Origin of the sequence: Acinetobacter bereziniae LMG 1003 = CIP 70.12 (assembly GCF_000368925.1) — a bacterium.
Lineage (GTDB): Bacteria > Pseudomonadota > Gammaproteobacteria > Pseudomonadales > Moraxellaceae > Acinetobacter > Acinetobacter bereziniae.
On the sequence record NZ_KB849756.1, the window covers coordinates 511,508 to 569,178 of the forward strand.

At 37.6% G+C, this 57,671-nt stretch carries 50 protein-coding genes, 3 tRNA genes and 1 pseudogene (2 of these 54 running past the window's edge); 32 read left to right on the plus strand and 22 right to left on the minus strand.

Going from position 1 to position 57,671, the window contains the following annotated elements:
• Positions 1 to 903: the 3' portion of an alanine racemase gene (gene alr, locus F938_RS12530; protein ID WP_004824433.1), read on the plus strand. The gene continues 171 nt to the left of window position 1, outside the view; the window shows 903 of its 1,074 coding nt (coding positions 172-1,074); its start codon lies off the left edge, out of view; it ends in the stop codon at positions 901 to 903.
• Between the two features lie 266 nt (positions 904 to 1,169).
• On the opposite strand, the gene F938_RS12535 is transcribed toward alr, so the two are convergent.
• From F938_RS12535 to F938_RS12560, 6 genes are all read right to left on the minus strand, one after another.
• Entirely contained in the window at positions 1,170 to 1,610 is a 441-nt protein-coding gene (locus tag F938_RS12535; RefSeq protein WP_004824435.1) for a BLUF domain-containing protein, read from the minus strand.
• An 89-nt stretch (positions 1,611 to 1,699) separates the two neighbouring features.
• Complete coding sequence (locus F938_RS12540; RefSeq protein ID WP_005032204.1) at positions 1,700 to 2,119, minus strand: BLUF domain-containing protein; 420 nt, start codon at positions 2,117 to 2,119, stop codon at positions 1,700 to 1,702.
• Positions 2,120 to 2,209: 90 nt separating this feature from the next.
• Positions 2,210 to 2,944: a proteasome-type protease gene (locus tag F938_RS12545; protein WP_004824440.1), complete on the minus strand. Its 735-nt coding sequence runs from the start codon at positions 2,942 to 2,944 to the stop codon at positions 2,210 to 2,212.
• Positions 2,945 to 3,014: 70 nt separating this feature from the next.
• Complete coding sequence (locus tag F938_RS12550; RefSeq protein ID WP_005032206.1) at positions 3,015 to 3,794, minus strand: transglutaminase family protein; 780 nt, start codon at positions 3,792 to 3,794, stop codon at positions 3,015 to 3,017.
• Entirely contained in the window at positions 3,791 to 4,399 is a 609-nt protein-coding gene (locus F938_RS12555) for an alpha-E domain-containing protein (RefSeq protein ID WP_005032208.1), read from the minus strand. The genes F938_RS12550 and F938_RS12555 overlap by 4 nt, the downstream gene beginning before the upstream one ends.
• 36 nt (positions 4,400 to 4,435) lie before the next feature.
• Positions 4,436 to 6,037, minus strand: coding sequence for a circularly permuted type 2 ATP-grasp protein (locus F938_RS12560; protein WP_005032210.1), 1,602 nt, complete (start codon positions 6,035 to 6,037; stop codon positions 4,436 to 4,438).
• A gap of 302 nt (positions 6,038 to 6,339) precedes the next feature.
• On the opposite strand from F938_RS12560, the gene F938_RS12565 reads away from it, so the two are divergent.
• Positions 6,340 to 7,335: a helix-turn-helix transcriptional regulator gene (locus tag F938_RS12565; protein WP_004824446.1), complete on the plus strand. Its 996-nt coding sequence runs from the start codon at positions 6,340 to 6,342 to the stop codon at positions 7,333 to 7,335.
• Positions 7,336 to 7,838: 503 nt separating this feature from the next.
• Here F938_RS12565 and F938_RS12570 read toward each other — a convergent pair.
• Both F938_RS12570 and mnmG read right to left on the minus strand, forming a co-directional pair.
• A complete protein-coding gene (locus F938_RS12570) occupies positions 7,839 to 8,783 on the minus strand; it encodes an ADP-ribosylglycohydrolase family protein (RefSeq protein ID WP_005032212.1) in 945 nt (314 codons plus the stop codon).
• 125 nt (positions 8,784 to 8,908) lie between these two features.
• Positions 8,909 to 10,789, minus strand: a complete 1,881-nt coding sequence (gene mnmG / locus F938_RS12575; RefSeq protein WP_004824451.1) for a tRNA uridine-5-carboxymethylaminomethyl(34) synthesis enzyme MnmG — start codon at positions 10,787 to 10,789, stop codon at positions 8,909 to 8,911.
• 255 nt (positions 10,790 to 11,044) lie between these two features.
• Between mnmG and F938_RS12580 the strand changes: the two genes are divergently transcribed.
• The 7 genes from F938_RS12580 (at position 11,045) to purD (ending at position 18,482) form a co-directional block, all read left to right on the plus strand.
• Complete coding sequence (locus F938_RS12580; protein WP_005032215.1) at positions 11,045 to 11,470, plus strand: hypothetical protein; 426 nt, start codon at positions 11,045 to 11,047, stop codon at positions 11,468 to 11,470.
• A gap of 493 nt (positions 11,471 to 11,963) precedes the next feature.
• Positions 11,964 to 12,842 (plus strand): bile acid:sodium symporter family protein, encoded by an 879-nt coding sequence (locus tag F938_RS12585; RefSeq protein WP_005032216.1) that lies wholly within the window; start codon positions 11,964 to 11,966, stop codon positions 12,840 to 12,842.
• 126 nt (positions 12,843 to 12,968) lie between these two features.
• On the plus strand, positions 12,969 to 13,871 hold the full coding sequence (gene prmA, locus F938_RS12590) for a 50S ribosomal protein L11 methyltransferase (protein ID WP_004824454.1): 903 nt from the start codon (positions 12,969 to 12,971) through the stop codon (positions 13,869 to 13,871).
• A gap of 21 nt (positions 13,872 to 13,892) precedes the next feature.
• On the plus strand, positions 13,893 to 14,750 hold the full coding sequence (locus F938_RS12595) for a zinc-ribbon and DUF3426 domain-containing protein (protein ID WP_005032217.1): 858 nt from the start codon (positions 13,893 to 13,895) through the stop codon (positions 14,748 to 14,750).
• Between the two features lie 374 nt (positions 14,751 to 15,124).
• Positions 15,125 to 15,394, plus strand: a complete 270-nt coding sequence (gene fis / locus F938_RS12600) for a DNA-binding transcriptional regulator Fis (RefSeq protein WP_001086304.1) — start codon at positions 15,125 to 15,127, stop codon at positions 15,392 to 15,394.
• Positions 15,395 to 15,488: 94 nt separating this feature from the next.
• The gene (gene purH, locus F938_RS12605; RefSeq protein WP_004824458.1) at positions 15,489 to 17,063 is read left to right on the plus strand and encodes a bifunctional phosphoribosylaminoimidazolecarboxamide formyltransferase/IMP cyclohydrolase; all 1,575 of its coding nucleotides are present in this window, start codon (positions 15,489 to 15,491) and stop codon (positions 17,061 to 17,063) included.
• Between the two features lie 135 nt (positions 17,064 to 17,198).
• The gene (gene purD / locus F938_RS12610; protein WP_005032218.1) at positions 17,199 to 18,482 is read left to right on the plus strand and encodes a phosphoribosylamine--glycine ligase; all 1,284 of its coding nucleotides are present in this window, start codon (positions 17,199 to 17,201) and stop codon (positions 18,480 to 18,482) included.
• Between the two features lie 157 nt (positions 18,483 to 18,639).
• Here the strand turns inward: purD and F938_RS12615 are convergent, their stop codons facing one another.
• The gene (locus F938_RS12615; protein WP_005032219.1) at positions 18,640 to 19,260 is read right to left on the minus strand and encodes an RBBP9/YdeN family alpha/beta hydrolase; all 621 of its coding nucleotides are present in this window, start codon (positions 19,258 to 19,260) and stop codon (positions 18,640 to 18,642) included.
• Between the two features lie 712 nt (positions 19,261 to 19,972).
• On the opposite strand from F938_RS12615, the gene F938_RS12620 reads away from it, so the two are divergent.
• From F938_RS12620 to F938_RS12645, 6 genes and pseudogenes are all read left to right on the plus strand, one after another.
• Entirely contained in the window at positions 19,973 to 20,845 is an 873-nt protein-coding gene (locus F938_RS12620; RefSeq protein WP_005032220.1) for a MetQ/NlpA family ABC transporter substrate-binding protein, read from the plus strand.
• Between the two features lie 75 nt (positions 20,846 to 20,920).
• Positions 20,921 to 21,946 (plus strand): annotated as a pseudogene (locus tag F938_RS12625) (methionine ABC transporter ATP-binding protein).
• Positions 21,943 to 22,638, plus strand: a complete 696-nt coding sequence (locus F938_RS12630; RefSeq protein ID WP_004824474.1) for a methionine ABC transporter permease — start codon at positions 21,943 to 21,945, stop codon at positions 22,636 to 22,638. The pseudogene F938_RS12625 and the gene F938_RS12630 overlap by 4 nt, the downstream one beginning before the upstream one ends.
• Positions 22,639 to 22,797: 159 nt before the next feature.
• Positions 22,798 to 23,430, plus strand: coding sequence for a hypothetical protein (locus F938_RS12635; protein WP_005032228.1), 633 nt, complete (start codon positions 22,798 to 22,800; stop codon positions 23,428 to 23,430).
• A gap of 191 nt (positions 23,431 to 23,621) precedes the next feature.
• Positions 23,622 to 24,356: a hydroxyacylglutathione hydrolase gene (gene gloB / locus F938_RS12640; RefSeq protein ID WP_005032230.1), complete on the plus strand. Its 735-nt coding sequence runs from the start codon at positions 23,622 to 23,624 to the stop codon at positions 24,354 to 24,356.
• Between the two features lie 1,086 nt (positions 24,357 to 25,442).
• Positions 25,443 to 25,646, plus strand: a complete 204-nt coding sequence (locus tag F938_RS12645) for a hypothetical protein (RefSeq protein ID WP_004719296.1) — start codon at positions 25,443 to 25,445, stop codon at positions 25,644 to 25,646.
• 142 nt (positions 25,647 to 25,788) lie between these two features.
• On the opposite strand, the gene F938_RS12650 is transcribed toward F938_RS12645, so the two are convergent.
• The 5 genes from F938_RS12650 to F938_RS12670 form a co-directional block, all read right to left on the minus strand.
• Positions 25,789 to 25,873 (minus strand) — tRNA-Leu (locus F938_RS12650).
• Positions 25,874 to 25,910: 37 nt separating this feature from the next.
• Positions 25,911 to 25,984: transfer RNA gene (locus F938_RS12655), tRNA-Trp, on the minus strand.
• 36 nt (positions 25,985 to 26,020) lie between these two features.
• A tRNA-Leu gene (locus tag F938_RS12660) sits at positions 26,021 to 26,105 on the minus strand.
• 108 nt (positions 26,106 to 26,213) lie between these two features.
• Entirely contained in the window at positions 26,214 to 27,026 is an 813-nt protein-coding gene (locus F938_RS12665; RefSeq protein WP_005032240.1) for a protein kinase domain-containing protein, read from the minus strand.
• On the minus strand, positions 27,023 to 28,534 hold the full coding sequence (locus F938_RS12670; protein ID WP_005032241.1) for a DUF3336 domain-containing protein: 1,512 nt from the start codon (positions 28,532 to 28,534) through the stop codon (positions 27,023 to 27,025). Before F938_RS12670 ends, F938_RS12665 begins: the two co-directional genes overlap by 4 nt.
• Positions 28,535 to 28,733: 199 nt before the next feature.
• Here F938_RS12670 and F938_RS12675 point away from each other — a divergent pair, with 199 nt between their 5' ends.
• The 6 genes from F938_RS12675 (at position 28,734) to F938_RS12700 (ending at position 38,798) form a co-directional block, all read left to right on the plus strand.
• Positions 28,734 to 29,606: an ATP-binding protein gene (locus F938_RS12675; protein WP_004824480.1), complete on the plus strand. Its 873-nt coding sequence runs from the start codon at positions 28,734 to 28,736 to the stop codon at positions 29,604 to 29,606.
• 644 nt (positions 29,607 to 30,250) lie between these two features.
• A complete protein-coding gene (gene dnaE, locus F938_RS12680) occupies positions 30,251 to 33,823 on the plus strand; it encodes a DNA polymerase III subunit alpha (RefSeq protein WP_005032242.1) in 3,573 nt (1,190 codons plus the stop codon).
• Positions 33,824 to 33,862: 39 nt separating this feature from the next.
• Positions 33,863 to 34,696 (plus strand): RNA methyltransferase, encoded by an 834-nt coding sequence (locus F938_RS12685; protein WP_005032245.1) that lies wholly within the window; start codon positions 33,863 to 33,865, stop codon positions 34,694 to 34,696.
• The gene (gene cysE / locus F938_RS12690; protein ID WP_005032247.1) at positions 34,696 to 35,520 is read left to right on the plus strand and encodes a serine O-acetyltransferase; all 825 of its coding nucleotides are present in this window, start codon (positions 34,696 to 34,698) and stop codon (positions 35,518 to 35,520) included. Before F938_RS12685 ends, cysE begins: the two co-directional genes overlap by 1 nt.
• 235 nt (positions 35,521 to 35,755) lie before the next feature.
• Positions 35,756 to 36,682 (plus strand): ABUW_2363 family tetratricopeptide repeat lipoprotein, encoded by a 927-nt coding sequence (locus F938_RS12695; protein WP_005032249.1) that lies wholly within the window; start codon positions 35,756 to 35,758, stop codon positions 36,680 to 36,682.
• 103 nt (positions 36,683 to 36,785) lie between these two features.
• A complete protein-coding gene (locus F938_RS12700; RefSeq protein ID WP_005032251.1) occupies positions 36,786 to 38,798 on the plus strand; it encodes a lipase family alpha/beta hydrolase in 2,013 nt (670 codons plus the stop codon).
• Positions 38,799 to 38,888: 90 nt separating this feature from the next.
• On the opposite strand, the gene F938_RS12705 is transcribed toward F938_RS12700, so the two are convergent.
• Positions 38,889 to 39,305, minus strand: coding sequence for a GFA family protein (locus tag F938_RS12705; protein ID WP_004824489.1), 417 nt, complete (start codon positions 39,303 to 39,305; stop codon positions 38,889 to 38,891).
• A 179-nt stretch (positions 39,306 to 39,484) separates the two neighbouring features.
• Here F938_RS12705 and F938_RS12710 point away from each other — a divergent pair, with 179 nt between their 5' ends.
• Both F938_RS12710 and F938_RS12715 read left to right on the plus strand, forming a co-directional pair.
• Entirely contained in the window at positions 39,485 to 39,730 is a 246-nt protein-coding gene (locus F938_RS12710) for a hypothetical protein (protein ID WP_005032253.1), read from the plus strand.
• Positions 39,731 to 39,829: 99 nt separating this feature from the next.
• The gene (locus F938_RS12715) at positions 39,830 to 40,267 is read left to right on the plus strand and encodes a PaaI family thioesterase (protein WP_005032254.1); all 438 of its coding nucleotides are present in this window, start codon (positions 39,830 to 39,832) and stop codon (positions 40,265 to 40,267) included.
• Positions 40,268 to 40,301: 34 nt separating this feature from the next.
• Here the strand turns inward: F938_RS12715 and F938_RS12720 are convergent, their stop codons facing one another.
• The gene (locus tag F938_RS12720; RefSeq protein WP_005032256.1) at positions 40,302 to 40,958 is read right to left on the minus strand and encodes a hypothetical protein; all 657 of its coding nucleotides are present in this window, start codon (positions 40,956 to 40,958) and stop codon (positions 40,302 to 40,304) included.
• A 136-nt stretch (positions 40,959 to 41,094) separates the two neighbouring features.
• Positions 41,095 to 41,739 carry an HD domain-containing protein gene (locus F938_RS12725; RefSeq protein ID WP_004824493.1) on the minus strand — a complete coding sequence of 215 codons (645 nt, stop codon included), beginning with the start codon at positions 41,737 to 41,739 and terminating at the stop codon, positions 41,095 to 41,097.
• A gap of 57 nt (positions 41,740 to 41,796) precedes the next feature.
• On the opposite strand from F938_RS12725, the gene F938_RS12730 reads away from it, so the two are divergent.
• Positions 41,797 to 42,375, plus strand: a complete 579-nt coding sequence (locus F938_RS12730; protein ID WP_004824494.1) for a hypothetical protein — start codon at positions 41,797 to 41,799, stop codon at positions 42,373 to 42,375.
• 31 nt (positions 42,376 to 42,406) lie between these two features.
• On the opposite strand, the gene yaaA is transcribed toward F938_RS12730, so the two are convergent.
• Positions 42,407 to 43,186, minus strand: a complete 780-nt coding sequence (gene yaaA, locus F938_RS12735; protein WP_004824497.1) for a peroxide stress protein YaaA — start codon at positions 43,184 to 43,186, stop codon at positions 42,407 to 42,409.
• Between the two features lie 125 nt (positions 43,187 to 43,311).
• Here yaaA and F938_RS12740 point away from each other — a divergent pair, with 125 nt between their 5' ends.
• Positions 43,312 to 43,944 (plus strand): alpha/beta hydrolase, encoded by a 633-nt coding sequence (locus F938_RS12740; RefSeq protein WP_004824499.1) that lies wholly within the window; start codon positions 43,312 to 43,314, stop codon positions 43,942 to 43,944.
• Positions 43,945 to 43,985: 41 nt separating this feature from the next.
• On the opposite strand, the gene rtcR is transcribed toward F938_RS12740, so the two are convergent.
• Positions 43,986 to 45,596: an RNA repair transcriptional activator RtcR gene (rtcR, locus tag F938_RS12745; protein ID WP_005032259.1), complete on the minus strand. Its 1,611-nt coding sequence runs from the start codon at positions 45,594 to 45,596 to the stop codon at positions 43,986 to 43,988.
• A gap of 270 nt (positions 45,597 to 45,866) precedes the next feature.
• Here rtcR and F938_RS12750 point away from each other — a divergent pair, with 270 nt between their 5' ends.
• The 7 genes from F938_RS12750 (at position 45,867) to F938_RS12775 (ending at position 55,671) form a co-directional block, all read left to right on the plus strand.
• Positions 45,867 to 46,823, plus strand: coding sequence for a ribonuclease Z (locus F938_RS12750; RefSeq protein WP_004824502.1), 957 nt, complete (start codon positions 45,867 to 45,869; stop codon positions 46,821 to 46,823).
• 991 nt (positions 46,824 to 47,814) lie between these two features.
• Positions 47,815 to 49,446 carry a TROVE domain-containing protein gene (locus F938_RS12755; protein ID WP_005032262.1) on the plus strand — a complete coding sequence of 544 codons (1,632 nt, stop codon included), beginning with the start codon at positions 47,815 to 47,817 and terminating at the stop codon, positions 49,444 to 49,446.
• A gap of 1,948 nt (positions 49,447 to 51,394) precedes the next feature.
• A complete protein-coding gene (locus tag F938_RS12760; RefSeq protein WP_010591562.1) occupies positions 51,395 to 52,654 on the plus strand; it encodes an RtcB family protein in 1,260 nt (419 codons plus the stop codon).
• A gap of 4 nt (positions 52,655 to 52,658) precedes the next feature.
• Positions 52,659 to 52,781 carry a hypothetical protein gene (locus F938_RS24875; protein ID WP_005032269.1) on the plus strand — a complete coding sequence of 41 codons (123 nt, stop codon included), beginning with the start codon at positions 52,659 to 52,661 and terminating at the stop codon, positions 52,779 to 52,781.
• An 18-nt stretch (positions 52,782 to 52,799) separates the two neighbouring features.
• Positions 52,800 to 53,261, plus strand: a complete 462-nt coding sequence (locus tag F938_RS12765; protein ID WP_005032272.1) for a DIP1984 family protein — start codon at positions 52,800 to 52,802, stop codon at positions 53,259 to 53,261.
• A 738-nt stretch (positions 53,262 to 53,999) separates the two neighbouring features.
• Positions 54,000 to 55,031, plus strand: a complete 1,032-nt coding sequence (rtcA, locus tag F938_RS12770) for an RNA 3'-terminal phosphate cyclase (protein ID WP_005032275.1) — start codon at positions 54,000 to 54,002, stop codon at positions 55,029 to 55,031.
• Positions 55,032 to 55,227: 196 nt separating this feature from the next.
• On the plus strand, positions 55,228 to 55,671 hold the full coding sequence (locus tag F938_RS12775; RefSeq protein ID WP_005032276.1) for a DUF2147 domain-containing protein: 444 nt from the start codon (positions 55,228 to 55,230) through the stop codon (positions 55,669 to 55,671).
• A 77-nt stretch (positions 55,672 to 55,748) separates the two neighbouring features.
• Here the strand turns inward: F938_RS12775 and F938_RS12780 are convergent, their stop codons facing one another.
• The 3 genes from F938_RS12780 to F938_RS12790 all read right to left on the minus strand — a co-directional run.
• The gene (locus F938_RS12780; RefSeq protein WP_005032279.1) at positions 55,749 to 56,333 is read right to left on the minus strand and encodes a GAD-like domain-containing protein; all 585 of its coding nucleotides are present in this window, start codon (positions 56,331 to 56,333) and stop codon (positions 55,749 to 55,751) included.
• Between the two features lie 40 nt (positions 56,334 to 56,373).
• A complete protein-coding gene (locus F938_RS12785; RefSeq protein ID WP_005032280.1) occupies positions 56,374 to 56,754 on the minus strand; it encodes a hypothetical protein in 381 nt (126 codons plus the stop codon).
• 134 nt (positions 56,755 to 56,888) lie between these two features.
• A protein-coding gene (locus F938_RS12790) for a bifunctional prephenate dehydrogenase/3-phosphoshikimate 1-carboxyvinyltransferase (protein ID WP_005032283.1) crosses the window boundary here: on the minus strand, positions 56,889 to 57,671 show its 3' end. The gene runs 1,464 nt beyond the window's last position; only the last 783 of its 2,247 coding nucleotides appear in the window; the start codon falls outside the window, past its right edge; the stop codon is at positions 56,889 to 56,891.

A 57,671-nucleotide genomic window follows, 5' to 3' on the forward strand; every position in this document is an offset into this window, starting at 1 on the left:
GCCTGCCTTGAAGAAGCTTTGGAAATTCGTGAATTAGGTTATCAACAACCGATTACCCTGATTGAAGGTATTTTCAATGCAGATGAAATGCCAATTGTTCTAGACAGTAACTTTGAGCTAATGATTCACCATCAACAGCAGCTTGATTGGTTAAGCGCCTACAAAGACCAATATATCCAAAAAGGACTGAAAGTTTGGGTCAAACTCAACAGTGGCATGAATCGCTTAGGCTTTAAAGTAGCTGAAATTATTGAAGTGATCCATTCATTACAAGCTGAAGGTTTTACTTGTGTACTTGCTATGCACTTCGCAAACGCTGATGTCGATCATCACCCCTTAAATGAATTGCAAAAGCAACAATTTTTGCAAGTTAAAGAAGCATGTTCACCTATTTTGGCGTCGTGCTGTAACTCAGCCGCTATTTTTAAATGGCCTGAACTAAATTTTGATTTTGTGCGACCAGGAATCATGCTCTATGGTGCTTCACCATTTGCAGACCAATCTGCACATGATCTCGATATTCGTCCTGTAATGACATTTACCGCTGAAATTATTGCTTTAAATCATATTCAAGCAGGTGAATCTGTCGGTTACGGTTCAACTTTCGTTTCAGAGCAAGAGATGGATATCGCAATCGTTTCTATTGGTTATGGAGATGGTTATCCTCGTGCATACCTCACGCAGAATTATGTTTCTATTCACGGGCAAGCAACCCGTGTTATTGGTCGTGTTGCAATGGATATGATTGCCATTGATGTCACTGGATTGAATGCACCAATCGGGACATTCGTAGAACTCTGGGGTAAAAACCGTTTAGTTGATGAAGTTGCGACAGCAAATGGTACGATTGGCTATGAATTATTATGTCGTATGACAGGTCGTCCAAAACGTAAAAAGATTTAAATCTTTTTATGCCAAATTGTACCCATCGTTCAGAATAAAAGCCATGTATATGATAGAGATACACTTAATATCTCTATCATTTTTAGAAAAAATACTCTCGGAAGTATAGGCAAAAAAGTCAGATAAGATTCACTCGATATCGGCGATTGTCTGTTTAACTGTTAAAACAACAGCCAGGATTGAATGTTTAATTTTATCATCTTAAAAAACTCATACTCAAAGCACAGCCCACAAAAGTACTTTTTAAATAGCATTAAAAAATGGCTTTAAACAAAATCATCCACAATATCTTCAAATTGTTCGATCTCATAAAGTAATTTGAGTAAATTAGGTATATCTTGCTTATCTAAATTTAATGGCTGAAAACGCAGAAAACCTTTGTGCTCAAAAAACTGCTGAATTTTACTGTTTCGCCTGACATACTTCATCGACCACTGAGAAAAATGCCCTCTTTCTACCTGTAAAGCTCTAAATAGCTTTATCTGATGATGTCTAGGATCTTTATATAATTTCTCCAACAGACGTAAAATTACCGACTGTTCGCCTTCAAGGCATTGAAAAAAATGCTCATCGGCAAAATAAAGTACGCCTCGAACTTGATGCAGTACATTAAAGTCTCTCGCTTCACCAAGAATTTCTCTTAGATCATTCAGTAATTGATGATGAGGTGATGTTGTTTTACTTGCACAGCATAATTGAAAAGTCATGTAATTCTTCTATTTTTATCTTTATATTGTTATAAACAATTATCATTTAATGTACAAGCCTTAACTTTTTATTATTTAGATATTTAATTCTATTTTGATACTGTTCTAACAGACACTATTTGCATAAGTTCGTCGATTTGTTGATCAGTTAAACTCATGGGTTTAAAATGATTTAAGCCACATTTTTTACAGAAGATGCTGACCACTCCATTACGATCGACATACTTCATTTGCCAAGCTTCAAAGTGAAACTCTTCAATATTGTTAAGGAAACAAAAACGATAATTCTGATCTTGATGATTTAAAATATGTTGATAAATTAAATCTATTGATTCCGCTTCACCCTCAAAACAATGTAAGAAGTGTTCATTTGCATAAAATGAAACACCATGTATATGCTGTTCAATAAAAAAAGTGGCTGCACGATGCATCGCATTCCTAAATTCAGCCATTAAACGCAAATCTTTTAAATTTATGCTTGATACATAACAAAGTTGAACTAATTCCATGTTCTTTACATTTAAAAAATTAGAGTACTTATTAAAATAATGGATGGAGATTAAATTTTAATTAATGCACGTTCCCATCTATTGAGAAGTTTACTCAAAATAGTCCACAGTAGGTTTTGGCAAATCCTGTAATCCTTTTTTTAAGGTTTCCGACCATTGCTTACTGATATGCTGAAAATATGGATCATCTTCAACAATACGCTTCCCTTTAGGAATTTTTAAGCTGTCTTTATCATAGATCATGGCATCTAATGGCATACCGACTGAAACATTCGAACGTAGTGTGGAGTCAAATGAAATCAAACTACAGCGTAAAGCTTCATCCAAAGGCATATCATAACTCAATGCCCGATCTAAAATCGGCTTACCATACTTACTTTCTCCAATCTGGAAATACGGCGTATCACTGGTCGCAGAAATAAAGTTCCCTTGTGGATAGATATTATAAAGCTGCATTTCTTCACCGCTGATTTGTCCACCCACCAACAAACTACAGTAATAATTACTTTGCTCTTGAGTATCTTCAGTCACATCAGCAATCACTTTTCGTAAAGTCTGACCAATTAAGCCAGCAACTTCAAACATGGTGTTGACGCTATATAGATTGGGTTCTTGTTTTAGAGCTAAATGATTTTCCAAATGCCCAATCACTGCTTGAGTCGTCGCCAGATTACCCGAAGTTTGTATACAGATAAAACGTTCGCCTTCGATCCCGAAAGTATAGAGCTTTCGATATACCGAAATGTGATCGACTCCAGCGTTGGTTCGAGTATCACTAATAAATACTAAACCTTGTTTGAGTCTTAAAGCACAGCAATACGTCATGGAGCTACCTATACAACTAAAATTAGAAATTAATCATTTTGCAATACAAGACACTATTGATCATTCTGCATCAGCATGCAAGTACCTGAACGATAGAATACATTGATTCTGCACCCCCTTTTTCACGTATACCTCGAACTGGAGCAACATCCCAATAATCTCGACCAACAGCGACATAGACATGTGATTGTGGGCTAAAAAGCTGATTGCTGACATCAATCATATGCCATTGCCCTTCCAAGTAGACTTCTGTCCAAGCATGGCTTGCCAAATGTGACTGATTATTAACATACAAATACCCTGAGACATAGCGTGCAGGAATACCCAAAGCTTTTGCCATTGCAATCAATACATGACTATGGTCCTGACAAACCCCTTGTTGTGCAGAAAAGGATGCTATAGCCGTATGCGTAACCGTTGTGCTTGCGGTGATATATGGCATGTACTGTAGCAATGCTTCGGCTAATTTTTGAAAATTAGCCCAGCTTTTTTGCGGTAAATAGTATTCTGCAAATGCAATCATTTCATCATTACACAGCGTTGCAGTTGTAGGTTGTAAAAATACGGCGGGAGCAAGTGTATCCTGTAAACCAAGTTGATTGTCTGTATTAATTTCAACAATCCCTTGCGCCATAATCAACATTTGTTGATAAGGTTCTGTTTGCGAGCTGGTCAACCAAATATTATTGAAAGCATCTTTTTTATATTGTTTTTCTCCAGGAATACTAATTTGCCACCCCGTCACTTGTTGATGTAAATTCGATTGCGGGGTCATTTTTATATATTGAATGCTGTTTTTTGCCCAGTCAGAATATTGATAATGGGTTTGATGATTAATCATGAGTTTCATAAGCGATCCAATTCAAATAAAGAATCAATATGATCACTAAAATGATAATAATTCATTCTATTAGGCTGTTTTTTTAGCTCCTCCCACACTTCTGGCAAGCTACACATCCCATGCTGATTCAAACTACTAATCACCGCATTTAATTGCGTCAATGTTAGCGATTTATCTTGGCTTAGCCGTAACTGACGGTCGAACTGTTCCATTTTTTGCCCAAGACTAAAGAATAAGAACAATAACTCATCATCTTCTGCTTCAAGAACATCATTACACTCCTCACAGACATCACAGATAAAACTGGCATTTTCTTCGGCTTGGTGTAAAAGCTGATTCAACTCAGCAAATGATTTCGCAGAAATAACCCCACGCAAGTCATGAATATTATTTTTGGCACATAAAAACTGTTGGTGAAATGATGCAGGCTGCTCAGTGTCCAAAATGAGTTCATTCAAGGAGCTGGCATCGAATGCCGGTAAACAAAATGCATTTGCATAATCTAATGCCAATTCATTGGTTTTAAAAGGGAACTGGCTACATAAATATTGTATGCGAGTCAAATAACGCCCTAACCAAAATATATTTTGTGCATTTGTACTGAGTAAAATCATCTTTTCTCTCCTTTGGTTGGGATTGCTAAGGACTGATTAAATTGAATATTCATCAATCACCCATGTATCCTTAATTCCACCACCTTGTGATGAGTTAACCACCAATGAACCTTGTTGCATTGCAACTCGGGTCAAACCACCAGGAACGATTTCTATACGTTCAGGTGAGGTTAAAATGAATGGTCGTAAATCAATATGACGTTCAGCAATTCCTTGTGAGGTTAAAGTTGGCGCTACTGATAAATCTAATGTCGGTTGCGCAATATATGCTGAAGGTGAAGCCATTAATTTAATTCTAAATAAATCAATTTCTTGTTCAGTTGCTTTAGGACCTATCAGCATCCCATAACCACCAGAACCTTGAGCTTCTTTTACGACCAATTGATCGAGATTTGCCAACACATAATCCAATGCATCAGCGTCACGACATTGATAAGTGGGTACATTTGATAAAATTGGCTTTTCATTCAGATAATAAGCAATCATTTGATCCACATAAGGATAAATTGACTTATCATCAGCAACCCCTGTACCTGGTGCATTTGCAATGACCACATTTCCACTCAAATAAGCTGACATCAGCCCTGCAACACCTAAAGTACTGTCAGGTCTAAAACATAAAGGGTCTAAAAAACCATCATCTAAACGTCTATAAATTACATCAACCTGTTGACGTCCTCGGATGGTTTTCACATAAACCTTGTCGTTTTCAACAAAAAGGTCACGAGATGTCACCAAGGGTACACCCATCTCTCTTGCTAAAAATGAATGCTCATAATATGCACTATTGTAACGACCCGGCGTCAGCACCACGATTGTGGGTGTAGTGACTCTTGAATTTTCAACGAGAATTTCACGCAAAAGCTGTGGATATTGCTCGATACTTGCAACTTGCTGATTGCATAATTCAGGCATCAATTTTTGACTCATCTTACGGCTTTCAATCATGTAAGACACACCAGAAGGAGTACGTAAGTTATCTTCTAAGACAAAGAACTCCCCGTGTCGATCACGGACAATGTCGATACCACTGATTTGACTATAAATATTTCCATTTAAACTGTGATTCATCATGATCGGTTGATACGCTTCATGTGAAAGCACTGGTAATTCAGGAATAAAACCTTCTCTTAAAATATTTTGCTCATGATAAATATCAGCAAGAAATAGATTTAAAGCTTTGATACGTTGTGTACATCCTGCCTCGATTTTGTTCCATTGTTGTTTGGCAATCACTCGGGGAATCAAATCAAAAGGAATGGTGCGATCAATCCCAGATTTTTCTCCATATACAGCAAAGGTAATTCCTTGATATAAAAAATGCGCTTTAGCTGTTTCATTTAGTTTTTCAAGCTCATAAATACTATGTTGAGATAACCAATGCTCAACTTTTTCCGCAGTTTCAGGTGAAAGAACATGATCATCAGTCATTTCATTAAAGAAAATAGAATCGAGTTGTTTAAGTAAATGCACTGCTGGTTGCTGCATCTCAATATTTAAATGAACAGCTACCTGAATATTTTTTATCTCTTTTAATTCACCTGTATTCGACTGAGTCTGCTCTTCAATCATTGACACAGCAAAACGTTCTGCATAATTTTCATTACTTGAATTTGTATCCATCGTTTCTTTTAGCATACAAACCTCTTCTTATGTTCTCTGGTGGCAGGATGAATCAAGCAATATCAATGCCAACAATCATTGAGTCTTAAAATGTTTTCAGCATCAGGTTTGAAATCTTTTAACCAGCTTTTATTAATTCATTGTTTATTGTTTAGCTCAATGTGAGTTTTGATCGAACTTGTTTCAAAATTTTTTAGTGTGTGTTTTCAAGGTCTAACAAACTAATTTAAGGATAGAACTTGCAGAAAGTTTTTTATTTTTCTATTGTGTAGCAGATTTATTTCCCTTAAACCTTCACGATTTCAACGATATTTGACATGTCTGCACAAGAAAAAGAAACCTCCAACAGCCTCTATCGCCAATGGCAAATTTTGTCCCGACTTTCTACGGGTAAATGGATGGGCACACGTGAGTTACAAGAAGTCTTAGAACGTGAAGGAATTGAGATCAGTTTGCGTACTATTCAACGTGATCTCAATCAAATTGCGCAACGCTTTCCCATCGAAAGCAATAAGACTGTGCCTCAAGGTTGGCGTTGGCGCTCAGATGCACCAATTCAAAGCTTGCCTCATATGACCAGCTCTCAGGCAGTCACATTTATGATGGTTGAGGAACATTTAAAGCACCTGTTACCACCAAGTTTGATTGATGAAATGAATCCTTGGTTTGATCTAGCTCGTCGCAGTTTGTCAACTCAAAATAATGTTCGACAATGGATTAATCGAGTTCGTATTGTTCCTGCTAGTCAGCCTGTAATCCCTCCTTTGGTTGAGAGACAGGCGCAACAGGCAATCTATGAAGGATTACTCCAAGACAAGCAAATTGAATGTATTTACCGTTCACGTGGTCATCAAGGTGAGGAAAAAACTTATATTCTCAATCCTTTAGGCTTGGTACAAAAAGGTGCGATCATTTATTTGATTTGTACCAGACATGATAAAACCGAAGTCCAAACTTTTGCTTTACATCGTTTTAAATCAGCAACAGTCTTAGACTTGCGAGCATTACATCCTGTTAAATTTGATATTGATGAGTATATTGATTCAGGTGCACTTGGTTTTAGAGTTGATTTTTCTCAACCGACCAAGAATGTTGAATTAAAACTGGTGATGCACGAAGATGATGCGCAGTACTTTACAGAAAGTCAGCTTAGCAAAGAGCAAAAAGTTGAACAATTAAATGAACAACTGTATCAAGTGAGTGCAGTAGTTCCCTTTACCTCACAATTGGTATGGTGGCTGAGAAGCTTCGGTAAAAAGATTGTTCGAATCGAACCTGTAGAAGTTTTTAATGCAGTTCATGAAATTGAATAATCAATATTAACTAGCATAGATACAAGTTCTACATACAAGCCCCAATAAAAAAGAGCCTCTCGGCTCTGATATCTTATTGTTTTTGTTTTTTTTAAATTTTATTATTTTTGCGCTGATTAAAACTCATGTCACATTTTTACATGTCCACAAGACATGAGTTTTCATTGGAGTAAGTTGAACATCACATCAGACAGCACGCAAGTTCAGCATTGTTGTAACGGATTGATTTCATCGTCATAGTAACCACCTCTCGTTTGAATGTAGATTGACTATAACCACGATTTTTCAAACTGAAAAATAATTAAAACTGCTTTGTTTTTCACCAATTCTGTTTAAGCGTTATTTGTATAACCTTAGATTCAATCTAATTATTTAGAATTTATCGCAAACAAAAACCAATAAGATGCGCAATTAAAATCTTTATCAAGATATGCTTACTTGATGAATCTACTGATAAAATCAAAGCTTCATCATTCAAATGACTTTTCAATTGATATAAATATTCATTTTGAAGATGCGATGTAAATACTGAGTTTTTCCAATAAAGGTTCCACCAACGCTTTGCCTCTTAATTGATCCAACCATAGCTGAGGAATGGCATGATAACCAAAATACAGTCCAGCTATACCACCAGCCACACATGCAGTTGTATCGGTGTCTCTGCCTAATGCAATCGAGCTTTTAATCACATCTTGATATGACTTTTTTTGGAGGGCATATCTTGCTGAATTTAAACAATCAACCACATAACCACTCCCCGTCCCCTGAACGAATTCATCAGGACGAATATATAACTCAAGCTGTTGCAAATCTTCTGGTCGATCTTGTAAACATTGGCGTAGTCTTGCAACTGCATCCGACCACGCAGGCTCAATATCCAATCCGTTCAGAATTGATCTAGCCCATAAGCAATACAAAGCACAACATACCTTTGACCTTAGATGTGCATGGGTAATATGAGACTGAGTATACGCATCCTCAATCAACTGTTGATCTGAACCTTGATGCCACAACGCTAAAGGCAATACACGCATAAGTGAACCATTACCATTGGCATGTTCATCATTTTTAGCAACCTGAGATAGAGGGACACCCATTAAATACTTTCTTATCGATTCAGCAGTTTGCACACCGACATCGAAAACTTGATAGTCAACTGCCATATATCCATACTGATACCAATTACACAACCGCTTCATGAGATCTTCTGCATCCATTTTATGCTTATACAGGAGTGAATCGAGCAAACTTAGCGCTTGTGCACCATCGTCCGACCATGTCCCTAGTGGAATTTCTGGATAAGTCTTAGAAAAATAAGCAGGTGGAAGCATATCAATTTGATTATATTCAGGTAACTGTTCAGGCAGATTAAACTCATAAGGCACACCGACTGCATCTCCAATCAATAGCCCATAAATTGCACCTTTAATTCGATCTTGCTTGTTCATGTTATTCTCAGAACTACTCATTTATTTTATATTGTCATAAAGACCATATATTTTCAACAAGCAACTATACATTCTTTGGGTTATAAAAAAGCCCGCAATAAGCGGGCTTTTTTAAGGATTCAAACTTAGGCAGATTTTTTCATTTGGTTATGTTTACGAATCGTAATCATCACCAATTGAACAGCCGCAGGTGTTACCCCTGGAATACGACTCGCTTGTGCAAGCGTTTCTGGCAATACATTTTTAAGTTTCATGGTAATTTCACGAGAAAGACCTGAAACAGCATCATAGTCAAAATCAGCAGGAATTTTGGTATCCTCCAAACGCTTCATTTGAGCAACATCTTCTTGCTGACGGTTGATATAGCCTGCATATTTCACCGCAATTTCAATTTGCTCACCCACAAATGCAGATACTTCAGAGCCTGTCAATTCCGCAATTTGAGAGAAATTGATATTTGGACGTTTAAGCAAATCAATCGCAGAACACTCTTTGGAAAGATCTGCACCAGTCATTTCAACGAATTTTTTACCCATCGGGTTATTTGGTGCCGCCCATAGATGTTGCAAACGACCTGTTTCTTTTTCAACTGCTTCCATTTTTTCACAATATGCAGCCCAACGCTCATCGTCAACCAAGCCCATTTCACGACCAATCGCTGTTAAACGCTGATCTGCATTGTCTTCTCGAAGCATCAAACGGTATTCTGCGCGCGAAGTAAACATACGGTACGGTTCTTTAGTCCCTAAAGTAATCAAGTCATCAACCAAAACACCCATATATGCTTCATCACGCTTAGGTGTCCATTGCTCTTGATCCCAAGCACGACGAGCAGCATTTAAACCTGCCAATAAACCTTGCGCACCGGCTTCTTCATAGCCTGTCGTACCATTGATCTGACCAGCAAAATACAAGTTATTGATGGATTTTGTTTCTAACGAGAATTTCAACGATTGCGGATTGAAATAATCATATTCAATTGCATAGCCTGGACGAAGGATATGTGCATTTTCCATACCGCGAATTGAACGTACCAACTCAAACTGAACATCAAATGGCAATGATGTTGAAATACCATTTGGATAAAGCTCATGGGTGTCCAAGCCTTCAGGCTCTAAGAAAACCTGATGCGAGTCTTTATCAGCAAATTTATGAATTTTGTCTTCAATAGATGGACAATAACGTGGACCAACCCCTTCAATCACACCTGTATACATCGGTGAGCGATCCAAACCACCACGAATGATTTCATGGGTACGTTCGTTGGTATGCGTAATATAGCAATTCACCTGTTCTGGATGCATAGACACATCTCCCATGAATGACATGGTTGGAGATGGAAAATCACCCGGTTGTGGGATCATCACAGAAAAGTCAACTGAACGAGCATCAATACGTGGTGGCGTACCTGTTTTTAAACGCCCCACTGGTAAGTTTAATTCACGTAAACGCGCAGCTAAAGAAATAGAAGGAGGATCACCTGCACGACCGCCCGACGAATTATTCAATCCAACGTGAATAACCCCGCCCAAGAATGTACCTGTTGTCAACACAACTGTTTTCGCATCGAAGCGAATACCCATTTGAGTGACGACACCCTTCACCGTATCGCCTTCAACGATAAGATCATCAGCGGCTTGTTGAAAAATGTCTAAGTTGGCTTGATTTTCCAAAGTATGACGAATTGCAGCTTTATAACGAATACGGTCGGCTTGAGCACGTGTTGCACGGACAGCAGCGCCTTTACGCGAATTCAGGATACGGAATTGGATACCACCTTTATCAGCAGCGAGAGCCATTGCTCCACCCAACGCATCGATTTCGCGAACCAGATGAGATTTACCAATCCCGCCAATAGCAGGGTTACAGCTCATCTGCCCTAAAGTCTCAATGTTATGAGTCAAAAGCAGAGTCTGTCGACCCATACGCGCCGCAGCAAGTGCTGCTTCCGTACCTGCGTGACCGCCACCGATAACAATGACATCGTAAACTTTAGGATAATGCATAGTGATAAATGAGAGATAAAAAGAATGACAGGAAATTATAGCAAAAATTTACGCTCAGTTTTAGGCGGTTTTACAAAAATTTATCTCACAAATCACACTTATTTCCAATTAAACATTTAGATACATAGGCAACATAAATTGACACTTCGTTTCAGTAAGTCCCTACAAATCAAATTTAACTTAGCAAAAAACCGCTATACCATGAGAATCACTCAGATAATTAAATTTTCCATCATGAATACAAGGAATACGATTATGAAAAATACATTGTCTAAGATGATGACGGCTTCATTGTTGAGTTGTATGGCAATTGGTTTTGCTCATGCTGCTGAGGAAAACACCAGTAAAGCTGAAGTGAAAAAGCAAATTCAGGTGTGTGCTAAGAAAAAGCAAGGTGATTGGGTCACTTATGCCAATAAAGGTGTAACTTTTAATGGTACGTGTGAACCCAATGAAAATGGTAAGCTTCAATTTAGCTTCCCTGCACCACCAGCAGGCAGTAACACAACAGGTGCTGCTGCAGCGCCAGAACCTGCGATGGAAAATCGTCCTGCTGTAGAACAAGCTGCTCCTGCAAGTGCTGATGCACCTGCAACCAATGACGCTTCTCAAGCGGAACAGCCAGCGGTTGAACAACCTAGCCAAGCTGCACCAAGCGAAGACCCAATTCAAGCTCAATAATTTCCTCTAATTCAACACTTCTTCTTATCTTGATGGAGTGAGTGATAATTTCATTCATCTATGTTGAAAAATGGATAAATGTTGAGATTAAAAGAGATTCCGTTTAACGGGATCTCTTTTTTATATTCAGGGATCCTATAGTTAAACCACCTGATTATTCATACAAGTGATTTAATTTCAATCATGTATATCCAATGAACTTTATGCTTTATACAAATTGTTAGGAGTTTTGGTGATTCATTTATTTTTTGGGATTTAAAATTAGGGATAGTCTTTGAATGACCACTTGAATCCACTCCACTTATTCTAAATATAAAATATTGTATTTATTAATTTTTTAATAAAATTTATTATTCTCCAAAAGAGTATTTTTTTTAATTATTCATCAGTCATGTTTTTTATTTTTATATTTTGATTGTTTCGATTACACTCAATTTTGAGTAAGGAATATTCACCTGTTTAAATGATTTAAAACAACAAAAAGGATGAAACTATGGATTCAGGAATAATCACCATCATGCTTCCACTCGCCCTCGCCATCATTATGATTGGTTTGGGCTTAGAGCTCACTCCGAAAGATTTCGCTCGGGTATCAAAACATCCCAAAGCGGTTTTGATTGCATTATTTTGTCAATTGGTACTTTTGGTCGGTATCGCCTTTGTCATCTGTAAAGTACTCGCCCTACCACCTTTACTCGCAGTTGGATTAATGTTACTCGCTGCATCACCAGGTGGAAGTACCGCAAATTTATTTAGCTATTTATTTAAAGGTGACATTGCACTGAATATTACCTTGACTGCAATTAATTCTGTGATCGCAGCTTTTACCCTCCCTCTGATTGTTAACTTCTCCATTCAATACTTTATGAATGATGGACAGCAAATCAGTATGCAGTTCAGCAAAATTCTTCAGGTTTTTGCAATTATTTTAGTTCCTGTCTGTATCGGTATGCTGATTCGACATTATGCACCTCATTTTACGGAAAAATTAAATAAACCATTGCGCATTTTCTCAGTGGTCTTCTTGATACTCATCATTATCGGAGCAATTGCTAAAGAGCGCGCACATATTCTGGAATATCTCACTCAAGTCGGTTTAGCTACAGTAATTTTCTGTATTTGTAGTTTGCTCATCGGTTATTTTGTCCCAAGATTATTAGGTATCAATAGTGCGCAAGCACGTGCTTGCGCTTTTGAAATAGGTATTCATAACAGTACCTTGGCAATGACCATCGCATTGACGGTCATGGCAAATTCAACAGTGGCAATGCCTGCTGCAGTTTATTCGATATTTATGTATATTTTTGCAGCGATATTTGGTGCATTGATTTCAAGACATGCCACGCAAGAATCTGTAATTGAACGTGCATGAAAAATGATCCTATAAAACCGAAGTGGATGTTGATACATCCACTTTTTTTATTTTGGCTGAAGCTAGGCGCACCTTGACAGTTTCCGTTACAATATTGGCTTTAAGAAAACGATTTAGGTCTTTCCCGTGAAGTGGTTACAAATTCATATTACAGTTGAACAAGCTCAAGTTGATTTTACTGAAACTTTATTAAGTTCTTTAGGTGCAGTAAGTGTGACGCTCGATGATGCTGAAAATCAAGACTTGCTTGAGCCTCTTCCAGGTGAAACACCTTTATGGAATAAAGTCATTGTTACAGGCATTTACGCTCAAGAAGACCATGAAGAAATCGATGTAGCGGCTTTAGAGACATTTATTCGCACTCAACTCCCGACTGCCCCAATGAAAAGTGAGTTCCTCGAAGACCAAGTTTGGGAACGCTCTTGGATGGACTACTATGAACCTATTCAAATTGGTGAAAAATACTGGATCGTACCTGAGTGGTTAGAGCCTCCTGAAGCTGATGCTGTCAATATCAAACTTGATCCGGGCTTAGCCTTTGGTACAGGCAACCATGCATCCACCTTCCTTTGCTTGCAATGGCTGGGTAAAACTGATGTTAAAGACAAAATTGTGATTGATTATGGTTGTGGCTCAGGCATTTTGGGTGTTGCAGCATTGTTATTAGGCGCAAAAAAAGTCTATGCAACTGATATTGACCCACAAGCAGTCTTAGCGACAAAACAAAATGCTGAGTTGAATGGTGTACTTGAAAATCTTTATGTCGGGCTTCCAGAAGAATTTAACGAAACGTTTAAGGCTCAACAAGCAGATGTACTGGTTGCAAATATTCTTGCTGGTCCATTGATGTCCCTTGCCGAAGAATTCTCAACTTTAATTAAATCTGAGGGCGAGTTCGCACTTGCAGGTGTAATTGAAGAGCAAGTTGCTGATGTTTCTAGTGTTTATTCTGAATTTTTTGATATAGTAGAGGTAGAGAAACGCGAAGAAAACTGGTGCAGAATTTCTGGTTCGCGTAAGAAATTTTAATCGATGAATATTTAACTATCTATGGCTGAAAAACAAACCCGCTGCCCTAATTGTGCTTCAATTTATAAAGTGTCAGTTACACAGCTTACTGTTGCGCAAGGTATGGTTTGTTGTCCAAAATGTGGCGATAACTTTAATGCACTGGTTCATCTTCAGCCCTCTCCTTCTGATCAGCAAGCGATAAATACCCCTGAAACAGCACACAAATCGAATCAGGAGTCTTTTGATAATCGTCGGAATGAAACCAGCGTGCTGGATATATTCAATCGTAAAGTTGAACATTCCAATATAGATCTGAGAACCTACTTAAATAATTTGAACTACTTTAATAATGAACCTGTTCATAATATTCCCAGTTTAAATCTATCGAAGGGACTCAATCACAAAGGCGATGATCTGCTCAAACCGAAAAGTACTTTGTATTATCTGGCTTGGAGTTTCATTAATCTTTCATTGCTTAGCATTTTAATGTTCCAAATTGTTTGGTTTAACCCAAACTTGACTGACCGCTATCCTGCAATCAATACTGTTTTCACCAAAGCATGTTCAGTTTTTCATTGTGATACTGTTGATCAACGTTACAAACATATCGTGATTAGTAATCTCAGAGTAAAGGCAATTGATTCACAACAAACTCAATTTTCAGGTCAAATCAATAATCAGTACTCTAAAAGTTTAGAGCTCCCGATAATAAAGGTCACACTCAAAGCAAATGATAAAATAGTCAAAACTTATTCAATCCCAGCTGAAGACTATCTCATCAAGAGTTTGATAGGAATTAAACGAATTCCACAAAATAGCCCATATCCTTTTAAATTTGTCATTACAGAGCCTAGAAAAAGTTTTGATGACTATCAATTAGACGTCATTCATCCATAAAATTAAAAAAAACTACAAAAAAATGAAAAAAAATGTAGTTTTCTTGCTCATTTTTTCTGAGACAATGCTATCATACGCGCCACGAAAGCTTTGTCCTGCAAACTCCTCGCAATTTTTCACAAAAACTACTGTTTTGTTATGTGCTTTATATCCAATATCGCGCAAGTAGAACATTTTTTTGTTTAAAAGAGTGTAGTAACAAATATTAATCTATTGTTACGCTTATTTTTCACTCAACTCGACGATTTGTGGCAAGCTAATTGTTCTTGTTTTAGAGCCAACCGTTTTAGGATCTAAAACGGGGCTCAGATTTTTTTAGACCACATTTATATTGCTTTACCCAAGCAATATTTTGATTTTTCGGATTAACTCGCATGAATAGCAAATCTCCTATTTTTACTGCACAATCTGATGTCGCTCTTCGTATTCACGTAGATCGCGCAGTTCGTCACTATTTTGCACAATTGCAAGGTGAGCAACCATCTCAAGTGTACGATATGGTGCTAGCAGAAATGGAGAAACCTCTTTTATCTGTCGTTCTAGAATATACGCGCGGGAATCAGACACGCGCTGCTGAAATTCTCGGACTAAACCGCGGAACTTTACGCAAAAAGTTAAAAGCTCACGGTTTAATGAGTGAATAAATGATAAAATGCTCACGGCTTGCGTGGGCATTTTTTTTACCTACGTTTTGCCTACCTGTTCAATCTCTAGACTTAAAAACTGTTGACGAAGATCATGACTATTAAACGCGCTTTAATCTCTGTTTCTGATAAAACCGGGATCGTTGAATTTGCCCAGAACCTTGTTGCTCTTGGGGTAGAAATTTTATCTACTGGTGGTACATATAAGTTGCTTAAAGACAACAATGTCGCTGTAGTTGAAGTTTCAGAGCACACTGGCTTCCCTGAAATGATGGATGGTCGCGTAAAAACATTACATCCTAAAATTCATGGTGGCATCTTGGCTCGTCGTGGACTAGACGAAGCTGTCATGGCTGAACACAATATTGATGCGATTGATCTTGTTGTTGTAAACCTTTATCCATTTGCCGCAACTGTTGCTAAACCAAATTGTTCTCTTGCTGATGCAATTGAAAATATTGATATTGGTGGTCCAACAATGGTTCGTGCTGCTGCAAAAAATCATGCATCTGTGGGCATTGTGGTAAACGCAGCCGATTATGCAACGGTGATCAATGAACTCAAGACTGAGGGTGCACTATCTTATGCAACTCGTTTTGATTTGGCAGTAAAAGCTTTTGAACATACTGCACAATATGATGGCATGATTGCATCTTACTTAGGCGCTCGAGTAGGTAAAGAAGAAGGTCAAGCAGATAAATTTGCACGTACTTTCAATACACAATTAAATAAAGTACAAGACCTGCGTTATGGTGAAAATCCTCACCAGTCTGCTGCTTTCTATGTTGAAGCAACTGCAACTGAAGCATCAGTTTCTACTGCAAAACAGTTACAGGGTAAAGAACTCTCTTATAACAATATCGCTGATACAGATGCAGCTTTAGAATGTGTGAAATCATTTGCTAAACCAGCTTGCGTGATCGTAAAACATGCCAACCCTTGTGGTGTTGCTGTATCACTTGATGGGATTCAAACAGCTTATGATCTTGCTTATGCAACAGATCCAGAATCAGCTTTTGGCGGCATCATTGCATTTAACCGCGAACTTGATGTAGCAACTGCTCAAGCGATTGTCGATCGTCAGTTCGTTGAAGTGATCATTGCACCTAGCATTGCAGATGGCGTTCTTGAAGTGACTGGTGCCAAGAAAAACGTTCGTGTCTTAGTTTGTGGCGAATTGCCAAAAATTGATGAACGTGCTGCACAATATGACTATAAACGTGTTAATGGCGGTTTACTTGTTCAAGACCAAGATCTTGGCATGATCACCAAGGATGATCTTAAAGTCGTAACAAAACGTGCTCCTACTGAAGCTGAAATTGATGATTTGATCTTCGCATGGAAAGTTGCGAAATATGTTAAATCAAATGCAATTGTCTATGCTAAAGGTCGTCAAACTATCGGTGTAGGTGCAGGTCAAATGAGCCGTGTCAACTCAGCACGTATTGCGGCTATTAAAGCTGAGCATGCTGGCTTAGTGGTTGAAGGTGCGGTAATGGCATCTGATGCATTCTTCCCATTCCGTGATGGTATTGATAATGCTGCAAAAGCAGGTATTAAATGTATTATTCAACCAGGCGGTTCTATGCGTGATGAAGAAACCATTGCAGCAGCTGATGAAGCTGGAATCGCTATGGTCTTTACAGGTATGCGTCATTTCCGTCATTAATTTACGATAAATCAAATTAGAAAATTCACCCAAATCCTCCTTTATAAAAAGGGGGATTTGTTACGAAATATAGGACGCTTTAAATTCCCGCCTCACCAATAAATGAGAGGAAAGAATTTAAAAAGGATACATTCAATGAACATTTTAGTTTTGGGTAATGGCGGTCGTGAACATGCACTTGCATGGAAAATCGCTCAAGATGAAAAAGTCACAAAAGTGTTTGTTGCACCTGGCAATGCAGGTACAGCTACAGAGCATAAATGTGAAAATGTTGCGCTCGACATCCTCGACAACCCTGCAATTATTCACTTTGCTAAGAATAATGCAGTCGATTTAATTGTTGTTGGTCCAGAAGCACCACTTGTAAATGGTGTTGTAGATGCAGGTCGAGCTGCTGGACTTAAAATTTGGGGACCTACTCAATTCGCTGCTCAGCTTGAGGGTTCAAAAGCTTTTGCTAAGCATTTCTTAAAACGCCACAATATTCCAACCGCCTTCTATGATGTGTTCACAGAAGTAGATGCGGCGAAAGCATTCGTAGAAAAAAATGGCGCGCCGATAGTGATTAAAGCTGACGGTCTTGCTGCAGGTAAAGGCGTTATTGTTGCAATGACCAATCAAGAAGCATTTGATGCGATTGATGACATGCTTGCAGGCAATAAGTTCGGCGATGCTGGTTCTCGTGTTGTGATTGAACAATTCCTTGCAGGTGAAGAAGCGTCTTTCATCTGTATGATTGATGGTGAAAACATTCTTCCAATGGCAACATCACAAGACCATAAGCGTATTTTTGAAGGCGATCAAGGACCAAATACTGGTGGTATGGGGGCGTACTCTCCTGCCCCTGTGGTCACAGCTGAAGTCTTTGATAAAGTGATGAAAGAAGTGATGCGTCCAACTGTAGATGGCATGAAAGCAGATGGTCATGTTTATACAGGTTTCCTCTATGCAGGTTTAATGATTGATGATGAAGGTCAACCACGTGTGATTGAATTCAACTGTCGTTTTGGTGATCCTGAAACACAACCGATCATGATGCGTTTAAAATCATCTTTGGTTGATTTGGTTGAAGCGGGTATCGACGGTCAACTTCCGGCAGAAGCTGAATGGGATGAGCGTAAAACTGTAGGGATCGTTCTCGCATCGAAAGGTTATCCTGAAACTTCGAGCAAAGATGATGTCATTTCTGGTTTAGATACAGAAATGGCTGATGCAAAAGTATTCCATGCAGGCACGGCTAAAAATGCCAATGGTGAGATTGTCACTGCGGGTGGTCGAGTACTTTGCGTGACTGCTTTAGGTAACACAATTGGTGAAGCACAGGCGAAAGCTTTAGAACTTTGCCAAAAAGTAACTTTTGATGGTGTTCAATATCGTAAAGATATCGGTTACCGCGCAATTGCACGTGAAAATGCCTAAAGTCTTTTGATACTTCACAAATGCCTGCGACAGCAGACAGTTTTAAGTGTCATCGCTTTTAATCTCAAAGAAGCTTAAAACCCGCTTCAATGCGGGTTTTTTTATTGCTCACTCAAGTACAAATTTTAATTTCGTTTATTAAATTAGCCCCCTCAAATTAATCATGAGCTTCAGTTGCATTTCTTAACCAATCTAGCAATTGTGGAAATTCAATATAACCATCACTGGCAAGGAAGTGTCCAGCATTGGGAATCACTGTATAAGCAAAGTTAAGTTCTTGAGCCAACGCTAGACTTAATTCTTTTGGGACATATTGATCATGATCAGAAATAAACATCTGTCCATGCAGAATTTTATTTTTAAAAGAAAAGTCTTTTTTCGTAGCAAGAATATATCCATCCAACTGAGGTAAGGCTTTCAATCGTTCAGAAAATCCTGACACACAAACCACCCCACCAATCTGTTGAAATTTCGATTGCGCAAGAAAATCAAGTAAGGTGATACAGCCCAAACTATGCGCAACGAAAAATGTATGTTTATCAATTCGAGGAATATTGTCTTTTAACGTTTTATTCCACGCTAAAAGATGAGGATGACTTGAATCAGGTAAAGCAATTTTTATAACACGGTTATTTTGATCGCTTATGTTACGCTCAAGATAACCAAACCAATGATCATTCACATTTGCACCGTAGCCATGAATAATATAAATATTATTTTGCGCAAATGCTGCATTGATCAATAGAAAAAAACTGAATACAACAATGATAAATCTCATAAGTTTAGCACTCTGTTGACAGGACATTCATCATGCTAAAGTATGGCAGTAGTGTGAGTGTCAAGTGAATTCATACCGCATTGAGAACATCACACTAACAAATTAATTCACATCAGAAATAAACTCATTCCGAGCCAGCGAAAAAGCTAAATCATGAAATATATACCCAACTGACGTTATGATCTAAAACATTCAATGAGACAAGCCAGTCAATATATTCAAACTGATATTTTTATGAGACTAACTAAGCACGAGATATAAAAATATTTTAAATACTCCCTTTGTTTTGGCCATCCCTATCAAATTCCTATATCTAAAATTGAGATAAAAAATCCTAAAAAATTTATATATAATGAATAAGCATAAAATTTAAACAACGTTATCAAAAAATTCAACAAAAGCGATTGTTTTACCTCATAAATTAATAAAAACATTGATATTCAATCTGATGCAGCATGATACATTGTTAAAAAACAACCACTATGTATAACATTGATTTATTGATATGATAAACAAATCTTTAGGGGCGGTTTTAAACAATTAAAATTCCTTTAAAACTTCACTCTAATTCCCAAATGTAAAGATCATAGATAGCGCAATACGACATGTACGTCAACGCATTATTTATTTTCAAAGATGTTAAAAATTCGATTTAAACCATCGAGAATGCAAGGGACTCTATTCGATTGCATTTCCTACTTAGGACTGATTCATGAAAAAGCTGTTTGGCGTTTTACTCAGCGCATCTGTGCTTACCCTTTCTGCTTGTGGAAAACAAGAAGCTCCAAAAAATGACACTGCTCAAGCAGATGCAGGAAAAGAACAAGTCGTAACTATGGCTTCAACGGGTTCGGATGCAGATATTTGGCGTTATATCGCAACACTCCCTGAAACCAAACAAGCAGGAATTAAGCTTGAAGTTAAAAATTTCACTGACTATGTTGCAATGAACACTGCTGTTGCCAACAAAGAAGTCGATATTAATGCTTTCCAATCGTACGCTTACCTTGTGGCTTTCAATGATTCTAACAAAGAAAAAATTGCACCGATCTCTACAACATATTTAGAGCCTATGGGTATCTACTCTAACAAAGTTAAAAAAGTTGAAGCGTTCGCAAATGGTGCAACGATTGCGATTCCTAACGATGGTGCAAACGAATCACGTGCTTTATTGTTGCTTCAATCTGCTGGGTTAATCAAATTAAAAGATGGCTTTGATCTTGTTAAAGGTACACCTGCTGACATCACAGAAAATACTAAAAAGATCGTGATCAAACCAATTCAAATGGCAACTGCGGTTCGTGCTAAAGATGAAGTTGATGCGATTGTTTTAGGCAACACGCTCGCAATGGAAGGTGGTTTAAATGTACTTAAAGATTCAATTTACTATGAACCAGTAGACCAAACCACCAAAATGAATGTCAATGTATTAGCGGTAGCTGATGCGCGTAAAGACGATCCTATCTTGAAAAAAGTGGGTGAGTTATATCATGTTGCAGCTGTTGGTAAATATGTTCAAGAACACTTTGGTGGTACTAAAGTGGATGTGAATAAACCAGTAAGCTACCTCACAGAAGCAAAATAGTCTTATAATGGCTTATAAACAAAACAGGCAAAGCGACTTTGCCTGTTTTTTCTTTTTAGTATAGTTTTTGACGATATGATTGAATTTAAAAACATTTCAAAACACTATGAGTTAAAAGGTCAAACCATACGTGCGTTGGATCAGATTAATCTGGAAATTCCTGCGGGCAGTATTTTTGGCATTATTGGCTATAGTGGCGCTGGTAAAAGTACCTTAATCCGCTTGATTAACCTGCTTGAGCGCCCCAATGAAGGTCAGGTCATTATCAATCAAAAAGACTTTACGGCACTTGATGCACGTACATTACGTCAAGAACGTGCAAACATCGGGATGATCTTTCAGCATTTTAATTTACTACAAACCAAAACAGTGGCAGACAACATTGAAATGCCTCTGAAATTATTGGGCGTAAACAAGTCTGAACGTGAAAAACGCCTAAATGAGTTGCTTGAGTTTATTGACTTAAAGCATAAAAAAGATGCGTATCCCGATGAGCTTTCAGGTGGTCAAAAACAACGTGTCGGTATTGCCCGTGCCTTGGCAAATCATCCAAAAATTTTGCTTTGTGATGAGGCAACTTCTGCACTCGACCCACAAACCACAAAATCTGTGCTTGCTTTGCTTAAAAAAATTAATTAGGAACAAGGAATTACTGTGGTGATGGTTACCCACGAAATGGATGTCATCGAATCTGTTTGTGACTATGTGGCTGTCATGGAACAAGGGAAAGTCATCGAAACGGGTTCAACTCTTGAAATCTTTAGCCAACCACAACACCCTACGACAAAAAACTTCATACAGACTGTTTTACAGCAACAATTGCCTGTAAATATTTTAAATAATTTAGAAAATCAAAATCATAAAAGTATTTACAGCCTATAATTCCTTGGCACATCTGCTCAAGAAACTGTCGTTCAAGCTGCAATTAAACAATTTGATGTCAGTTTGAATATATTGTTTGCCAATATGACTGAAATTAATGGTTCAGTGATCGGTCAAATGTTTATCCAGCTTCTCGGTGATGCAGATAATATTCGTCAGACGATTGAATTTTTTGAAAGAAATGGTGTAAAAGTTGAACAGTCAGGAGTGAGAGTATGAGAGAGCTCATTGTACAGTGGCTAACAACATTGACCGCTCCCTTTTGGAAAAGCTCACTCAGCATTGACCAATTTGTTACAGCAATGCAAGAAACCTTACAAATGGTTTTCTTTGCGATGTTGTTCGGTACAATCTGGGGCTTTATTCAAGCCATTATCTTATTGGTCACTCGCCCGAATGGTATTCTGCCGAATCGTGCCGTTTATCAAATTCTGAACCCGATTGTAAATGCTTTACGCTCACTCCCCTTCATTATCCTGCTTATTGCTGTATTCCCACTGACAAAAGCACTGGTGGGTACTACCATCGGAACATGGGCAGCAATCGTTCCGTTAACGATTTATGTTGGTCCATATATTGGACGCTTAGTGGAAACGTCGCTACTCGAAGTGAATGAAGGAATTATTGAATCAGCTCAAGCAATGGGTGCATCTCCTTGGCAGATTATTTTTAAATTTATCATTCCAGAATCACGCAGTTCTCTGATCCTGAGTCTAACCACAGCGACCATCAGTTTGATTGGTGCAACTGCTATGGCAGGGGCCGTTGGTGCTGGCGGTATTGGTGATTTAGCTATTTCTTATGGTTATCAACGCTTTGACCAAAGTGTGGTCTATCTCACTGTTATTGTATTGTTGGTTCTAGTCCAAATTGTTCAAAGCTTAGGAAATTGGTTATCTAAACTGAGATAATCGTGATTCTGAAATCATACCCTCTACTTTGAGGGTATTTTTTTGATTGCACTCAGTATAATTTGAATTGAACCCTATAAAACTTAGTCCTTACTCGCTATTCTCTTGATCAAACACTCATAACTAAGTAAGTTATGGAAAAATTGAGGCATCTTTAAAATGAATAAACTTAACCAAATATTTAATCGAACACTTATTATATCAACACTTTTTCTTTTTACGATGGGAAGTTTTGCACATGGTTCCGAAGATTACACCACAACAGTAAAAGTAAATGGAATAGAACTCAATCAAGCAATTAGTGCAGTACAAGTTGACAAATTATTGGGGAAAAATAGTCAAAAGATCACCAAAGAGTACGCAGAATGTACAGGAAACTATGAATATTCAACCTCTACACCATCTGGAAAAAAATTGAAATTTGAAATATTTGCTGAAGACAACCCACAAATTAAATCTGACAGTTTTTATAAAAATAAACAAAACTTTCAACAACTGGGAACAACCAAAGGGCGTGTTTGGTTATCTTGGTCAAATAGTCAGAACATCAATGACAGTATTTTCGTGAATAACCAAGCCATCACCCATCAATACACACTCAATCAATTTAAAAAAGATTTTCCAAACAGCGCAAAGAACGGCACAGATGTTCTGATTTTAACCAGTGCTGAAGCGAAACAATATTTAAAAAAATCCACCGAATTTGAAATAGGTTATACCGCCTATGTCCATTTTGATTTCAAAAACAGTAAGCTAAATAAACTTGAAATCAACCAAGGAATGGCTTGTTAAGTTGACTTAGCATAGCTGATCATTGATTGGCTATGCTTGACAATTAAAATCCTTCAGATTAACCAACAGCCTACTTTCTCATTCTCACTCCCTGCTTTAATGCATGCTTAGCGAGATGATTTAGTGACTTTCCAACTTGTCTATTGAGTGAATTTGATATTAAATTTAAGTCAGCGTATACAGGGAATACAATGATGCAATTTAAAATTCACGTCATCGATGTTAAAAACCAATTACAAAACTATATTTGGCTTATCGAACACCAACAAAGCCATAATGTTATTGCGATTGATCCGACTGAAGCATCATTGGTTGAGGATTATTGTAAAGAACAGCAACTTAATTTAGAGCAAATCTGGCTCACACACTGGCATAAAGATCATATTGGTGGTGTTCCAGAACTGATTGCGAATCGCAATATTCCTGTATATGGACCACGTGAAGAACTAAGTCATATCCCCTTTATAACTCACCCACTACAACATGATGATCAATTTGAATTCCATGGTGTCAAAATTGATATTATCGCGGTACCAGGACACACCTTAGGACACATTGTTTACTTCATAGATGCGCTCGATAGCGTATTTTGTGGAGATACGCTTTTTGCTATGGGTTGCGGTCGCATGTTTGAAGGAACGCCAGAACAGTTTTATCATTCGCTCAATCGCCTTGCAGCGCTCCCACCAAGAACTCAAGTATATTGCACCCATGAATATACTCTTTCAAATGCACAATTTGCTTTACACATTGAACCTGAGAATCGCGCCATTCAACAACGAGCAGAAGAAATTAAACACCTGAGACAACAAGGAAAAATTACCTTACCCAGCAGCATTGAAATCGAACTTGAAACCAATCCATTTTTACGTGTTGAAAGTGCTGAAGAATTTGCTCGAATTCGGGCGCTTAAAGATAATTTTTAACGCGTTATACTGAGCCAAACTTGCATATTCAAGCTAAGCCAACCCAAACCTATTTTTTTTACCAGCCTTTCAATGCGCAGTATTGTGACTACACGCCTATACCAGTGCTGTGCGAGATATGAAAGCATTGGCAGAATTTCTGCATCAATACAGCTACACATGTTACACAGCTTCCTATTCAGGACATGGCTTAGCGATTGATGATTTTGTAAATTACACCTCAATAGATTGATTACAGGATAGCCATAAGGCTTATCAATTCTTAAGACAACAAGGTTATGAGCAAATTGCTGTCATCGGTGTATCTTTGGGCGCGATATTATCCCTTGAACTCAGTAAAAAGTTCCCTGTCTCTGCATGCATTAGCATGTCTGCACCACTAGAATGAAAGGTAAACGATCTTTTTAAACACCTAGAGCAATATAACAACTACCTTAATCAGTTTCTAAATAACAAGACAACGCTCAACTCACTAGACTGAGCAAAAAAATCGATGAACCAGCTTCAAACACTTCAACAGCTCATTCAGACGACAATTAAAGACACTGCGTCGGTAATAGCACCGATTTTTTATTATATGAAGAACTTGATGATGCACTCTATCAATCGAGTGCTCAGACAATTTATGATCATGTGAATTTTACTAAAAAAAGATTAAGAATTATTCCAATACAGGACATCTCATGACACTTGGAGGTGATCAAACACAGTTATTTGGCGATATTTTAGAATTCTTACAACAATATCATTCAATATAAGCTGAATCCCCTCTATTTCTGTTAAATTTACTTACATTTAAAGCAACAAGAATGAGAAAATTTCTTCTTTTAAAAAACCATAACTTTGCATCAAAATATTACAAACATCTTTCAATAATAAATATAACCATTTGTTTTATTTTAGTATTTTAACAACTATTCATATTATATTCATACTGATAGCAAAAAAAATACGCATTGATACAAAAGCGTCATTTCTCAAAGTGCTCAAATATTGATATAAAAAATAAAATTCAACAAATTCCCCCTTTAAAAGTTTAAAGGTCATCCCTATTAAATTTGTAGGCAGGAATTAAGGAGATCTTCTGTGAAAAAAGTTGTTAAGGCAAAAAATTTAATTGCATTTCGTATTTGGTTAGAAAAATTAGGCTATTCAGTCAAAAACTTAGCGGATGGTAAAGGATTTACTTTCAGTTTTAAAAAAGAATATGGTTTAGTGACTTGTGATTTATCTGGTAATAATTTGGCAATGCAACTGGGTGAAGAATTTGAGGATCACTTAAAAGCTTAATTCAAGTCTCTATTATTTTTAATATTTAATGAAGTCTCTCTGAAAAAGACCAAATTGTTTTTTGATTTGGTCTTTTTTATTGCCTTAAATATAAAATTACAGGCAATAAAAAAGCATGATAAAAATCATGCTTTTTCGAATATGGTGGGGACGGAGAGACTCGAACTCTCACGCATCGCTGCGCTGGAACCTAAATCCAGTGCGTCTACCAATTTCGCCACGTCCCCGGATAAAACAACTATACGAATATAGTTTAAAATAAGTTGGCAGAGGATCAAGGATTCGAACCTTGACGAACGGTTTTGGAGACCGTCATGCTACCATTACACCAATCCTCTATTACATTTCATTTTGATGCCACAAAATGAATTGCTTGGTGGGGACGGAGAGACTCGAACTCTCACACCTTGCGGCGCTGGAACCTAAATCCAGTGCGTCTACCAATTTCGCCACGTCCCCAATGGCTGTGTATATTATAGAGATCGTTTTGTTATGACAAGCCCTTTTTTCGAAAAAACCACTCGTTTGTTTAAATAAAAAACAAAAGCTGCAAATACTGCTTTTTGTTTAAACAATTTGGCTTAATACTTGTTTTATTTGATAAATATTTGAGCAACGTTGCTCATTTTTTTTGTTCAACATACTTTTTAAAATGCACTCTAAATATTTAAAACGATCTGGTAAACACACATTCAGCTTTTGACAATGCAAAATTGCCCAGTCTTGATAGCTTTTTGCAGACAAACGTCGCTGTGTTAACCATTCCAACCAAATAATGCCCAATGCGTAAATATCAGATTGAAACGTTTTCTGTTGTGCATGAAATAATTCCGGTGCCATATAACGAGGCGTTGCAGTTATTATCGGCTTCAATCCATAGCGATTTTGGTCAATACTGCAAGCTTGCTCAAAGTCGATCAGATAACTGCGCTGTTGTTGAGAGCGAAAGTGCTGAAGTTTTAAATCACCATGTATAAAACCATAGTTATGCAAGTTTTCCAGCACCTCCAAGCTCGACATCAATTTACCGTAGACATCTTCTTGGGAGAATTGATCACTCACAGGTTTAAACAGAAGCTCAGTATCTTTAATCCAGATCGCCTGTTCAATTATCGCTTCATCTAACTGAAATTGTAGATACGGATCAATGATTGAAAAATCGCACAGCACCTTATGAGTCGGTGTCTCTAAAGCATTTAATTGTGTATAACAATTTAACTCGTTTAAAAAACTTTGCTCATAATCCTGATTGATATTTTTTATTTGTAGCTTTAGCCAAAAAAATTGATCGCCCTGTTTAAGCTGATAAACACGGCGACCAAATTTTTGACTTTGAATTGAATTTGATGCGACTGGAAGAATAATTTTGTTTTGGCTCATACTTCCGATAGCTGCCCAACAGCTTGAGAATGATTTATAGAATGGTTCAGCACTTCCAGACAGTGTTGAATTGTCTTACCAATACGGGCATGTGTTTCGATACTCGAGATCTTCGGCCATGTAGCCCGCTCCCCTTCTCTTTGCAATAACTTAAATAAATGAGGTCGCGGATTTTGTAGCATATAACTATAATGACGCAGGCTATAATTTCCAATGATATTGACATCACCATAATAGCGTTGGTCAATCACGCCATAACCATGATCAAGCAGACGTCTCATTGAAGGTATACGCCACATTCGACCACGAGCAAAATCCATAACCCCCATTGCCGCCATTCGTCCTTGCATCCGAACGATACGTTCTGGCCAACTCAATAGATCTTTACGATAGCGTTCTTCATCGTTCTGCATAAAGGGGACAATATGCGGATTCACTTGACTGGCAATGGTATAATTTAAATTATATAAACGAGACATACGTTCTTGAGGAAAATCACTTCGTACACTACCATCAACCCAACGCGTATTGGCTAAATACGGCGTATGAACACCATCATAACGTTTGCTGATTAAACGGACTGGCGGAAATAAAATCGGTACTGCACAAGAAGCCAACACCGCACTCCATACCAATAAATCTGGTGAAGTATATTTATTCATAATCCGTGCATCTTCTTGAGATACATCATATGGTGCAACAGTAACGTTAATGTCTAAACCAGATTTTTCAAAAGCTTCTTCAAAAGTTACATCACCTAAGTTTTCAATCAAAAACTTTTTCAGATAACGCACATCTGCAAAACCACCATTGCCTTTAATTAATTCTTTAAAACTACGAAAATGAAAAGCCTCACTATAGAACTGATCACCTGACAAAAGATTTGGAATTTCTACTGGTTCATTGACACCCAACAGCGCAGTCATGATCGCTCCAGCACTTGAACCAGAAAGTACCTTTGGCATCAAATCTTGTTCCATAAGTGCTTTGCACACACCACTATGAAATAAACCTAATGTCGCACCACCTGAAAACATCAGTGCAGGTTGACCATAGGCTTTTTCACAGTTTTTAAAAAAATCTCGTTTACTGTTTAAACATAATGAATGGCAACTTTCAGAAGCGATAAATGCCAAACTGTTGCTCACTTCATCTATATAGTCTTCAATGATTTTTTTAGTCCCTACATAGGTATGTGCGAACAACATTGGATGCCCAATATTTGCAACATCGTGACTAAATCCTTCTCTGAGGATATACATCAAGTCATGTGTACGATTTTGCTGTCGATAACGTCGCAAAAGGTTTAAACGATGTGAAATGATCTCAGCATCAAAATAAGGAGACCCATTGTCAAATTTCCATTCTTGCGCACCGGTTTCTTCATCTAGTTTTAATGCTATCGACTTCCACTCTTCGTAATTCTCCGCATGTTCAAGTTTTCGCTTTAATTTTTTGATTCGATAGGCTTGGTGCGGATTTAAATCCTGAGTGAGTTCTAATAGCATTTCTAATTTTCCTTTGATTTCAACCCGAGGATGAAGACTCATCTGTAAACTATGCTTAAAAATAAGCAGATAATCAATTACCACAAGTCATTTAATTTTTTGGCAATCAACGCCAATAATCACCAATTGAGATGAGCTCAATAAAATTACTGTGCTAATATCATCCATACTTTGTAATTTCTGAAAATAGCGAACGGATATGGCAACTTTAGATTTACCAGACAATATCATCCAAAAATTATCTCAAGTTCTTGATCAATTACAGCAATTTTTACCTAAAACCAAACAAGAACCAGACTTTTCGGCAGTTGCTTTTCGATGGCATGATCAACAACTCAAAGCCATTTACAATCCCAAAGCCATTCACCTAGATGATCTTAAAGGAATCGAAAGGCAAAAAGCCAAAATTTTACAAAATACCGAACAGTTCCTGCATGGATTACCTGCAAATGATATCCTACTGACTGGATCGCGTGGTACTGGGAAGTCTTCTATTGTACGCTCCTTGTTAACTCAGTATTCTGAACAAGGTTTACGTTTAATTGAAATTGAACGTGATGACTTATCAGATCTTCCAGAAATTCAAAAAATTATCCAAAATCGTCCTGAAAAATTTATCGTTTATTGTGATGATTTGGCATTTAATGCTGAAGATGAAAATTATCGTAGTTTAAAAAGTGTGTTAGATGGTTCTTTACAGTCCGGTTCGAGTAACTTTGTGATCTATGCAACCAGTAATCGTCGTCATTTATTGCCGGAGTTTATGCACGAGAACACCCCCGTTACTAAAGTCGATGTACCTCAATATAAAGAACTCCACCCTCAAGAAGCCATTGAAGAGAAGATTTCTTTATCTGATCGCTTTGGAATGTGGCTGTCATTTTATCCCATGGATCAGAATCTTTATTTGGAAATTGTTGAACATTATCTTAAAAAAGAATCCATGCCCTTTGGCGAGGAAGTTCGCGCTGAAGCACTGAGATGGTGTCAAGCGCGTGGACAACGTTCAGGGCGTGCCGCATATCAGTTTTCTAAGCACTGGATTGGTTCTGAGCGATTAAAATCAGTCTAATCTTTATCCTTTCTTTCAAGTATTTGCCAACCAATACCCTGATTCGAATATCAGGGTATTTTGTTGATTATGTTGTTCTTCACTTACAACAAATCATGTTTTAACAACACGTGTATTTAGGGTCTGTGGACTATTCGTCTATGTTTGCGACTAGGTGTGTTTTTTAGGCGATTCTAGGCGCGAAATACGAAATTTAGTCATTCTAAATGATGAGAAACACTGTTTCGCAAGGGAACGACGAAGCGACAAAAAACACGCTAGTCCCCGCTGCGCCTTGCGCTGCAAACAAAGCAGTGCTTTGTTCTTGCTCAGGGTTGTGGCTAAAATTATCTCAGGCTACGTTATGAAACTTAAAAATAGTCTCGCTATTTTCTTCGTTTCATGCCTTGCCTGCTCAATTTTAACCTACAACGCAAGCCATTTATGAAATGTCCACTGACCCTAAACACATTCAACTGCAACATGTTACATATCAGAATTGTTGGAATTACATGCAATTGAATATCAAATATATTAAAACATTATATTCTATATATATTTCAATCATTTAAAATTCCACTACTAATTTCGTCAGCTGATGATATTTCAGCACATCGTAGTTTAGGCGTGATAAAATAGCACGCAGTTTCATATAGGATTGGTCTATGCAGTTTGTTCATCTTGGTATTCATACCGAATTTTCGATTACCGAATCGATTGTACGTATACCTGATCTGATTAAAGCTGCTGCATCTGATGAAATGCCTGCTTTAGCCATCACTGACCTCTCTAACCTGCATGCCGCAGTCAAGTTTTATAATAAAGCATTAAGTAAAGGCATTAAGCCTATTTTCGGCAGTGTGATTCGTCTCAATGATGCCAACCATAAAGCAACCCTGCTTGCAATGACCAATAAAGGTTGGCGTGGACTGACAGAAATCGTTTCTCGAGGTTTTATTGAAGGTCAACAACTTTCAATTCCATGTATTCAAAAGCAATGGATACTTGAACAATCCGAAGATATCATTCTTCTGTTAGGTCTACACAGTGATGTAGGTGAAATGCTCTGTTCAGCATACCCAGAAAAAGCTGAACCTTTACTTGAGCAGTGGATTGAAAAATTTGGCAATCGGGTCTATTTGGCGCTAACTCGAACAGGTCGTCCACTTGAAGAAGACTTCAATCAAGAAGCCGTTAAACTTGCCGCAAAATATAAGATTGGTGTGGTTGCACACAATGATGTGCATTTTATCACCGCAGAAGATTATGAAGCGCATGAAGCGCGTGTCTGTATTGCCGATGGATATGTGTTAGGTGACAATAAACGTCCAAAAAACTATAGTCCTGAACAATATTTTAAAACATCTGCTGAGATGATTGAACTATTTGCTGATCTTCCAAGTGCTATTGAAAATACACTGCAAATTGCAAAACGTTGCACAGTCTCTCTGCGTTTAGGCTTCCATGACCTGCCTGATTATCCGATTCCTGAAGGTCACACCATTCACTCCTATTTCGAGCATCTGTCTGAAATTGGTTTAGAAGAACGTTTAGACTTTCTTTATCCTGTTGAAACACGAAATGAAGATTGGGCGGAAATTCGTAAACCTTATGATGAGCGACTGGCTTATGAGTTGGGCATCATTAACAAAATGGATTTCCCTGGTTATTTTTTAATCGTCATGGACTTCATTCAATGGTCAAAAAACAATGGTGTTCCAGTTGGTCCGGGACGTGGTTCGGGTGCAGGCTCACTGGTTGCATATAGTTTAAAAATCACTGACTTAGATCCACTTCGTTATGATCTACTCTTCGAACGCTTCTTAAATCCAGAACGGGTATCCATGCCCGACTTTGATATTGATTTTTGTATCGCAGGGCGAGATAAAGTTATTGATTATGTGGCACGCCACTACGGTCGTGATGCTGTATCTCAAATTGCAACATTCGGTACCATGGCGGCTAAAGGTGCAATTCGAGATGTCGCTCGTGTTTTAGGAAAATCTTACGGTTTGGCTGATCGTATTTCCAAAATGATTCCAACAAAACCTTTAGGTTTAACTTTAGAAGAATCTATTGAAGCAGAACCCCAACTCAAAGACATCGTCACCAATCCATCCAATCCAGATTATGACGATGCTGCTGAAATTTGGGAAATGGCGCTCAAGCTTGAAGGTATTACCCGAAATACAGGTAAACACGCTGGTGGTGTAGTGATTGCACCCACCAAGATTACTGATTATTCAGCAATCCTCTGTGAAGCTGACGGTACGGGTCGAGTTGCACAATTCGATAAAGATGATGTCGAAGCGGCAGGCTTAGTTAAATTCGACTTCTTGGGGCTACGTAACCTCACTGTAATTGAAGATGCAGTTCAAAATATCAATAAGCGAATTCAATCGGATCAACCATTAAACATTTCAAATATTATTTTGGATGATCCAAAAGCTTATGCTGTTTTTGCTGATGCAAATACAACAGCGGTGTTTCAGTTTGAATCCGTGGGCATGAAAAAAATGCTCAAAGAAGCTCGCCCGAGTAAATTTGAAGAAATTATTGCCTTCGTTTCTTTATATCGCCCAGGTCCTATGGATCTAATTCCTGACTTTATTCATCGTATGCATGGCGGTGAATTTGAATATTTACACCCGCTTCTCGAAGGTGTACTTGAACCGACTTATGGGATTATGGTGTACCAAGAACAGGTTATGCAAGCAGCACAGTTTTGTGCAGGCTATACCCTCGGTGGTGCGGACTTACTTCGTCGTGCAATGGGTAAAAAGAAAGTCGAGGAAATGGTCAAGCAACGTGCCACCTTCATTGAAGGTGCTGCGAAAAAGGATATTGATGAGGCTACCGCAAACCATATCTTTGACTATATGGAAAAATTCGCAGGTTATGGTTTTAACAAATCACATGCGGCAGCCTATGCTTTAGTTGCCTATCAAACCGCTTGGTTAAAAGCACATTACCCTTCGGAGTTTATGGCAGCAGTCATGTCTTCTGAAATGCAAAATACTGATAATATTGTATTTTTAATTGATGACTGTCGAATCAACAATTTAGTTGTATTGCCTCCATCCGTAAATATGTCGTTCTATCAGTTCTATGCCAGTGATGCGACAACCATTATTTATGGTTTAGGTGCAATTAAAGGTGTCGGTGAACAAGCCATGCAGTCCGTGATTGACTCACGTGAACAAGACGGTCCATATAAAGATTTATTTGATTTTTGCCACCGTGTTGATTTGAAAAAAATCAATAAACGAACCTTGGAAGCCTTAATCCGTGCAGGCGCACTGGATTGTTTAGGTATTGAACGTTCGAGCTTAATGGCTCAACTTCCCGAAGCAGTTCAAGCAGCAGAACAAGCCCGATCAAACCGTGAAACAGGCATTATGGATCTGTTTGGTGAAGTTGAAGAAGTTCAACGTAAACCAGCCAAACCTGTGAAAGCGTGGTCAGATGAGGTACGCTTAAAAGGTGAAAAAGATACGCTTGGCTTATACCTGACTGGTCACCCAATTGATGTATATCGTCCTGAGTTAAAAGCATTTATCCCTCATAAGATTAATGAACTGACACCAACACGTCGTGGTGTAACTACAGTGTTTGCCGGCTTAGTGGTCGATGTGGCTAACTTCCCCAATCGTATGGTCATCACATTGGATGATGGTACAGCTCGTATCGAAGTTTCCTCCAATCATGAGCGTTTCCAACGCTTTAAAGATATCATTCAGAATGAAAAAGTGGTGGTGATTGAAGGTGAAATCTATGAACGAGAAGGCTTTGATCGTCCAATGGGGCGCTTAACCAAAGCGTTTACACTCAATGAAATTCGTCAAAAACGTGCCAATAATATTGCGATTAAATTAAACCCAGAAGTCATCAGCAAAACCTTAGCCTCAGATATTCAAAAAATTTTACTGCCATTTTGCAATGTAGATATGTGCCAACATATCCCTATACACATTTTACTGGACTATGATTATGCAACGGCTGATTTGCATTTTGGACAACAATGGAAAGTTGCACCTTTAGATGAACTCTTATCAAAATTACGAGACTATTTTGGTAAGGAGTCGATTCATATTGAATACCATGTCAAATCTAAGGCGGCTAAGGCAGTTGACCATCGTGAATTGGCACAAACTACTCAAGTTGCACCACCTCCAGACAATATGAGCATGGATGATGCAATGGATGAGTATCTCGCTGATGCAAATCAATACTCCTAACACCCCCTATCTTCTCTTTATTTAATTTTTGGAACATCAATGGACATTTTTGACAATGCTGTTATTTCACAGCATTTAAGTCATGTACGTATTGTGATGGTCAATACCACACTGCCTGCAAATATTGGTAGCGCCTTACGTGCAATGAAAACAATGGGATTATCTAAATTGGTTTTAGTCGCACCTAAAACTTATCCACATCCAGATATTGACGCTTTGGCAGCAGGCGCAACAGATTTAATCGAACAGATTGAAATCGTAGAATGCCTAGAAGATGCAATCAAAGACTGCCATTTAGTGTTTGGTACCAGTGCACGTAGCCGTACTATTCCATGGCCGTTGTTAGATGCTCGCCCTGCCGCAGAAAAATCAATGCAGTCTGTGATTCACAATCAACAGGAGGTTGCTGTCGTTTTTGGTCGAGAAGACCGTGGACTGACCAATGAAGAACTTGCACTAGCAAACTACCATGTCACAATTCCTGTAAATAGTGATTATGGCGTATTGAATGTCGCTCAAGCTATTCAGGTGATCTGCTATGAAATGCGTATGGCGACCTTGGCACTGGCAGAGAAAACTGTTGATACGCAAGCCGTGATGCAAGTAACAGACTCAACTGATATGCACTGGGATGAACCACTGGTCACACATGAACAGATGGAACAATTTTATCCCCACATTGAAAAAATGTTGGCTGAAATTGAATTTTTAGACCCTAAAAACCCACGTCTTCTTCCTTTACGGTTGCGTCGATTATTTGGGCGTATACAATTAGATAAGATGGAATATCATTTATTAAGGGGCATTTTTAGCCGAGTTCAAGCCCTAAATAATGGTACATGGAAAAAGTCAAAACATGAGGATCAAAACTAATGCTAAAACAGCTTAAAGAAGACATCCAAGCTGTATTTGCGCGAGATCCTGCTGCGCGAAATACATTTGAAGTTTTAACCACATACCCAGGCATACATGCATTAATTATGCATCGTATCGCTCATGAATTATGGGAAAAAGATTGTAAAACTTCAGCCAGAATTTTGTCTTCTTTCAGTCGTTTTGCAACAGGAATTGAAATTCATCCCGGTGCTAAGATCGGCAAACGTTTCTTTATCGATCATGGCATGGGTGTGGTTATCGGTGAAACTGCTGAAATTGGAGATGATGTGACCTTGTATCATGGCGTTACGCTCGGTGGTACAACATGGAATACTGGTAAGCGCCACCCAACACTTGCCGATGGTGTAGTCGTAGGTGCCGGAGCAAAAATCCTGGGTCCATTTGTGGTAGGTAAAAATGCCAAGGTTGGTTCAAATGCGGTAGTTACCAAAGCAGTTCCTGATGGTGCAACAGCCGTAGGCAACCCTGCTCGCTTTATTACTAAAGACAAAGAAGTTATTACAACCGCAGAACCGCGTTGTCCTGAGCAAATTGCCAATACCGTTGAAAATACTGAGTTCCAAGCCTATGCAGCGACTCAAGAACAACCCGACCCAATGCTTGAAGGTATGCGCGTGTTGTTAGATCGGCTTGAACAAAACGAACAACGTATCCATAGTTTATGTACACGCCTATCGATTTTAGATCCAACATTTAATTTACAACAAACGATAGAACAACCTTTAAGCGATGAAGAAATCAAAATCATTGAAGAAGTTAGACGTGAATGTGAAGCGCAAAAAACGTCTTCAAAAGCTTAGGGCATATTGATATTTTCTAATCTGTTGATGTTGGCTAAATGGTTTGCGTTCTAGTCTAAAATTCAGCATAAAATAACGAAATACTAGCGTTGTTTTTAAATTTCATGACGAATTGACAACAAATCCTCATGTATAATTTTTAATAATACGAACTAAATCAAGTTGCATGTTCAGACGTCTTTTCATAGACTGATGCGCATGCAGTTTTTTTAATATAAATTAATGGAAGAAACACATGACGATTAAGCCTTTGGCATATGCATTGCTCGCAACATCATTACTTACTGCGTGTTCTATTACACCGACCAAACAAAGTAACAAAATAGATGCAAATGAGCCTTTCATTTATACTGAACCAGAATTATCACCACCCTTTTATGCATTAAATCCATTCGACTACACGCAACCCCCTGTTTTTGAACTTGAATTGAAAAAAGCTGCTGCCCAACCTGTCAATAAACTAGAAGTGACCGATCCAGCGAATCCAAATCAAAAAATTGTACTGGATACCAATAAATTAATTGTACCTACAGTGAACAGCTCGCAACGTGCTATGAAATATGCTGTTTTAGCAGGTAGCAATGAAATTGACATTACGGCGATTGATGATTTCTTGCAAATGGTTGAAGGTAAAGCGCGTCATTACCCACCACAATTTAGCGACCGTAAAGAACGTAAAGGTTTTGAAGGCAAATTAAAAGAAGTGTCTACTCAACTCGACCAACTTGCTGCTGCACCGAATGCTTCTTTTGATATTCTGATTCGTGCATTTAAAGCCAGTATTCTCGGGCGTAACCTTGACCTTGGTTCTTCTTATACAACCAAATCATTGGATTATGCACAACGTATCCTGAAGATCAATAAAGAAGATCCAGAGGCAAACTTATGGTTTGGTTTCTCTTTATCTGAAGGTGGCGGTCAAAAAGAAGCGATGCCATATTTAGACAAAGCAATGAAAGCTGGTGTTCAAGAGGCTTATCTATCTTCTGCCAATAATTATATTGGTATGGAACAAAAGAAAAATGCTGTCCAAACTTTGAAAAACTATAAAGTGAAATACCCAGAAGAAGCAGAAGTTGCTGATCGCTTGATTCAAGAAATTGAAAAACAAGGTCGTTATAATGTTTGGCAAGTGATGAAAAACCCAGCGCTCGCGAAATAATTTCTAGGCTGAAAAAATAGACTGAGCATTCAGTCTATTTTTTTGCTTATAAATTGAAATTCTAGAAAACTATCGTATTATTCAGAAAAGATTGATCTCGTTAATGTTTATGCAAAACTCAAAAAATAAAATTTTGCTCTATGTTTTAGCCATCAGCCCATTGATTTTCTCTGGATGTCAGGTTGTAAGTGTAAAAAATCAAAAGGTTAATGTTACGATCACCAATGAGCGTGATAGCATTTTAACACGCTCCAAAATGAGTGAGGCAAGTTTAAATGTGCTCTCCATGACGGGTCGTGAAGCAAAATCATGTGCAGAAGAACCTGAAAAATGTGTTGCAGATTTGGCTAAAATCCCACAGATTCAAGATGAACAATTGCTGTCTACAGCCAGCGAAATCTATCTGACTAAAGCAATTAATTTAGCTGACTCATCCAATTGTAAAATCAGCGTATTTTCTAAGCATCAATCTACAGAAAAGCAGCAAAGCACCCAGAAAAATTATGAACAATGTTTAGACCAACAAATGGTCATGTTGGATAACAGCATTCGTTATAGTTATGCTTATTTATTTAAGACAGAACGCCAACCCCAAGATCGTATTTTCAATAACCGACAGGTTCAAATACGTGATTTTTACAATCAGGCATTGGCAAAGCTCATTTCCACCTATGCGACACGACATAAAAATCAAAAAGTCGCCAAACAAATTAAAGTGGGAACAAGTACATACCGCATCAATTTTAATGGCTATCCTGCAATTGCCAATACAGAGTTAGAAGATCTCGTCTCCAGCTACAATCTAAACTTTTCAGGTTTACGCTCGATCAACCGTAGAGATGGTTTCGGCGCAGAGTTTGTTGCGATTTTACCGAAAACTGATGCCCCTGAAGAAAACAAATATATTGTCAATCCGTTTGAATACCAATATAAACATGGCATAAATCCCAATATTCACCAACCACGTTATTTATCGGTGAGTATTGCGGCTCAACCTGAAAATGCCAATGAATCATTGCACAACATCTTGCATAGCCCAAATTTCCAATTAAATATTTATGATCCATATAGTGTCGAAAATATTAAAATTGGTGGTAAACAATACCCGCTTGCAGCTAATTTTTCAGCACCATATGGTTTATGGCTTGCACAAAATAATTTAGGAATCGCTGCATATCTTAGCTTAATTGATCGCGATCAAAGCTTGACCATGCCACACTTATACATGCTTGAACCCTATAACCCCAATAAGAAAGTCATTGTATTGGTGCATGGTTTAGCCAGTAGCCCAGAAGCATGGATTCGACTAACCAACGATATTATGGGAGACAATGTCCTCCGCGAACACTATCAGGTTTGGCAAATTTTCTACTCAACCAATATGCCAATTTTAGAAAGTCGTTATCAAATCAATGCGATCATCAATCAAAGCTTTGCCTCAATTGACCAAAAATCAGCCTCAGCAAAAGATGCCGTATTGATTGGACACAGTATGGGTGGCATTATCGCACGCCTATTGGTCAGTGATGCTGATCTCACTCAGCCTGCATTAAAAATGCTGAATAACCGTAAGTTTGATAAATTCAAAGATGATCCGATCTTTAAAGCACGTTTAACCATTCAATCAGTACCTAACTTTGATCGTGCCATTTTTATTTCAGCACCTCACCGTGGTACAGCATTTGCTGACCGATGGTTTACATTGGCTGCTCGGCGTATCATCAAACTACCAGGCGCGTTTCTCGGCGCTTTAGCGGACTCGATTGATGAACGTGATCTAAATGCGAAAAACTTTCTAAAAGATGTAGGTCATGGAATTATTCAGAATGGACCAAGTGATCTAAGCCATAATTCCAAATTTACCCAATTAACTGAAAATGTAATGCCTAAAAAAGCAATGGTCTATCATTCAATCATGGGCAATATTACGGACAGTAAAGACCCCAAAGTCATGACTGATGGTGTCGTTCCTTATACCAGTTCACACCTTGATGGTGCCGCTTCTGAAGTAATCATCAAAGGTGGACATTCAATTCAAGAGACACCTGAAGCAGTATTAGAACTTCGCCGTATTTTAAGATTACATCTGATTGAACTTGGTATATATAAACCCTAAGAAACATAGTAAAACGCCAGTCAAATTGACTGGCGTTTTTAACGAGTATGCGTTTAAAATTTTCTTTGACGAAAACAAACAACAAAAAAATTATTCACCATTTCCTGTAAATAAGGCGACAACATCAGCCTCAGTCAGCTTTTTAGTTTGATTTTCAAAATTATAAAAAGCGGGTTTATTGTCGATATAAATTTCCATATCAAAATGAATATCTTGTGGTTGTTCATCTAAAGCAAAAGCATTGATATTACAGTAGCTTTGATCTTTAGTACGCCAAAATAAATTGGTCCCACAAGCATTGCAAAAACCACGCTCGCCCCATTCTGACGAATCATAAATACTTAAATGATCATTGTTAATAAAGTTTAATCCGCCCTGTTCGACATCAATGGTCATGATCACACCGCTGGTTTGTCTGCGACAAATTGAGCAATGACAAGCATGTACATCATGATTTTTTAATTCCACATTGAATGTTGTTTTCCCACAGACACATTGCCCTTTCATAGATATATCCTTGTTTTTAGAAATTTCCAGTTACGGTACTATATTTAACTGTTGATGTTATGGTGAAGCATAGATTTTTTATACAAATCTGAATTTTGTAATCTAATTATAATTGAAAACTAACATAATTAGCTCTAGATTAATAATCACTACAATTTAAATAGAATAGTTGGAAAACTATGCGTTATAAGATTATAGATGTTTATAAGCTTCATCATATTCAACGGTATATTGCAAAATGTCTAAAAACTCAATCACCACAGTTTATTGTGATTGAAAGCCATCAGACCTTGTGTAAAGAATTAGATATTATTGATGTGGATTTAAGTCAATCGGTTGCAACATGGGCAACAGGTGAAAAAATAGCGTTAAAAATACTGCACCAATCCGATCATATCGAAAAATTTTACGATATCGAATACTAAAAAATTATTCCTTTTTCCAAAAATATTTGACAGCCATCATCAAGCATTTTATTTTAATATTTAAGTTCCTTTTTAGAACTTTAATAATAGGACAAAGTGATGAAACAGCTACAAGAAATGACTGGACTAGAATTTTTACAAGCCATGGCAAATGGGGATATTCCAAGAGCATCCATCAGTGAAACAATACCGATGGATTTACATGAAATCGCCCCAGGTTATGCCTGTTTTAAAGTCAAAGCGGATCAACGCCATTTAAATCCTTTAGGTGGCGTACATGGTGGTTTTGCCGCTACCGCATTAGATTCAGCAACAGGTTGTGCGATACATACCACATTGGAGGCAGGTGTTGGTTATGGCACCATCGACTTAAATGTAAAAATGTGCCGCCCTGTCCCAAAAGACAAAGAATTACTTGCCACTGGTCAAGTCATTAATTCAAGTAAAAATCTGGCAATTTCTGAAGCAAAACTGGTTGATGAAGATGGCAAGTTATATGCACATGCCACAGCGACCTGTATGATTATTCGTCCATAAACGAATCAGTTGTGCTATTCATCATGAATAGCACTTATTCTGTATCAGCCTGCTTCTCTATCAATTGGATTTTACCCATTTTAAGTTGCTTAGATGCATCATCCCATTCTAAATTACGTTTACACATAATTGCTTCGGCTCGACTGATTTCATCCATATTTTGACCGCAATAGCCACCACCCACTTCGATTTGCACGATCGCCTTGGGTTGATGCTCTAAAACTTGATATGAAAAAACAGTGCTGTTAAAAATCTCTTGAATGCTTTTACCATCTTTAGATTGATAGATCACCAGTTGATCACCACCATGACCTCTAAATACCCCATCCTCAATACAATAAATTGAATCAGGTTCATAGATATATTCTGGTTGTTCATCCCCCATTAAATCGACTATCTTTATGATACTGTTCAAATCTTGTTTTTCAGGTGTTTGACAGCGTTGTTCTGCCTCAGTCACTTGTTTAATCAAGGCTTCTGGATAAGTAATAGTTGAAGTATTGGCGTTCTTTTTAGGCTCTGAAACAGTCGGTGGGATTTCTACTTCAGCTTCGCTTTTCACTTGACTTGCGACTGCTTGAGAATCAATCGACTGCTGTTGTGTTTTTATATCTTCTTGAGATTGCTTATGTTTCTGACAAGCCGTCAAAAATAAGATACTGCTCAGTACAACAAGATTTAAAATTTTCAAAATATTCTCTCATTCAGTGTTTCTATATATTTGATATTGAATAAAGATGCCGAATCGCAATTTACGTTGACAATATCATTTTGATTTTTTGACATATCATTTTTTGACATATCATTTTTTAACAATAAGCCATTATTTATAAAGATGATAAAGATTTAGATAAATTCATTTTAGCACTTTCTTCCAAATGCGCTCTAAAATATTCAGTCTGATACAAAGGTTGCATGAGATAAAAATGCTGTAGCACTTCTGCCCTTTTTACTTGATAAAGCTCTTGTTCTACCCATGCATACTCTAATCGAATCTGCTGTTCATATTGCAGAAAACGTGCCTCAGAGCTCCCCAAAATCGCCAGATCAATATCCAATAAATAATTAAGATCATCTTCTTGAGAGGGCTGATGCTTTTGAGTTGCAATAATCCATTGATACGCTTTTTCAACAACAGCCTGTTTAAACGTATTCTGACAGCGCTTTAACATAAGTTCAGCACTTTGCACTTCATTGTCTATGGCTTGAGGGTTATACACCACATCATGGAACCAAATCGCCAACTCAACAGCCGTAGGATCGTCTAAGTAAGCCTTCACTTGATGAAATAAATTCAGACATTCCACAATATGTTGCAGTGTATGATAATGCCGTTGAGGCTCAGTATAAGCACGTAATAAAACTTCATACAAAAGATTATCTTGTACTTTAGACATCTCAGCTTTTTGGGTAAACTCAAGCCAATATTTACGGAATAAATTGACGATATTTTCAGTGCTATCTATGATCATATGTATTGGATACATGCTACTTTTATCTATTAATACAACATTTTTGACTGTAATCACATGATCAATAAATCAAAATTTTCAGCACCTACACATTTAAATCATTTTGTCACTTATCAACATGAGGCTTATTTTAATGACCTAATGGAGATCGAATGGCGAGGACAAATACAATCTTCTACACAGAATAAGCGCTTTAAGATTAAATATTATGGTGAGCTGTTTGAAGAATATCAGCTCATTTGTGGGACAGATTTTGCACCTGAATTGATATACGCGGTCGATATTGAAAGCAATGAAGAAATATTACTTTTTGATGGTGCAAAACATGGTTACGATCCAATGTTTTGTGATGAATTTACATCTGAACAACTTACTCATCGCCCAGTCATTCATGAATTCATAGATCAAGATCAGCAAGACACCTTTGAAGTGATTGTAAAGGTTTATCACAATATTGACTATGAAGATGATGATGAAATGGAGAGTTTAACCAATGCAGTTGGTGAGATTGAACTCATTTCAGGGGAAATTATTTCTATTGAACAACTCAAAGCAAATGCATTTGATTTTATTCAAATCATGGTAATGAATTCTTTAGGTAATGAATATCGTATTTTTGAACGTGAATTGGCTTAATGCTAAGCCAATTCTCAAAATAAATGGTCTTTTAAGCAGCTTGCTCATCACGCTTGAATACAAGCTCACCTTTCAATGAACTTTCAGCATCAAAATAATAACCGTCCAGATTAAATGATTTTAAATCATCTAATTTTTCCAATTGATTTTGTATGATATAGCGTGCCATTAAGCCACGTGCTTTTTTGGCATAGAAGCTAATCACTTTATACTGACCATTTTTCTGATCTAAAAATACAGGTTTAATGATATCTGCCTGAATTTTTGCTTCCTTAACTGATTTATAATATTCATCAGAAGCGATATTCACCAACAACTTTGAATTACTTTGCTGCAAGTCTTCATTGATGAGTTGAGTGATGCGTTCTCCCCAAAAATCATAAAGATTATGACCACGCTCATTGGCAAGTTTAATCCCCATTTCTAAACGATATGGCATCATTAAATCCAATGGACGCAATAAACCATATAATCCTGAAAGACTACGCAAATGATCTTGTGCAAACTTTAAATCATCTTGCGACAAACTATAAGCATCTAGCCCAGTGTATACATCGCCTTTAAATGCAAAAATGGCTTGTCGTGCATTAGAAAAATCAAAATCAGCATTCCAATCACGGAAACGTTCAACATTTAAATTGGCAATCTTCTCACTAACATGCATTAAACGAGCAATATCGGATGCAGATAGTTTACGACTTAGGTCTATAAGCTGTTGAGATTGGTCTAATAGTCTTGGTAAAGTGTGGCTATCAGTCGGCAGTGCGGTTTCGTAATCGAGCGTCTTAGCAGGGGAAATTAAGGCGAGCATGGTCTTCCTGATCAAAAAATAACTAATCAAACTATAACAGTCGGAATATTTTAATTCCAATTCATGTTTTCTGTGAGCAGAATCGGTAAACTATATCACTTCCCTGCTTTATGATCGTTTAAATTATGTCCGAACAACTGTTCATTCAAGGTTCGGTTGGCAAAATCGAAGTTTTTGTTGACTATCCTGTGGGCGAAGTAAAAGGATTTGCTGTCGTTTGTCATCCTCACCCACTTCAAGGTGGTACCCCTCAACATAAAGTTCCAGCTTTACTTGCACAAATTCTCAACGAACAAGGTTGTGTCGTTTATCGTCCAAGCTTTCGAGGTTCAGGACAAAGTGATGGTGTCCATGATGAAGGTTTTGCCGAAACTGAAGACATTTTAGATGTCATCAAATACGTTAGACAATTACACAAAAGTCTACCTTTCTATGTTGGCGGATTTAGTTTTGGTGCGCATGTGATGGCAAAAGCCTATCATGCCTTACCTGACGAAATTAAACCCAAACAAGTGATTTTATGTGGTTTGCCAACCTCTACAGTTGATGGTCTACGCCATTATGTTACACCACCGATCAAAGGCGATATTCTCTTTGTTCATGGTGAGGCAGACCCGACCACTAAACTCAGTGATTTAATTGAATGGGCAAAACCACAACGCCATTTGATCACCGTACTTCCGGGCGCTAACCATTTCTTTACAGGTTATTTAAAACAATTGCGTGTTGCAATTTCACGTTTCTTATTAGTGCCTTAAAGCAGTATTACAGAAAAAATGAAATCAATAAGGTGGTTCACTCACCTTATTGATATGTTTATATCATCCCACTGTAACCCAAATTTCGCTAAATACTTTTTCACACGATCACTGTCATTGGTACTTTGCCTCTGCTCACGTGACACAGAAAATAATCGCCGCCCTGCATCTGCCATGGATTTCGACTTTTGGCATATTTCGATAACCCCTTGTAACTGAATGCGATCAAACTCGTCAATTTGCGCTATTTGTTCATGGGTTAGAATATCCGTCAATATAGATGGCTTGTTGTCCTTTTCTTGCTCAGAGATGCTCCAAATACGTTGAAGCCGTTGGATTTCAGTATTTACTTCGTTTAAGCCAATCCGCTCTCCATTTGCCAGTGTCGCCATTCGAGTCACACTTGCAGTAAGATCTCGAAAGTTGCCTTGCCAAATTGCCTCTACTGATTGAGCAAATTTTAAGTATTTTTCAAGTGCATCACTATGAAAGCGCAATTGTCGCTGATGTGCAGTAGCAAAGCGCTGTAATTCAAATGCGATATTTGGTTCAATATCTTCAACACGATCTTTTAGACTGGGTAAGAAGAATGTCCATGTATTTAAGCGTGCCCATAAATCTTCTCGAAAGCGACCTGCTCTAACTTCTTCACGTAAATCTCGATTAGTCCCAGCAATCAATTGAAAATCAGCTTGAACTTCTTTATCACTTCCCACGGGGAAGAAAGATTTATCTTCCAGTGCCTTAAGTAACATTGCTTGTTCATCCAGTCCTAATTCACCAATTTCATCGAGAAATAAGATGCCTTTATCCGCACTTTTTAAATAACCAGTACGTGCTGCAATCGCCCCGGTAAATGCGCCTTTGTGATGACCAAATAAAGTGGACATTGCACTATCACCCACCAAAGTTGCACAGTTCACGTCAATAAATCGACCAGCGAGATGAAATTTTTCCTTTTTCAGTTGATAAATTTGCTTGGCCAAATGTGATTTGCCCACACCAGTTGCACCCATAATTAAAATCGGTGCGCTTGAACGGGTGGCAACCAATTCAACCTCTTGAATGAGTTGATTAAAACCTTTATTTTTTGTCGCAATATTGGCTTTTAACTGTTGCCAATTTTCGGATTGCTCATGTTCAAAACGCTGTGTTAATGCTGCATACCGCGACAAGTCCAAATCAATGATGCGATATTCACCTTCAGGTTGCTGTTTCCCTGTGGGTGAGCTTTGAATGAGTTTTGCAGGCAAATAATGCGCATCAATCAAGAGATACCAGCAGATCTGAGCGACATGTGTACCTGTCGTAATATGCAGTAAATAATGATTATTATCGGTATCAAAAGGATAGGATTTTACAAAATCGTAGAGTGCTCCATACATATCCGAGAAATCCCAAGGATCTCGAATATTGACTTTGTGTCCTGTGATTTTGGTCTGTGGGGAAATTTCAAAGGCGTCTTGCTGTAAATGCGCAATCAAGCCGGCATTACGTCGATCATGTAATAGCACCAACTCATCAACAACTAAATCATCATGCATCAACAAACTTATCGTAGGACGCCATCGTTGCCATCGTTCGGGCTTTTTTCCTTGATCTAAGGTAGAACCAACAAAACCAATTACAACTGTTTTTTTAAATTTTTGCATATTTCTATAAATCTATAAAAATTTATATATCTTGTCTAAATCATAGTTTTATTTTATCAATAAGCAAATATTATTCGCTGTATTGAGCCTAATATTTTTTAAAAATCACTATTTATTTTCATATACATGATCATGCTATACTACTGACGTACAAAGTTTTTACTTATTTTCCTCCATCTTTGTCTGATTCGACACTTCTTTTGATGGAACTGCCTTGCTTTGTCACAACAATAACCACAGATAAGATTTTACTACAGGCATAAATTTCCCATGTTAGAATTTACTTTTTTAGGGACATCTTCAGGTGTACCCACATTAACACGCAATGTTTCAGGCTTAGCCATTCATTATGGCAAAACTAAAGATTGGATTCTTGTCGATGCCGGTGAAGGAACACAGCATAGAGTTCAACAAGCCAAACTATCCTTACAGCACTTAAAAGCAATTTGCATTACTCATGTTCACGGCGATCATTGTTATGGCTTGATGGGCTTGCTCGCAAGTGCAGGCATGAACGGACGTAAAGATCCTATCACCATCATTGCACCTAAAGAGATTCAAGACTGGTTGGAAGCAACTCGTCATTTAACTGAGTTGTTTCTACCCTACCCGCTTCATTTTATTGACTCCCATACATTCAATAGCAGTTTTGAATTGGATGAAAAACTTTCGATTGAGGTTCACTCCTTACATCATCGTGTACCTAGTTATGCTTATGCTTTTAAAGCAACATCATTTCAGCGCAAACTGGATCATCAACGATTAGTTCAATTAGAAATTCCGAAAGGTAAGCTTTGGGGCTATTTGCAACAAGGACTAACTATTGAGTGGAATGGACAACTTCTTCATGGAAAAGATTTTGTAATTGAAAATACACAGCATGTATCTGCAATTGTCAGTGGAGATAACGACCAGCCTGAATTATTGAAAGATGCGTGTAGAAATGCGGCGCTGTTAATTCATGAAACCACCTACACACAAGCGGTATTAGATAAAGTTGGTTCTGGTCCAATGCACAGCTCTGCAAAAATAGTCGCAGAATTTGCGCAAATGATGAGCTTGCCGAATTTGATTGCCACGCATCTCAGTGCGCGTTATCACGATGCTGATGGTATTCAAAAAATTCATGATGAAATTGCAGAGTATTATCATGGTCATTTTTATATTGCTGATGATTTCCATCGCTATACACTTAGTGCGAGCGGCGAACTCACGCTTATTAAATAACTTTAGCCTTGGGGAAAGTGATTTTCCCAAGACTTCTTTAATGCTATATTCGTTTTAAATATCCGTCTATAAAAGATAAATAGCTCACATTAAAAACCTTTTAGAATTCATATGTATCCTCTGGATTGTATTAAGCTTGTTATTTATTCTCATCATTGTTCTTGGTTTGATCAGCTGTGGATAGGATTCATCAAGAATTCCGAGGTGTGTAAAAAAAAGCCACTAACCATAGTCAATCTGTTGAAAAATTCATACAGTAGAATATCATTTCTGTTGATCAATAAAATTAAAGCGATCAATATATTGTTTGATGATATAAAGCTTGCACTGCCACGCTTTAGCTCTAGAGTTTAAATTGTTTTGCGTAGGCGATACTTTACTTTTCAGAGATGAAAAGTAACAAAAATCTTCTGTTGAGCGAGGGGTACATCCTAATACTCCCGCTCAACATGGCGACATCCATGTCGCCTCGTGATAGCAAGACTGTTTATGATTCAAAAGTACAAAATAAATGAATCATCCAAATCACTTTTATGAATAATCAGACGGTTTGACTATATTTATTTACCGCATGATTTGTCTTGGCGATTTGATTGGATCATCTATTTAGAAAATATGCTACACCGCTCAAAATGAATTTTTTTCTGTAGTCTTTACAATTTGGAATTTTCGACCCACTTTTTCTATATTTTTATATTCCGCGAGTAAGACTATTTTCTCTCTAGGTGCTGGTTATCTCTTTTTTTATTTACACAACATTAGAGACTCTAATTTTTAATTATAAAAAAATAGAAAAAAAGATAAAATTATATAAATAAAGATATTAAATTTATATTCTAAACCATTAAAAAGTTGAAAATTAAATTTTATAAAATAATTTTATCTTATAAAAATCAAAAATTTAAAAATATATTTCACCTTAAAAAGCAAACTTGGCACACTCTCTGCAATATAACAATCAAGATATTAAAGTTTACTTGAGGATGCTGTCATGGCGAACAAGACAATTTTTGCCTCGAAACAACAGGCAAAGCCAAAAACCATTGAATATAATGAAGCTGGTGGGCGTGCATATACATTAAAATCTCGTGCCGCATTAGCACAACTCACAGCGACAGGTACACTGAATCAGACTTTTTATCAAAATGCACAAGTACAACTTGATCATATTCTCAACCTCGCACTTGAAGTAGAGCCTGCATTTGTTGCTAAAACTGCAATTTATGCACGTCAAAAAGCACAGATGAAAGATACACCTGTCGTATTATTGGCATTACTGTCTGAGCTAGATACGGACCTCTTTAAGCAAATCTTTCCATTAATTATTGATAATGGAAAACAGCTTAGAAATTTTGTACAAATCATGCGTTCAGGAATGATCGGTCGTAAGTCTTTAGGTTCATTACCAAAACGCATGGTAAACGAATGGATTCTCTCTACATCTGCTCAACAATTGCTTGCTGCCAATATTGGGAACAGCCCTTCACTTGCTGATGTACTAAAAATGACGCATCCAAAACCCAAGACTGTTGAACAAGATGCATTTTTTGCTTATGTATTAGGCAAAGAATATCAGTTTGAACAGCTCCCTGCCCAAGTACAGGCATTGGAAAAGTTTCGATCAGGTGTAAGCACAGAATTGCCCAAAGTACCTATGCAACTTTTAACCCATCTGAATCTTACTACACAGCAGTGGGCGGAAATTGCCTGTCATGGTTCTTGGCAAATGCTTCGTATGAACTTAAATACATTTTTACGTCACGATGTCTTCAAAATCAAAGGAATGACTAAAATCATTGCTGACAAATTGATGGATGAACAAGCGATTAAAAAAAGTCGTGTATTCCCCTATCAATTGATGATGGCATGGTCTGCACTTGCTGAAGGTATGCCACCTGAAATTGCCAAAGCATTAAAGTTTGCGGTGCAATGTTCAATTTCAAATGTACCTAAACTCCAAGGTAATGTTGTGATTGCGATTGATGTTTCTGGTTCGATGTCAAGTTCCATCACTGGTTACCGTCAGGGAGCAACCTCACAATTGCGTTGTGTGGATGTAGCAGCATTATTTGCGAGTGCATTTAAATATGTAAATCCAAATATTCGCTTGATGGCTTTTGATACAGAAGTACGTCAGTTATCCAATTTAAGCAAAGTGCAAGAATATTTGAAAAGAAAAAATCTGATGAAACAGCCAAATTTAGAAATTGATATTTTTGCTCTGGCAAAAAAATTTGCCAATATGTGTGGTGGAGGAACGGATTGTTCTAAGCCATTAGCACTATTGGTCAAAGAAAATGCCAAAGTCGATATGGTGATTTATTTCTCGGACAATGAATCTTGGGCAGATCAAATCCCAAGAGCGCATCGCCAAACAGGGATGATGCATTATTGGAAACAGTTAAAACAACTTAATCCTGATGCAAAACTGGTATGTGTTGATTTACAACCTTATGCGACAACTCAACTCCCCGAGCAAAAAGATGTCATGAACATTGGCGGGTTTTCAGATAACGTATTTAAATTGATTGAAAGCTTTGCCAATAATGAAATGCATGTAAATCATTGGATAAGTGAAATCGAAAACATAGACTTAACGCAAATTCAGTCACATGTTAGCTGAGTTTGCTCCCTCATTTAACATCTTGTATTCAAGTCTCTGCATCAAATGATGTAACTTGAGGCAATGATGTTAGATAAAAAGCACAAATGCCATAGGAACTACATTTTTCCAGAATGAAGTGTTTCTATATAAAGTTGTTGTGCTGAGTAAAACTGTTGCCAAATGCAGATAGAACTACATTACTTTGAATAATTGATGTTTTATCGAAAACTTGTTGGCAATATTTAATGCATAAAATGCGTTGAGGACTACATCTTTAATGCGTAGGTCGATGGTTCAAATCCATCCTTTTCATTCTTAGCTAAGATTGAAAAGTAGCTCAGCTGGATAGAGCAACGAAACGTCTTCAACATTTTGTTTATGCAATGCGGTAACCATGATTCAAGTATATCAAATGCAATGAGGACTACATTACTCGTTTGTCGGTGTTTCGATACCACCCTGTGTGGCAACACACAGTAGCTCAGTCGGTAGAGCCACGACCGTCCTCAACTCCTTGTTGATGTATACTTGATCATCATAAATCATGTTGTAATTAAGCAATTACAAATGCAGATCGGATTACATGGTAACGCTTTTGCGCAGGGTTCAAGTCCCGATCGTGATGACTCACGAAAATCTGATCAAAATTTGTTGTGATTGCGTTTTATTTAACGTAAGTTGAAAGTAACGACATCTTCAACTGATTGAAAAATAATGTTCTTAGCGGAGCCTTACTGCGCTTTTTTTTCTTTCTTTGGATCACACTCTCTCAAACAGTTACGGATAAGGTATCCAAGTATGGTATTTCACTAAGAGTTTTATCGAATGTAGGTAAACCTCATACAGATGAAACTGTATCAAGCCCGTGTTTTAAGAATATCGCTTGTGAATTGATCGACGATTTGCTAGTTTAATCGTTCAATTTAAAACCAGAGACAGGTGTCAGTCCTTAAAACGCAAAACATGTCTATTAAAGTCCTCGTGAAAGACGACAATCTCGATCTTGCTTTAGAGAAACTAAGAGTTAAAAAATACTATTTAGAAACCAACCACTGGTATAAGAAATGCCAGAATTATCATGAAAAACCGCCAAGTAAAAGTCGTAAAAAAACGAACTGAAACTTTTACATGGGCATAGCCAAATCCTAGAAGATGATCCTCTCTCACTCAGGTTAAAAATCCATATCGAAGAACATTATCAATCCACTGATGATCATACGGTATGGGATATAAGCAAAGATTAAGAATCACAGATTTCATCAAACTCAGCTTGGGAGAAGAAATTCTCCCAAGCTAGATTTCGTACTATACTCTGCAACGTGATAGATACCCTGAATAATAACAATGCGTGCTTGGTTTGCTTTCCTCTTATTTCCTTTACTCATTTTTGTATTTTTATTTTTCTTCTATGTCGTTTTTTGGCTTTCACTCACTTTGGGTTGCGGCTTCCTTCAAGAGAACATCCCAACCTGCTCAAAAATTTATTATTTTTCAATTATATCAATCTTTCCAATTGCAATTTGGTTCGGCTATTTTACTACTAAATTTGCACCACATTGTGGAAGATATTTGCTGAGTAGTATTTATAACCTAATGTTTTCAATTACTTTATTTGCATATTTACAAGGCTCTAAAATAAACCTCATCTTTTCTATTGGTTTTAGCCTACTTTTCTTATTATGTTTAGGCATTGGTTGTTTTATATTTTATTTAAAATATAAAAATAGATAGATTACTATCTAAAATAATATTTAAATTTGCATAATTTTTTTTGAAATATGTATTTAAAGAAAAATTTAAATACATTTATTAATTAAATATCAATATCTTATAAAATAAAATCAATTAAAAAACAAAGTTGGCACACTCTCTGCAATATATAGAACATACATCATGAGATGTATATAAATATCACCTGCCTGCAACCGCTTGGCAGGCAGGTTTTGCAAAGGATAAAGCTATGACTATGTCAGTATCAGAACAAATTGAAAAACAAGCATCCAATGAACGTGCTTATAATATTATTCAGGATAAAAAAGGTGTCCCTATAAAAATGTGGACCAAAGGTGTGCCTGTCGATGAGAAATCCAAAGAACAATTATTAAAGACAGCGCAAATGCCATTTATTTATAAATGGATGGCAGTGATGCCAGATGTACATGTCGGAATCGGAGCAACAATTGGGAGTGTCATTCCAACCAAAGGTGCAATTATTCCCGCTGCTGTTGGCGTAGATATTGGTTGTGGGATGATGGCAGCACGTACCTCACTTACTGCATCAGACTTACCCGATAATTTACATGCACTGCGTACCGAGCTTGAACGCTTGATCCCGCATGGAATGACCAAAGGTCGTGGTCGTCGAGACCGAGGGTCATGGGATACACCTACTGAACGTGTTGATCAGGCATGGGCTGAGTTAGTGACTGATTTTGAATACATTTGTACGAAGCATCCACGTTTAAAAAATACCAATAACCATAAACAGTTAGGTACTTTAGGAACTGGGAATCACTTTGTTGAAATCTGTTTAGACGAACATCAACAGGTGTGGATCATGCTACACTCAGGCTCTCGCGGTGTAGGAAATGCAATCGGTAATCACTTTATCGAACTGGCACGTAAAGATATGCAAAAGCATTTTATTAACTTGCCTGATAAAGATTTAGCTTACTTGGTAGAAGGTACGGGGCATTTTGACGACTATTGGTTTGCGGTTGGATGGGCACAACGTTTTGCCATGAAAAACCGTGAGTTAATGATGGAAGCGGCTGTGCAAGCTTTGCGTATCATTATAAATAAACCCTTTAATGCTAAGGTTGAGGCGGTTAATTGTCATCATAATTATGTGGATAAAGAAGAACACTTTGGTCAAGAAGTACTGGTAACACGTAAAGGTGCTGTACGTGCCCGTTTGGGTGAGTATGGGATTATTCCGGGTTCAATGGGTGCTAAGTCATTTATTGTCAAAGGTAAGGGAAATCAGGAATCTTTCTGCTCATGTTCGCATGGCGCTGGTCGTGTACATAGCCGTACTGCAGCGAAAAAGTTGTTTACTGTAGAAGATCAGATTGAACAGACCCAAGGTGTAGAATGCCGTAAAGATGCAGCCGTGATTGATGAGATTCCATCGGCATATAAGCCAATTGAAGATGTGATGAAAGCGCAAAGCGATTTGGTGGAAGTGGTTTACACTTTAAGTCAGGTTGTTTGTGTAAAGGGTTAGTATCATGATGACCAAATTAGAAAAATACCAAAGCTTAGAAGACATTATAAGGTTTGCCGAATCAATCCACGTTGATACATTACGTCAGCAAACCTTATATGAAATTGTGGTGTTAAATATCAATTAAAGATATAGGAAAAATAAAATGAAACTTGCAGAAGCACTTTTATTACGAAGCGATCAACAAAAGAAAATCGCTTCATTGAAACAACGTATCAATGCAAATGTATTGGTACAAGACGGTGATGAACCATCGGAAGATCCAAACGAGTTATTAAAGCAAGTATTTGCATTAACTCAAGAATCTCAAAAACTTGTTTATGCCATTCATCAAACCAATGCTTTGGCAAAATTAACTGATGGTCGTTCATTATTGGCTTTACTGACTCAACGTGATGAGCTTGTGGAGCGCCATAAAATTTTAACGTCTGCCATCAGCAACACTCAACGTGAACCAGATCGCTATAGTACACGTGAAATCAAATGGCATAAGGTAATTCCAGTATCATCTTTGCAAAAACAATCCGATGATATCAGTGCTAAATTACGTGATTTAAATGTATTAATACAAGCCACAAACTGGCAAGTTGATTTACTGGACGTTTAAAGCGATCATTTAAAAGCTTTGATCGGCTTTAGCCGATCAGATTTGGAATATATTGGGCGAGTACAAGATCTAAGGCTGTATAGATTGAAATAAAAGTCAGCATCATTTTTGGGTAATGACAGCGAAGCGGATTTAGGGCGGAAACGAACCAATCAATCCATCACTAAGCATCATTTAAACCTTTGTGAATCAAAGTGACTATTTATATAGCATTACCACGTACTGACAATATATTTCAATTTTTCTCAAATGATTCGTCATCTGAGATCACCCGAACATACTGGGCGAGTGCAAGATCCTCTACCTCCACAACACAGGATTGAAAATAGTGTAGTGGCTTGATGAGCGAGCGGGTTAGCTTAAAACCATAAGCACAAATCAACCCATCACTACAAACAAGGCAAACCTTTGTGAAAGCAAAGTCACAATGCACCTAGCATTACCATGTACTGACAGTATGTTCACCTTTTTTTTGGAGTTTGAATGAATTACCCCTGTTTTTATTGTCATCATGACACTCGAGATCAGCCTCGGGTAATTTTGACTATGAAATTTGTCCCGTTTGTTTTTTGGGAAGATGACTGTGTAGAAAATAATGATGCAAATTCAAAAGTGGAGCGAATGCGATCTCTTTAGCTGAGGCACAGTATAACGATCCATAATATGGTGTAAATGAATTACATTTTATAAAACATGTCCGAAAACCAAATGATTTAGCAAGAAATGATGAAATAGAAAATGAACACATTAGTAAAAAATAAATCCATCCAAATAGATGGCTCACTGGGCGAAGGCGGCGGGCAAATTTTAAGAACTGCGCTTTCCCTATCTATGCTAACAGGTATTCCTTTTGAGCTTATCAATATCCGTGCAGGTCGAAAGAAACCTGGCTTAATGCGTCAGCATTTGGTTTGTGTGCAAGCTTCTCAACGTATCAGTCATGCAATTGTTGAAGGTGCTGAGTTACATTCCCAAAAACTGTATTTTCAACCTCAACAAGTTGAAACTGGGAAGTATGATTTTCATATCGGTTCGGCAGGCAGCACAATTTTGGTTTTGCAAACACTCCTTCCTGCACTCATGATGCAACCAGAAGCAAGTCAATTGAGTATTCACGGCGGAACACATAATCCTTTGGCACCCACAGCAGATTTTATTCAACATTGTTTCCTGCCTTTTATTCAAAAGCTTGGCATAGAAGTTGATTTTAAATGCGAACGCGTTGGCTTTTTTCCGATTGGTGCAGGTCAAATCAATATCACCATTCATCCATGGAACAATAAACTTGAGCAATCTATTTTAACCAAGGGAAAATTACTGGAAATACATGGTTTTGCAGCAGCCTTAAACATCCAACAAGATATTGCAGATCGAGAGTTAGATGTCTTGAATAATAAACTTGGTTTAAATCAACGTAAACGTATTAATTTTCAAGGGATCAGCCAAGGCAACACTGCATTTGTTATCTTAAATTATGAACACCATCAGCAAGTCTTTTCAGCTTTAGGTGAAAAGAAAAAATGTGCTGAAAAAGTGGCACATGATTTAGCCAAAGAGGTGAGAGCCTATTTGAACTCACATGCTGTGGTTGATGAATATTTAGCCGACCAACTTTTATTACCTTTGGCTTTAGGCAAAGGTGGTGAATTTACAGCACAAGTATTGAGCGATCACACTAAAACCCAAGCTGAAATGATTCAAAAATTTTTAGACTGTGATATTCAGATCGAAGCATTAAACGATATTTTTAAGATCCGTGTGGTGACTTAATCTTTGCCTTATGATGGCTTAACCATTAAATTGCCCACCCTTTTAATCACTTATCCTAATGTGCCAATTCATATTAATTTTCATGTTTATTGGCACATTATGTAAATATTTATTATGACTATCCATTATATAATCAATACCTTAGATCAATGTATTTTTAAATTGAACTAAAATATTCAAATAAAGGATAAGGGAAATGAAGAAAGTTTTATTTGGGGCAATGTCTATGGTGCTTTTTACATCTTCAGCTTTTGCAGAGGATATCACAGGGACTTGGCGTTATATTGACGACAAAACAGGCGAAGCCAAAGGTTTGGTTAAAATCGAAAAACAAAGTAATGGAACTTATGCAGGAACAGCTTTAAAAGCAACACCACGTCCAGGCTATACACCTAAAGAATTTTGTACCAATTGCCCTGCCCCTTATACCAATAAACCGATCATTGGTTTACAAGTAATCTCTGGCTTAAAAACAGATGATCATGTGAATTACACCGATGGAAAAATCATTGATCCTGTTTCTGGAAAAATCTACCGCCTAAAAGGCAAGATCAGCCCGAATGGTAAAAAACTATTTCTTCGTGGTTATTTAGGTATTTCAGTCGTAGGTCGTAGCCAAACTTGGTTACGTGTAGAGTAATTTAACCTTTTCATTAAGACAGCTTATATAAGCTGTCTTTTTTATTTCACCCCAATAATAACGCTGAACACTTAGACTTAATTGTCTAAAGCAAGTTGATATAAAAAATCCAAATGGGTGGGAGCAACCCCCTTATCCAAATTCAAATCACTGGCACGACCACCTAATCGAAGTGCAGGCAGATAACAATACATTTGATCATGCGCTAATTTTCCATATTTTTCTTGTGCTTGGCTCAGTGCTGATTTTTCTAAAAACTGCTCTATGATTTCATCATCACACAACCATTCATTAAAAAAGTCATTCAATGACCAAACCGTTACTCCAATATCAGAATTGTGTGGATCCATAAATGAAATATCTTCATCGCCTGCATCGCTTAGACGCCGATAGTAGAACACTATTCCAAAAGCAGATATTGCAATAGGCAACCGCGTCATATCAGGTTCATCTTTCATTAACCATGACCACAATACGTCCTGATAACGTTCAGGATCAATGATCTGAATTAGACCATTCCCATAGAAACCAAAACCATGCTCACGCCAGAGCTCTAACAACGCTTCTGGTAAATAAGATTGATATTTTTTAATAATTTCAATGTTGACTGTATTGCCCACCTGATCTACAGGAAACTTATCAATAAATAATTGTAATTGCATTGTTATTCTCAAACCTAAATTGCTTAACCAAGGCTCAAGCTTAGCCTTTCCACTCAAAACCACTAAAGGCATTATCTTGTTTTAAAGAATTTTCCACAGCATTTGCCAATTGCTTAATCATGCTTTGAGTGGCAATTTTTCTAAACCATACCTGCTCTTCATCAGCATGTGCAGAAATCTCACAGGTCAACAAGCCTTGATCATTTAAACGACAATTCACCCCTAAACCTATCGGATGATTTTCCACACTCACTGCCAAATCTTCATGAGAAGATGTCGTTTCCGCCTTAAAACCATATTGAGAAAGTTGTTTTAACAATAAATCCGTTACATACGCCTGAGTAACATGGCATGCATTTTGACCATAACCATTGCTTTTAACATGATTTTCGCAGTTTGCAGTAAATTGTAATGTTCTCATTGCTTCATCCAAAAGGCTTTATAGTTGTATGGTTTTAGAATAAGCAATATAAACAAAACAGCCAAGCTTTTGCTTGGCTGTTTTCAATTAATTATACAAATATTAGACAAGTATTATGGAGACACGATTCCGTTTTATTCAGAAACTTGAATCTCAAGTCCAGCCTGATTCGAAAGCTGAGTGAATGTAGGAAAACTAGTGGCAACTGTTTCAGTTCCCATAATTTTAATCTCGCCAGAATTACGTAAACCAGCCATCGAGAAACTCATTGCAATACGATGATCATGATGTGATTCAATTTCACCACCAGTGAAAATCGCGGACCAGTCTCCTGACTTACCTTTTCCTTCGATGATGATGCCATCATCTGTAGGCGTACAATCTATACCTAAAGTCTTTAAACCATCAGCCATCACTTGAATACGGTCAGATTCTTTGACTCTTAATTCAGCTGCACCTGTCAGAACAGTTTGCCCTTCAGCACATGCAGCAGCAATAAACAAAGATGGAAATTCATCAATCGCCAATGGCACTTGATCTTCAGGCATATGAATACCTTTCAACGTACGCGTACCACGAATACGAATATCCGCAATCGGCTCACCGCCAGCGATGCGTTCATTTTCAACAGTGAGGTCTGCACCCATTTGTTTAAGAATTTCAATCACACCTGTACGTGTTGGGTTAATCCCAACGGCTTCAAGCGTAACATCTGAACCCTCTGTAATCGCAGCACCCACCATAAAAAAGGCAGCAGAAGAAATATCTGAAGGAACTTGAATCTCAGTACCTACCAACTTTCCACCACCTTGCAGTGAAATACGATTTCCTTCTGTTTTTACTTCATAACCAAATGCACGCAACATACGTTCTGTATGGTCACGTGTTGGTTCTGGTTCAGTAACAGATGTTTCACC

Coding starts and splice junctions, on each gene's coding strand:
- F938_RS12555 (WP_005032208.1), bottom strand. CDS start 4,399: ATGATTTTACTCAGTACAAATGCACAAAATATATTTTGGTTAGGGCGT.
- F938_RS12570 (WP_005032212.1), bottom strand. CDS start 8,783: ATGAACAAGCAAGATCGAATTAAAGGTGCAATTTATGGGCTATTGATT.
- purD (WP_005032218.1), top strand. CDS start 17,199: ATGAACATTTTAGTTTTGGGTAATGGCGGTCGTGAACATGCACTTGCA.
- F938_RS12615 (WP_005032219.1), bottom strand. CDS start 19,260: ATGAGATTTATCATTGTTGTATTCAGTTTTTTTCTATTGATCAATGCA.
- fis (WP_001086304.1), top strand. CDS start 15,125: ATGAATAGCAAATCTCCTATTTTTACTGCACAATCTGATGTCGCTCTT.
- rtcR (WP_005032259.1), bottom strand. CDS start 45,596: ATGCAAAAATTTAAAAAAACAGTTGTAATTGGTTTTGTTGGTTCTACC.
- F938_RS12715 (WP_005032254.1), top strand. CDS start 39,830: ATGAAACAGCTACAAGAAATGACTGGACTAGAATTTTTACAAGCCATG.
- F938_RS12665 (WP_005032240.1), bottom strand. CDS start 27,026: ATGAGCCAAAACAAAATTATTCTTCCAGTCGCATCAAATTCAATTCAA.
- F938_RS12705 (WP_004824489.1), bottom strand. CDS start 39,305: ATGAAAGGGCAATGTGTCTGTGGGAAAACAACATTCAATGTGGAATTA.
- F938_RS12565 (WP_004824446.1), top strand. CDS start 6,340: ATGTCTGCACAAGAAAAAGAAACCTCCAACAGCCTCTATCGCCAATGG.
- F938_RS12540 (WP_005032204.1), bottom strand. CDS start 2,119: ATGGAATTAGTTCAACTTTGTTATGTATCAAGCATAAATTTAAAAGAT.
- F938_RS12760 (WP_010591562.1), top strand. CDS start 51,395: ATGTCAGTATCAGAACAAATTGAAAAACAAGCATCCAATGAACGTGCT.
- F938_RS12755 (WP_005032262.1), top strand. CDS start 47,815: ATGGCGAACAAGACAATTTTTGCCTCGAAACAACAGGCAAAGCCAAAA.
- rtcA (WP_005032275.1), top strand. CDS start 54,000: ATGAACACATTAGTAAAAAATAAATCCATCCAAATAGATGGCTCACTG.
- F938_RS12550 (WP_005032206.1), bottom strand. CDS start 3,794: ATGAAACTCATGATTAATCATCAAACCCATTATCAATATTCTGACTGG.
- F938_RS12630 (WP_004824474.1), top strand. CDS start 21,943: ATGAGAGAGCTCATTGTACAGTGGCTAACAACATTGACCGCTCCCTTT.
- F938_RS12785 (WP_005032280.1), bottom strand. CDS start 56,754: ATGAGAACATTACAATTTACTGCAAACTGCGAAAATCATGTTAAAAGC.
- F938_RS12675 (WP_004824480.1), top strand. CDS start 28,734: ATGGCAACTTTAGATTTACCAGACAATATCATCCAAAAATTATCTCAA.
- F938_RS24875 (WP_005032269.1), top strand. CDS start 52,659: ATGATGACCAAATTAGAAAAATACCAAAGCTTAGAAGACATTATAAGG.
- F938_RS12710 (WP_005032253.1), top strand. CDS start 39,485: ATGCGTTATAAGATTATAGATGTTTATAAGCTTCATCATATTCAACGG.
- F938_RS12725 (WP_004824493.1), bottom strand. CDS start 41,739: ATGATCATAGATAGCACTGAAAATATCGTCAATTTATTCCGTAAATAT.
- F938_RS12670 (WP_005032241.1), bottom strand. CDS start 28,534: ATGCTATTAGAACTCACTCAGGATTTAAATCCGCACCAAGCCTATCGA.
- F938_RS12775 (WP_005032276.1), top strand. CDS start 55,228: ATGAAGAAAGTTTTATTTGGGGCAATGTCTATGGTGCTTTTTACATCT.
- dnaE (WP_005032242.1), top strand. CDS start 30,251: ATGCAGTTTGTTCATCTTGGTATTCATACCGAATTTTCGATTACCGAA.
- cysE (WP_005032247.1), top strand. CDS start 34,696: ATGCTAAAACAGCTTAAAGAAGACATCCAAGCTGTATTTGCGCGAGAT.
- yaaA (WP_004824497.1), bottom strand. CDS start 43,186: ATGCTCGCCTTAATTTCCCCTGCTAAGACGCTCGATTACGAAACCGCA.
- F938_RS12765 (WP_005032272.1), top strand. CDS start 52,800: ATGAAACTTGCAGAAGCACTTTTATTACGAAGCGATCAACAAAAGAAA.
- F938_RS12730 (WP_004824494.1), top strand. CDS start 41,797: ATGATCAATAAATCAAAATTTTCAGCACCTACACATTTAAATCATTTT.
- F938_RS12545 (WP_004824440.1), bottom strand. CDS start 2,944: ATGACGTATTGCTGTGCTTTAAGACTCAAACAAGGTTTAGTATTTATT.
- gloB (WP_005032230.1), top strand. CDS start 23,622: ATGATGCAATTTAAAATTCACGTCATCGATGTTAAAAACCAATTACAA.
- F938_RS12580 (WP_005032215.1), top strand. CDS start 11,045: ATGAAAAATACATTGTCTAAGATGATGACGGCTTCATTGTTGAGTTGT.
- F938_RS12695 (WP_005032249.1), top strand. CDS start 35,756: ATGACGATTAAGCCTTTGGCATATGCATTGCTCGCAACATCATTACTT.
- mnmG (WP_004824451.1), bottom strand. CDS start 10,789: ATGCATTATCCTAAAGTTTACGATGTCATTGTTATCGGTGGCGGTCAC.
- F938_RS12535 (WP_004824435.1), bottom strand. CDS start 1,610: ATGACTTTTCAATTATGCTGTGCAAGTAAAACAACATCACCTCATCAT.
- purH (WP_004824458.1), top strand. CDS start 15,489: ATGACTATTAAACGCGCTTTAATCTCTGTTTCTGATAAAACCGGGATC.
- F938_RS12685 (WP_005032245.1), top strand. CDS start 33,863: ATGGACATTTTTGACAATGCTGTTATTTCACAGCATTTAAGTCATGTA.
- F938_RS12560 (WP_005032210.1), bottom strand. CDS start 6,037: ATGCTAAAAGAAACGATGGATACAAATTCAAGTAATGAAAATTATGCA.
- F938_RS12595 (WP_005032217.1), top strand. CDS start 13,893: ATGGCTGAAAAACAAACCCGCTGCCCTAATTGTGCTTCAATTTATAAA.
- F938_RS12585 (WP_005032216.1), top strand. CDS start 11,964: ATGGATTCAGGAATAATCACCATCATGCTTCCACTCGCCCTCGCCATC.
- F938_RS12700 (WP_005032251.1), top strand. CDS start 36,786: ATGTTTATGCAAAACTCAAAAAATAAAATTTTGCTCTATGTTTTAGCC.
- F938_RS12740 (WP_004824499.1), top strand. CDS start 43,312: ATGTCCGAACAACTGTTCATTCAAGGTTCGGTTGGCAAAATCGAAGTT.
- F938_RS12635 (WP_005032228.1), top strand. CDS start 22,798: ATGAATAAACTTAACCAAATATTTAATCGAACACTTATTATATCAACA.
- F938_RS12750 (WP_004824502.1), top strand. CDS start 45,867: ATGTTAGAATTTACTTTTTTAGGGACATCTTCAGGTGTACCCACATTA.
- F938_RS12780 (WP_005032279.1), bottom strand. CDS start 56,333: ATGCAATTACAATTATTTATTGATAAGTTTCCTGTAGATCAGGTGGGC.
- F938_RS12620 (WP_005032220.1), top strand. CDS start 19,973: ATGAAAAAGCTGTTTGGCGTTTTACTCAGCGCATCTGTGCTTACCCTT.